Here is a 57,671-nt window from a genome sequence, read left to right on the forward strand (position 1 = left end):
AGACTGTATAACAGAAATTCCTGCGGAACGCTGGAAGAGGGAAGGTTTCTACTGTTCCGACATCAAAGAAGCGGTTGAAAAGGGCAAAAGCTATAGTAAATATGGAGGATTCGTGGAGGATTTTGCAGATTTTGATCCTCTCTTCTTTAATATATCTCCCCGGGAAGCAATGAGTATGGATCCTCAGGAACGAATATTCCTGGAAGAATGCTGGAAGGTTTTCGAGGATGCAGGATATAGCAGAGAACAGCTCGCCGAACAGTATAATGGCCGGATTGGCGTCTTTGCAGGAATTACCGGAACGGGGTTCAATCTATATGGACCAAAGCTGTGGGAACAAGGACAACCCGTCTTTCCGCGAACCTCCTTCAGCTCGGTAGCCAACAGAATATCCTATTTCTTGAACTTAAAGGGGCCTAGTATCCCGGTTGATACCATGTGCTCTTCCTCATTAACTGCAATCCACGAGGCCTGTGAGCATATCTTTAACGGTGAATGCGAAATGGCTGTTGCTGGAGGAGTCAACTTATATCTTCATCCTTCAAGCTATATCTTTCTCAGTACGATGAGAATGCTATCGCCTGAGGGACGGTGTAAAAGCTTTGGGGAAGGTGGGAATGGATTTGTCCCTGGCGAAGGTGCAGGGGTCGTACTGCTCAAACCTTTGTCACGAGCCATTGCAGACAAGGACCATATCTATGCCGTTATTCGGGGAACCCGTATCAACCATGGAGGAAAAACAAACGGGTATACCGTGCCTAACCCGGTAGCACAGGGTGAACTGATCAGAGAGGCTTTTGATAAAGCAGGCGTAAATGCCCGGGCAGTCAGTTATATTGAGGCCCACGGTACTGGAACGGAGCTCGGCGATCCTATTGAAATCACCGGGCTTACCCAGGCATTTAAGAAAGATACGCAGGACACGGGGTTTTGCGCTATTGGCTCGGTAAAATCAAACATAGGTCATTTAGAGGCGGCCGCAGGGATTGCAGGCATCGCTAAAATCATCTTGCAAATGAAAAACCGGAAAATTGCCCCTAGCCTGCATTCCCAAAAAGTGAACCCTAATATAAACTTTTCCAAAACGCCATTTGTAGTCCAACAGGGGCTTTCTGAATGGGAGCGTCCGATAGTGGAGGAGGACGGCGAGCAACGGGAATACCCGAGGATCGCCGGGATATCTTCCTTTGGAGCCGGTGGGGCTAATGCCCATATCGTCCTTGAGGAATATCTCCCTGCGGAACAGGATGACTTTCAAAATGCCTTTACTCCTCCAAGACCGGTCGTCGTAGTTCTGTCGGCAAAAAGTGATGGAGCATTGAAGGAGCAGGTAAGCCAATTGGTTGCTGCAATGGATCGGAATGAGTTTTCCGATCACGATCTGGTGAATGTGGCTTATACCTTGCAGACAGGACGCGAAGCGATGGAAGAGCGCCTCGCTGTGGTCGTTGAGTCAGTGGAGGAACTTAGAAACAAGTTACGGGGCTTTATTGGAGGAAGACAGAGTATTGCACAGCTTTACCGGGGACAGGCCAAGCGAGACAAGGAGAGCTTGAACATGGCCTCAGAGGAGAAAACGCTCGATGAAACGGTTGATTTACAGATTCTAGCGGAAAAGTACGGCAGAATCTCAGACTTGTGGGTCAAGGGTGTCCATATGGACTGGAGCAGACTTTACGGTAATGTCCAGCCCCGCCGTATCCCTTTACCCACCTATCCTTTTGGCAGAGAACGCTATTGGATACATTTAGATGAAGAAAAGCCTGTCGTCAATGCGGTTGCACATCTACATCCATTACTGCATCAAAACACCTCCGTACTTTCTGAGCAAAGATTTAGTTCAACCTTTAGCGGCCAGGAGTTTTATCTGAAAAACTCCGTAATTGACGGAAAGCTTGTCCTGTCAGAAGCGGCATGCCTTGAAATGGTGCGGGCAGCGGTTGAGCAGTCGTTAACAGTACAGGAGAAGGGGCAGGCAAACATCATTATTAAAGATATTGTATGGACACATGCTCCCGCTATAGGAGATCAGCCGTTAGAAATACATATAGGGCTCTTTCCGGGAGATCAAGGAGCGATTGGCTTTAAAATCTACAGCAGATTAACAGGAGCCGGAGACCCTGTCTTACACAGCCAGGGTAATGCCGCACTGGAGATGTTGAATGAAGCGGAAACGTGGGATATACAAGCTTTGCAGATGGAATGCTTTCAGCATGTTTCGCCTGGGATAGACGACGAAGCAGTGTGGGACATGGGAGCCGACGACAGTCTGGGACATCAGACCAATGAACAAGTGCATATAGGACAGGGGTTAGTGCTGGCCAAGCTATCGTTGCCTTCCGGTATTAGGAATACTGAGAGCTTATTTGTTTTGCATCCCTTTATAATAAACGCTGCTTTGCAAATGCCGCCGGCATACTTGTTTTCGAATGATGAAAATATCATGCGGCCTTCAGGCATTGATCCTCTACAGAAAATACGGCCGACTGCCATTGAGGGACTCGAAATATTTCGGGAATGTCCCTGTGAAATGTGGGCGTTGATCCGGTATAGCAGAGGAAGCGGGGCTGGTCATAATACGCAGAAGTATGACATTGATTTGTGTGATGAGGCAGGCCAGGTCTGCGTGCGCATAAAAGGATGCTCCTACAAGGTAGTGGGCGCATGTGAGAAAACACCTGGTGCAATGATGCTCCAACCCTTCTGGAAAGAACAGGCGGTTGTTGCGGAGGACACGATGGTTCCCATTTACGAACGACATGTGGTAATGCTTTGCGAAACAGATACCATTGCTGCAGGAGATATCGAGTCCTCCTTGGCAGGAGTGGAATGTATCACTCTGCAATCCGGTATGGAGGAGGTCGATCGCCGCTTCGAAATGTATGCTATCCAGGTTTTTGAAAAAATAAAAAGTATCCTGAATGACAAACCCAAAGGCAAGGTGCTGGTGCAGATTGTAACGATGCCTCAACATGAAAAGCTGCTCTTCGCTGGGCTGTGCGGCATACTCAAAACTGCGCAAAAGGAAAATCCAAAGATCCATGGTCAGTTAATTGAAGTTGAGGGTACAGAAAAAATGGAAGGGCTCATCGAAATACTAAAGACGAGCAGCCGACACCCTGCGGATAGCCGTATCCGGTTTGCAGAAGGCAAACGTTGGATTCCTGTCTGGAGTAAAGCAGAAATGCCGTCAGAGACACCAGATATTCCATGGAAAGACCGCGGGGTTTATTTGATTACTGGAGGAGCAAAGGGTTTAGGTCTTATTTTTGCTAAAGAGATTGCGCGTCAGGCCAAGGAAGCGATTTTGATTCTTAGTGGACGTTCCCTACTGGACCAGGACAAGCAGACCTCATTGGAGGAATTGAAGGCATTGGGCGCCCGGGTGGAATACAGACAGGTGGATGTCACGCGGAAGGAAGCTGTGGTTGGCTTAATTGAAGATATCAAACAGACATACGGCGGAATCAACGGCATCCTACACAGTGCTGGAATAATCCAGGATAACTACATTATTAAAAAGACTAGCCTGGAATTCAGGACAGTACTGGCGCCCAAGGTTGCGGGACTGGTAAATCTGGACCAAGCCAGTAAGGACATTGCTCTTGACTTCTTTATCCTGTTTTCGTCAGGTACGGGAGTGGGTGGTAATGCAGGTCAGTCTGACTATGCTGCCGCGAATGCTTTTATGGACGCATATGCCTGGTACCGCAATACCTTGGTATCCTCCATGGAGCGTACAGGCAAAACGCTGTCCATCAATTGGCCGTTATGGAAAGATGGCGGAATGCGGCCTGACCAGGAGACGGAGAAGGCCATGCAGAAGGTGGGTATGTATGCGATGAGGACAGAGACAGGCATGAGCGCCCTGTACCAAAGCATAGCCTGCATACCGGATCAGGTCATGGTGATCGAAGGAGACGTAGAGCTAATCAGCAACATGATGATCATGGAGGGACAGCTTGAAGAAAGCGGCAAAGCATCCCAGGATCAGGCGCTCGGATCAGAAGCTGAAGCATACATCGTTTCCTCCACAGCAAACAAGACAGAGTCCGGCCGTGAAGGAGACCTGTTGCGTGAAAAGACGGTCCATTACTTGAAGACCCTGCTTTCAACGTCCATCGGCCTGCCCGTATATCGAATCGAAGAGGATACACCTTTTGAAAATTATGGGGTTGATTCTATAAAGTCTATGGAGTTGACCGACCAGCTGGAGAAAACATTTGATCAGGTATCGAGGACTCTATTTTTTGAATATCCGGATATCCGGAGTTTAACGGAATATTTTGTGGAAGCCTATCGAGACCAATTAATTGCTTTGTTTGGTATAAATCAGGTAGCGGTGGCAGGCGCGAAAGCTGACACAACTTTTGCAGCAAACAAGGTAGTGTCCGGCAGAGCAGAGGACCTACTGCGTGAAAAGACGGTCCATTACTTGAAGACCCTGCTTTCATCGTCCATCGAACTGCCAATATATCGAATCGAAGAGGATACACCTTTTGAGAATTATGGGGTTGACTCTATAAAGTCTATGGAGTTGACCGACCAACTGGAGAAAACATTCGATCAGGTGTCGAGGACTCTATTTTTTGAATATCCAGATATTCGGAGTTTGACGGAATATTTTATGGAAGCCTATCGAGACCAATTGATCGCTTTGTTTGGCATAGATCAGGCAGCAGCTGCGGGTGCAAAAGCCGACACAACTTCTATAACAAATAAGGCAGTGTCCAGCCAGGAAAAAGAGCTACTGCGTGAAAAAATGGCAAGTTACCTAAAGCGCCTGCTCTCTTCGTCCACTGGACTGCCGGAACACCGCATTGAAGAGGACAAAAACCTGGAAAACTATGGTGTCGACTCCATAAAGTCAATGGAATTAACCGATGAGCTGGAAAAAAACTTCGGACCGCTATCGAGGACCTTACTTTTTGAATATCCGAATATCCAGAGTTTAATAGAATATTTCCTGGAATCGCATCGAGGCGAATTGATTGAATGGTTTGGTATGGAGCAGGTAAAAGCCCCTTCTCCGATATTCCTTCATCCCCAATTTTCTGCAACCGAGGTAGAGCCTCCAGAGGAGAAGAAACAAGAAACAGGAGCGATGGACATTGCTGTCATCGGGATGTCCGGGAAATATCCAGGTGCGGAAAATATTCAGGAGTTCTGGAGCAATCTCCAAGAAAGCAAGGACTGCATTACCGAAGTTCCAAAAGATCGTTGGGAGCATGATCTTTATTTTGACAAGGAGAGAAACAAGCCGGGAAAAACCTACTGCAAGTGGGGCGGTTTCATGGAACGAATAAGCCTGTCAGAGCCAGCATTCTTTCATCTCACCCCCTATGAGATCACTTTAATGGACCCGATGGAGCAACTCTTCCTGGGGATAATATGGAATTTGCTTGAAAGTGCAGGATATACGCGAGAGGCATTACAGAAGAAACACCAGAACAAGGTTGGCGTCTATGTGGGCGCTACGTATCACAAATACTGCTCCTGTGATACCGAACCGGACTCTGCTCAACGGGTAACATCATTTGGGTCTGTTGCAGTCGCAAACCCCATGTCGCATTATTTCAATTTCCAGGGACCGAGCATATCCATTGATACGATGAGCTCTTCCTCAGCTGTAGCTGTCCATATGGCATGTGAAAGCCTGATCAGGGGAGAGTGTCAAATAGCGGTAGCTGGCGGGGGGAATCTATTGACCAGTCCCAAAAAATATATTGAATCCAGTCAAAATCAGTTGATTGGAAGTCATGAAGATAGCAGAAGCTTTGCAGATGGGGATGGATACCTTCCAGCGGAAGGAGTTGGAGCGGTACTCTTAAAACCGCTTCATAAGGCTGTACAGGATGGAGATTGCATTTTAGCGGTTATTAAATCCACGGCAACCAATCATGGGGGACATAGCAATGGATATACAATCCCTAACCCCAATGCGCAGGCGCAACTAGTCGAAGAAAACTTTTTGAAAGCCGGTATAGACCCCCGGACGATCAGTTATGTAGAGGCAGCCGCAAATGGGTCTACATTGGGAGACCCTATTGAACTTGCTGCTTTGAATAAAGCATTCCAGAAATTCACGACCGAGCAGCAATTTTGTGGCATTGGCTCAGTCAAATCCAATATTGGGCATGCAGAAGCGGCTTCGGGGATATCACAGCTAACCAAGGTCATATTGCAATTGTGGCATCGAAAACTGGTTCCTACCATTAAGGCCGAGAAGCTTAACCCTAATATTAATTTCAGTAATACTCCATTTTATTTGCAGCGGGAAGTTCAGGAATGGGAGCGGCCTGTAATTGAGATGCAGGGAGAAAAACGGGAATTCCCGTTGCGGGCAACCGTAAGCTCCTTTGGTGCGGGAGGCTCTAATGTGCATTTCATTCTGGAAGAATATATCCCTTCAGAAAAAGACAACATTCATTTACGAGTGGCAGATCAGCCCGAAGTGGTGATTCTCTCGGACATAAACCGGGAGAGACTGATGGCGCTTGCCAATCAATTACTGGGATATCTGGAGCAGCAGAGCGATGATGCCTTACAAGATATTGCCTTTACACTTCAGACAGGTCGCGAAGCGATGACATGCCGGGCGGCAATCATAGCGAGTACGCGGCAGGATCTACTCACGGGTCTTAGGGAACTTCTCAAAATAGCTGATAGCGGCAACGGACCCGAAGGGGCATCTATTCCTTTATTTATAGGAGAAAGCGTAGAAGACTCAAACACGAGTGCGCTTCTCTCAGGGAAAATAGGAGAGACCGTTTCTCAATTGCTGCTAGAGGAGAAAAACATGGAAAATATAGCGATGTATTGGACCCAGGGGGGCAGGATTTCATGGGAGGCACTCCATGAGGATAAAGATGTCCGCAGGATTCCTCTACCGATAACCCAGTTTTAAACATAAACAGGGAACCGATCACTATCAGATAGAAATTACAAATTATTCTGGAGGTAAATCATGAGGGAATTTAAAGATAAGATAGCCGTAGTTACAGGAGCTGCCAGTGGGATTGGCCGCGCTATTGCGGACCGATGTGTAAATGAGGGCATGAAGGTCGTTCTTGCGGACATTGAGGAGGAGGCCCTTCTAAGGGCTGAAAAACAATTGAAAGACATGGGCGCAGAAACGTTATCCGTAGTGACGGATATTTCCAAAGAAGCTGATATACGTGCATTAGCGCAAAAAACGGTTCAGACATTTGGAGCTGTGCATCTTTTGTTCAACAATGCAGGGGTGGACGCCGGCACGGGCTGCTTATTGTGGGAAAATACGGTGGCAGATTGGCAGTGGGTAATAAACGTAAACATATGGGGGATTCTCTTTGCAACTGAAGTTTTTGTTCCTATTATGCTGAAACAGAAAACTGCATGTCATATTGTGAATACAGCATCCATCGCCGGACTGTTGTCCGGCCCCGGTAATGGAATATATAGCGCGTCAAAACATGCCGTTTTAAGCTTGTCTGAAACGCTACACCAAGAACTCAGATTGATAGGTTCCAATGTAGGAGTTTCGGTTGTCTGCCCTGGGTTCGTACGTACCCAAATTATGGATGCGGAACGGAACCGACCGACGGAGCTTAGTAAGCAGACCGGACTAGGAAATCTTCCCCCGGAAAGACAAGTCATTAATCAATTGGCCCGCAAGGCTGTCCAGAATGGAATACTTCCAGAGGATGTAGCAAATCAGATGTTTGAGGGAATCAAAAAGGGGCAGCTATATATCATAACAGAGCCGAAATTCAAACCTGCAATAAGACAACATATGGAGAATGTTCTTAACGAAAGCAATCCTACACCTTCCCAAATGCAATTAGTTCGCAATTTGCTGTGAAATATTTATTTTAAATGGTTTTATTAGGATTTTAACAATGAGTATGTTGTGGGAGGTTAGAATGGACAGATCTGTAATTTTTATGTTTTCAGGCCAAGGCTCACAATACTACGGCATGGGAAAAGAATTATATAGGTTAAATTCAGTTTTTCGGAAATGGATGACCAAGTTGGATGAGATTCATACGGATATTACAGGCAGGTCCGTATTAAAAATGCTGTACGACGACAACCGTGGGAGGGGGGACGTGTTTGATAGCCTGTTATATACTCACCCTGCAATTTTCATGGTGGAGTATGCCCTCACACAGGTATTACTGGAAAAGGGGATTTATCCTGATTATGTTTTGGGTTCCAGCCTCGGTGAGTTTGCATCTGTTGCTGTGGCTGGCTGTATGAGTTATGAAGATACTCTTCAAAGCCTTGTCAAGCAAGCACAAATGGTAGAAAACTACTGTCCAAAGGGTGGCATGCTGGCCGTAATTGGCGACCTCAGTCTGTATGACCAAATATCCGTATTGAATGCCAACTCAGAGTTAGCATCAATCAACTACGACTCGCATTTTGTCATTTCTGGCAGCTGTGAGGAACTGGAAAAAATTGAACGCTACTTGATAGCTAATGAGATTATATGTCAAAGACTGCCGGTCCAGTTTGCTTTCCACTCTTCCTTAATGGACCCTATAGCCTTGGAATATACAGCGTTTTTAAAGCTTAAAACTCTAAGGAATCCGACCATAAATATGGTCTCATCTATGTACGGAGGCAAGGCGGCATCCCTTGACAACCGTTTTCTTTGGGATGTTGCTAGGAAACCTATCCGTTTTCGGAACGCTTTAAAATGTCTGGGAGACGGGGACGGGATTATCTATATTGACCTTGGCCCCTCAGGCACTCTTGCTAATTTTGTGAAGTACAATTTTGGTAGCAAGAAAATGGCAAGTATTTGTTCTATTCTTTCACCTTTTCAAAACGATATGAAAAATTTGGATCGTCTATTTGAAATATTCGACTAATATGCATTCACTAGCAAAAAGGAGGACACAAATGATCGCATATCTGTTCCCTGGACAAGGGGCTCAAGCCAAAGGCATGGGAGTAGAACTATTTGACGAATTTCAGGAATTGGTTGCAAAAGCGGATGCTATTCTTGGTTATTCTATTAAAAAACTGTGTCTTGAAGATCCTGCCAATCAACTAGGACAAACGGATTTTACCCAACCGGCGCTATTTGTCGTAAACGCTTTGAGTTATCTTAATACATTAAAAGAGACTGGAAGAAAACCTGATTATGTTGCAGGACATAGCCTGGGTGAATACAATGCCTTATTTGCCGCAGAGGCATTTGACTTTGAAACGGGCTTGAAGCTGGTTAAAAAAAGAGGAGAGCTGATGGTCAAGGCTACCGGTGGTGGTATGGCTGCGGTCATAGGCTTGAAGGAGGAAGTATTTAGAGAAGTTATCGAGAAAAATAATTTAAGGGAGATTGATGTTGCTAATTTTAATTCGCCAAGCCAGATTGTCATCTCAGGACCGAAGGGCATGATTGAACGGGCGCAGCGAATTTTTGAGGATGCAGGAGCCACAAACTATGTAATTTTAAATGTAAGCGGAGCATTTCACTCTAGGTATTTGGAAGATGCCAGACAGAGATTTGAGGCCTATGCGTCACAGTTCGAATTCTCAAAATTAAAAATACCAGTCATTTCAAATATCTATGCCAGACCCTACAGGCAGCAAGATGTAAGAAGTACGCTGATCAACCAGATCGTAAGTCCGGTCAAATGGTCGGAAAGTATAAGATATCTAATGGGTAAAAATGTAACCCAATTCATCCAGGTTGGACCTGGAAAAGTCATAACAGGGTTAGTTAATGCAATACAACGAGAAGCAGAACCGCTGATTGTGAGGGAGGATGAAGAACATAGCGAGCAGGTACAGGAAGTAAAGTCGAGGAATAGTATATCCGGCCAACGATTTACAGCGGAGTCTCTTGGTCATAGCGAATTCAAACAATATTATGGACTTAAATACGCGTATCTTATGGGTTCGATGTATAAGGGAATATCTTCAAAAGAGATGGTCGTAAAGGCAGGTAAGGCAGGAATGATGGGATTCTTTGGGGCAGGGGGAGTCAAGATTGGGGCCCTTGAAGAAGCTATAAAGTATATTCAGAAAGAATTGAACCAAGGCGAAGCCTATGGAATGAATCTTATTCATGTTCCCGATCACCTGGAAATAGAAAATAACATCGTTGATTTATACATAAAATACGGTGTTAGAACTATTGAAGCCTCTGCGTTTATGAGTATAACGCCTTCTTTGGTAAGGTACAGATTGAAAGGTTTGAAACGAGATGAAAAGGGGATCGTAACAGCGCAGAACAGGATTATAGCGAAAGTATCAAGACCCGAGGTTGTGGAGGCATTCTTGAGTCCTGCGCCTCAGAATATCGTAAATAAACTGCTAGAGGAAAATAGGATAAGCCGGGATGAGGCCCGGATGGCCATGGAAATTCCTATGGTAGACGATCTGTGCGTCGAGGCTGATTCAGGCGGGCATACGGATCATGCGGTTGCATATGTACTGGTTCCGTTGATGCTTAAAATGAGGGATGAAGCGTTACTTAAGTATAAATACAATAAAAGTATAAGGGTAGGGGCAGCCGGGGGGATAGGGACTCCACAAGCAGCTGCGGCAGCGTTTATACTGGGTGCGGATTTTATCATGACAGGATCAATCAACCAATGTACGGTTGAAGCAGGGACAAGTGATGATGTAAAAGATTTGCTCCAGCAGTTAAATATACAGGATACAGACTACGCTCCCGCAGGGGATATGTTTGAAATAGGAGCGAAAATTCAGGTTATGAAAAAAGGAGTTTTTTTCCCGGCCAGGGCGAATAAATTATATGATCTTTACCGTAATTATAACTCCATAGATGAAATTGATAGCGGAACCAAAAAATATATTGAAGAAAAGTATTTTAAGAAGAGTATTGAACAAGTATATGAAGATATTAAAGCTTATTACCCGGCTGAGATCATTGAAAAAGCTGAAAGGATTCCTAAACGTAAGATGGCGTTGATATTTAGATGGTACTTTACTTATTCTACACGACTTGCAATGAATGGAGACAAACACAGTAAGGTTGATTATCAAGTACACTGCGGACCAGCCCTTGGCGCTTTTAACCAATGGGTCAAGGGAACAGTCTTTGAGAATTGGAAGAACAGGCATGTTGATGAAATAGGACAAAAAATAATGGTTGAAACTGCGGAATACCTGAATGAAAGGTATAAAGCTTTAACGATAATGTGAGTATAAGTATGGAGAAAAATAGAAATTACTAAGATAATAGGGGATAAAAGAAAGTGAGGTTTTTCATGCATAGTTATAGGACTCATAACTGTGGAGAACTGGATCAAAAACATGTCGGCGAAGTAGTGAGAATTGCAGGATGGATAAAAAATATGCGTGACCATGGCGGGGTTATTTTTATTGACCTTAGGGATCATTATGGAGTAACGCAGGTTGTTGTTTCTGATAATAACGAATTGAAAGATTTTGTATCAAAGATCACGAGGGAGTCAACCATTTCTGTTACAGGTACTGTATGTAACAGATCTGAAAATACGATTAGTCCCACTATGAAAACCGGGCATATTGAGTTAGCTGCCAATGAGATAAAAGTTTTAGGGAAGGTAGTGAATCCATTACCTTTTGAAGTAACTTTAGCAAATGAAGCTCGGGAGGATTTAAGATTAAAGTATCGTTTCTTGGATCTGCGGAATGAAAAACTACACACTAATATTATACTTCGTTCTAAAGTAATTCAAAGTATCAGAAGAAAGATGATCGATTTGAATTTTTTAGAGATTCAGACACCTATCCTGACAAGTTCATCTCCAGAAGGCGCCAGAGACTATTTAGTTCCTAGTAGAGTGCATCCAGGTCAATTTTATGCCTTGCCTCAAGCACCTCAACAATTTAAACAATTATTAATGGTTTCGGGCTTTGATAAATATTTTCAAATTGCTCCATGCTTTAGAGATGAGGATGCAAGGGCAGACAGATCACCAGGCGAGTTTTATCAGCTGGATTTGGAAATGGCTTTCGCAACACAGGAAGATGTCTTTAATGTAGTTGAAAATATGCTATATGAAGTTTTCTCCGAATTTACAAATTTTAAAATCTCAAAGCCTTTTAGCAGGATTCCATATCAAGAAGCCATGCTCAAATACGGGAGCGATAAACCTGATTTAAGAAATCCATTAATTATCCATGATGTTACAGAGCTGTTTACAGAGACTGATTTTAAAGTATTTGAAAATAAAACGATAAGAGTTATTGCTGTTCCTGGTTGTGGTGCACAGCCAAGAAGCTTTTATGACGATATAGTAAACTTTGCTGTTGAGGCTGGAGCGAAAGGCCTATCATGGATCAAGTTCAATGATGATATGTCTCTTAGTGGCTCTATTGCAAAATTCATCTCTGAAGAGGTGAAAAACCAATTAATACATGTTACGCAAGCTAGTTCAGGATATGCACTGTTTTTTGCTGCTGACCAACTTCAAAATGTAGAAAAAATAGCCGGTGCTGTCAGAAATCAATTAGGAAAAAGACTGGATTTGCTGGAAAAGGATATATATAAATTTTGCTGGATAATTGATTTTCCTATGTTTGAATTGGATCCTGATACTCATAAAATTGGATTTAGCCATAATCCTTTTTCGATGCCACAAGGTGGTATGGATGCATTGCTGAATATGAATCCTCTTGATATCCTTGCGTACCAATATGATATTGTATGTAATGGGATTGAACTGTCCTCGGGTGCTGTCCGTAACCATGATACGGAGATTATGGTAAAAGCTTTTGAGATTGCAGGTTATACATATGGAGACATCAAGAGTAAATTTCCTGCACTCTTTAATGCTTTTCAATTTGGGCCGCCGCCTCATGCAGGTATAGCACCTGGAATTGATAGGATTGTTATGATCATTGCAAATGAATCGAATATCCGAGAGGTTATTGCTTTTCCAATGAATAGCAAAGCGCAGGATCTATTAATGGGAGCACCTTCGGAGGTTACTGAGAAACAATTGAGAGATGTTCATATAAAATTGGTAAATACTCAGCCAGAAACAGAATAAACAGATTCAACAACATACTGAATGCAAAGGCTCAATCCGGCACGTATTTAAATCTCATTGAGTGTGTTAAAAACTCTCCCTGCTAGATGCAGAGGAGAGTTTTTTTTATTTAGCTCAGATTAGGGTTGTTCACGATGACAATCTTTATCGGTACACTGGAAGGTATGCAGGCTTATCGAGTGGAGCTATACCAAAAAGTAGAAATTATAGGAATACAGGAAAATCGAAATAGCTAGAAACGAAAGAATCAGCGTCGCGGTGTATACCTTTCTTAACAATGTAGTTTGGGTAACACTGCATCTTCTTACAGCAAGATAGGCGGCCGATACAAAGGCAAGCCCCAGTACCCAGAAAAAGATAATATTCAAATTGAAATTGGACATAGGCTGATAGGGGTCGCCTATCAATTGGATGCTTGAAGCAATGAGATTGACGATCACAAGCAGACCCAGCAAGGGTATTACGGTTACACTGTCAGGCAAGGGAAGCCGCGAAGCACTCTTCTGCTTTCTTGCGTCCTTGAGCTTCCGCAGCCATCCAATAATACCGAAAATAGACCCAAGCGCAAACCAAATACCGCATCCCCCGACCAGAATATAACTGAAGATGGATGTTTGCAGGAAGGATATCGGCAATTGGTCATCGATCACACCATATGACAACTGCGTCACTTTACCATCGGCATTGGTTAAGAAATAAAGACGGCTGATGTTTAGGCCCGCGTGATCATAAGGAGTGCTCCCTGGAGTCACGCGTTCAAAAAAATAGGGTTTGGTTTCTACATAATCAACATTAATATTCATGGATGGAATACTCAGAGTGATTCCGCCATTGCCGTTGGCTGTGACCACTTCTTCCGCATTGGATAATACGGGTATAAGCTTCAATATACCTGATGATACTGCGCGAGCAGAGCGGTATTTTCCCGCCACATCCGCGCTATGCTTCAACGTGCTGTCCGCTTGCGGAGTAGCGTCGGAACCCCCGACAAATAGGTCAATGAGTTCGCTTCTCGCCCCGGACATTTCATTTTCCACATTAGTCAGAATACTGATCCCAAAGTTTTGATCTGGCACGATAGAGACCAGAGAGGAGAATGAATCTGTATTTCCACCGTGCTCGATAACACGATAATCCCCCGCGAACCGTTCCCAAAAGCCATGGGCATTCCCCGGAAGCTCGGGATAGTGGGTATACGAAGCCTCATGCATTTCTCGCAAGGTTTCATTCTTGTTGAACAGCGAATATTTTAAGGAATGGTTCATGTTCAGATGAGCAAGCATAAAATGAGCCATGTCCTCCGAAGTAATGTTTAACGCACCAGCCGGCACATCATTAAAGAAAACATTCGGCTTTGCCACCCAGTTTCCATCCTTCTTGGAGTAGCCTGTTGCTTTATGTTCGATAACCTCTGGGATAAGATCATACCGTTGTGTAAAGTAAGAATGTTTCATGTCTAGAGGCTCAAATATATGTCTCTGAATATAGGTTTCAAAAGGCATTCCAGATACACGTTCTATAATATAACCGGCCAGGTTGGTCCCATAGTTGGAATAAGCAATCACTGTTCCAGGCTCATAAATCTGCTGAGGCTGATTTCCGGGTGCGATATGCTCCTTGAGAGGCCTAAGATCAGCAACGTCATGAACCAAAAGCTTTTCCAGGCGCTCCTCAAAACCTGCCGTGTGGCTCATCAGTGATTTCAGGGTAATAGGCTTATCAAAAGAAGGCTTGAGAAAGCCGTTAGGCAAGTATGTGCGGATGTCCGTATTCAAATCCAGCTTTCCTTGCTCAACCAATTGCATTACTGCCGTCCAGGTGAACAATTTCGATACGGAACCGGCCTCCATATAGGTTGTTTCCGTACTCATGGGTGTTTGTTTCTCGATGTTTGCGTATCCGTAACCTTTTGAAAAAACAATTTTTCCGTCCTTTACTATGGAAACCGCAGCACCAGGAATCGCTGTTCCTATATATTTTTTCATAATTTGATCTGTTTTGTTTTCGATTTCGGAAATCGGAATTCCAGAGGGAGTGGTTGGGACGGACCCAGAAGCATATGCCTGGACCGGGATAAATGCCATCAATGCCAACAGGAACAAAGAGGCAAATCGTTTTTTCAATTTCATATTAAGTCTCCTTTTTGCTGCGCTTGAATCTTTAAGAGCAGTCTGTTTTTTGGAACATTTTTAGTGTAGCAGTCAAGTCTTTCTTATTTCTCTCCTGTTCCTTACTTTTTTCTTTCTCAAATGAAGCTTCAACTCTCAAATGATTTACCGAAAAAAAGCTATATTTACGTTGGTAAAGCTTTATATGTATGTTGACAACCTATAAAATAAAGACAAGAAGAATCCTCATAGCTGAAAAAATAGGAGATGACAATAAATGAAGGCCTGTGAACCTCTGACTATTTCATCTGAAAGCGGATACAATCTTCAAGCTGATAGAAGTGTGCCCATTGCCCACGCTTGGAATATGATTGCGCGAGATCATAAGCAAGTGTTTGGCTGCGAGCCATTGCTAACAGAAGTAGAGCCCTCGATCATTATCCGTTATGCGCAGGAAGGAGATAGCTGCCCGCATTGGCCAGAGGGCTATTGTCTGCGTTTTGTTGCTGGTAGCAAGGGAACGGTACTCCATATTATTGGCCGTGATGAATTAGGGATTATTTATGGACTGCTTCATTACAGCCGTTTCGCTCTGGGTGTGGAGCCGTTCTGGTTCTGGGCGGAGATTCTACCGCCTAAGCGGGATACCATAGTTTTGCCGAGTCAGAATGTTGACAGTATACCGTCCAAGGTCCGATATCGGGGATGGTTTGTCAATGATGAGGTATGCTTGATTGGCTGGAAGGATGATTATCCACCGACGGAGCAGGTGTGGCAGCCCGTTTTTGAAGCGTTACTGCGCTGTGGTGGAAATATGGTGATTCCCGGAACCGATTTACCACGCACAGGTATCCATCATAAGCTTGCAGCAGACATGGGCTTATGGATCACACATCATCATGCTGAACCGTTGGGGGCGGAGATGTTTTTGCGCGCCTTTCCGGGTAAACAAGCTAGCTACAGAGAGCATCCCGAGTTGTTTGAACAGCTGTGGCAGGAAGCGATTGAACGGCAAAAGGAAGAGAAGATTGTATGGGTATTATCTTTTCGCGGGCAGGGTGACAAGCCTTTTTGGGAAGATGATCCTTCCTTTAATACGCCGGACAAACGTGGACAATTAATCTCGTATGTGGTTCGCAAGCAGTACAATATGATCTGTGAATTTGTGGAGCATCCTGTGTGCTGTATGGCGATGTATGGTGAGATTGCCGAGTTATACAAGCAGGGGCATATTGAAGTACCCGAAGGGGTGATCAAAATATGGGCGGATAATGGTTACGGTAAAATGGTATCTCGGCGCCATGGGAATCTTAATTATCGTATACCAGCATTGCCTGAGGCGCAGGATGGGGGCAAGAATGGAGTATATTACCATGTGACCTTCCACGACTTGCAAGCGTCAAACCATCTTACCCAATTTCCCTCCTCAGCCAGCTTGATTGTAGAGGAATTAACAGCAGCGTTTACTTCAGGGGCGGACGAGTACCTGCTAGTCAATTCAGGTAATATTTTGCCACATGTATATACGCTGGATTTAGTAGCAAATTTATGGACGAAGGGTGAAGTGGATGCTGAAGATCAGCTTACTGATTTTATCGGGCGGCTGTACAGTAGTAAGCTTCAAGAGATTTCCCAATTATACCGGGATTATTCCCGTTGTACGATCGTTTATGGCCCGCACAAGGATGATCGAGCAGGGGAGGAATTCTATCACCATCCAGCTCGGCAAATTATGGGGTATTGGCTACAAGGCAAGGAAGGCCGTGATGAACGGCTGTACTGGGCTACTGGAAAAAGGCCTTTTCCTGAACAGATACGCTGGTTCAAGGAAAAAGCCGAGTCGGCAATCCCGGACTGGGTTGAATTGCGAGAGCGGTGTCTACGAATCATGAAGCAGTTGTCAAAAGATGAATGTCGCAGGCTGTATAATCAACTGCTTGTGCAGATTGAACTGCATCTAAGTGGCTCACGTGGACTGGCAAGCTTATGTAGCGCTTATGGGCTGTTCCTTGAAAAAGATTATCCACGAGCATTTATACAAGCTTCTCATGCCGTTTGGAGCTACCGAATGGGTAAAGAAGCTTTATCGCTCGCAGGAACTGGAAGATGGGAGCATTTCTACCGGGCAGATTGGTTAACCAATCTAGATAACACTATTTCTCATGCGGACACTGTGCGGAGATTTCTTCGTCTTCAGGGAGACAGTCCGGATATGTTCCTGTGGTCCAAACAATATTTAATGCCAGAAACAGAGAAATATATCTACCTAGAGAATACGCATCGCAAGCCCCTTCCCGATGATGAGTTGGCACGCAGTCTGGAGAAGGTATTATATTAAAAAGGAAGGCATGTAGCATAAGAAGCAACAGCGTCTGCCTGCAACTTTTCCAGCTTATACTACGTCAATGAAGTTGTTAATGGCCAAGCGGCCTAATTCAACTACAAGGTGGAACTTAACATGAGTATGAGAAAAAGTGCATTCGCAGCCATTACAACCGTAGCCATTTTGTCCTTCTCCTTTGGAAGTCAATTGTCTGCGGCAGACAGTCAATTCAAGGATTTGAACAACGTAAGCGGCAAAGAAAAAATCATATCCCTTAAAGATCAGGGTCTACTCAAAGGTGTCTCTGACACGCAGTTTCTCCCGTCATCTAAAGTGACCGCTGCCCAAGGCATTCAGTTGATCTCCGGCGGACTCCAGCTCAGTTTGGCCGCGATTGCTTTTAATACGGCACCACAGGCCAGCGGACTGTTTACCCATGTTAAGGATACTGCATGGTATGCCGAAGCCTTTATCACGCGCATTATAATGGCGTAGAGATTCCAAAGGATATTGATCCTGCCAAAGCTCTGACTAAGGAAGAGTTCACCTACATGCTGATTCAGGGCATGGAAAAAGCAGGCGCTCTTCCGATGATTAAAATGGCACCTGCGAATATTGCGGATGACAGCGAACTGGAGCCTTCTTACCAAGGTAGCATTCAACGCTCGCTAGTCTACAAGGTCAATACCTTGGATGCAAATGAAAAGTTTCATCCAAAAAAAGAGATTACACGTGCCGAAGCTGCTGTTATGTTATATAATGCATTGGAATACCTGAATGCTCATACAAAATCGTAATAAATACAGCAATAAAGAGCTTTTCTTCTGAGGGAATTAAGCTTTCAGTTACTTGACATCATTATCGTTAATGTTATAATAAGGAAATCGAATTTAGACCTGCGGTAGCTGATTACCGTAAGGATATTTTCCTGGTCCTTCGGCATATAACACAGGTAACGAATAAATAAGCTGGCTCCGGATGAGGAGTTCAGCTTATTTTTTTGGATCAAAAAGCTTACCGTTTTCACAGATCTACATATTGAGAGGAGACAGGGGTATGTTTGGGAATGACTGGGATGATGTACTACGAGAAGAGGTCGAAAAGCCATACTTTAATGAATTAAGGTATACGTTAGCCCGAGAGTACAAGTTACATAAGGTATATCCTCCAAAAGAAGACTTGTTTTCCGCACTTAAATTAACGCCATTTCATCTGACCAAAGCGGTTATATTGGGACAGGATCCATATCATGGAGAGGGACAAGCTCACGGTTTGAGCTTTTCTGTTAGACCTGGTGTGCGAACACCGCCATCTCTACTAAATATATATAAGGAGCTTCGCGATGATATCGGTACTCCCATTCCGAATCAGGGATACCTCGTTCCTTGGGCTGAGCAAGGTGTGCTGCTGCTAAACAACGTGTTAACCGTGCGTGAAGGACAACCGCAATCTCACCAGGGAATAGGTTGGGAACGTTTCACGGATGCTGTCATTGAAGCGATTAATGAGCGCGAGCAGCCAGCAGTGTTTATTTTGTGGGGGAGCCATGCTCAGAAAAAAGCAAGCTTCGTGAACACCAGCAAGCATCTGGTGCTGAAATCCGTTCATCCGAGTCCATTGGCGGCTCACAGAGGCTTTTTTGGCAGCAAGCCTTTTTCGCGTACCAATGCATTTTTGCAGGAGCATGGAATGGAGCCGATTCGGTGGGAGATTCCTAACCGCTAGCACTGGAGGTGAGGACATGCGTCAATGGAAGGGACGTCAGGTCATTTTATATCACGGCAACAACGATCATACCCAGAAGGTGCGCGGCACGCTTGAAAAATGGGATGATATACGAAAGTGCGTTATTTTAGGCCCGAAAATGCTGGCTATTCCTTTTGAAAATATTACGTATATTACCATGCTTCCTCCGGGGCGTGAGCGTAGAAGCCGCCATCCGGCGAAGCTCAACGCTATCGGTTATGTAATGAGTGTTCCGTTACAGTTTGATAATGCCATTCATTTTCAGTCGGCGGTGATGATTTGGAGAGAAGATCAGCTGATTGCTTATAATGTAAAGCTGGTTAGTCACTCGGCACACAATGTAATCCTTGAAGATGGACAAACCTTATCTAAAGAAGAGCATTTGTTTGTGGTAAGGTCACTGCGTGGAGAACTTTAACTGTAATTATTCACCTTTTTTTGATGAAGGGTTCAATTTAGTAAGCTGCTAACCGATAAAAGTAATGGGATTGTTAATTATATCCTATTTTATAGAGATGAAACTAAGGGAGAGAAACGAATGGAGCGTATGAAACGTATGAGCAAACGGAGTACCTTCTTACTTGCATTGCTGATGTTTGTATTTGCAGCATGGCCAGCGGGTTTGATCCGGGCTGAGGAGAGCACGACCTCCACGGTACAGTGGGACAGTCAAAATCCGACTACATTGAATCTGGGTGGAAGCCCCGCTCAATTAAAAGTGTGGTCATTGACTGAAAAGGGCAAAGAAGATGTTACCCAAAAGGCAGAATGGATCTCTGGGGATTCAAGCATTTTAAAGGTTGATAAGGGGCTCATTACTCCTGTGTCAAAAGGGCAGATTAAGATTGTTGCCACATATGAGAAGAAAACGGTAAGTACAACGATTACAGTAAAATCGCCTTACAGCAAGCTGCAATTAAATCCGTCTAGTCCCATTAATTTGACGATTGGCGGAGAATCAAAGCAATTGACTGCTCAAGGTGTACTTACTGGAGGTGGGACGGAAAATGTATCCGGTGTCGAATGGACTTCTTCGAATGCGGCTGTTGCTACCGTTGAAGATGGTCTTGTTCGTCCACTTGCCAAAGGCGTGACTTACATTAAGGCAAGCAAAGATGAACTTAAAGCACAAACGATGGTGTATGTGCGTTCTTCTTCTCAGGCGTTAGTATTGAGTGCAACTGGGGCCAAATCGGTCTTTCTGGGTAGCTCCCCAATTCAGGTTAGTGCAACCGATGTCAACCTGACTGGCGGCAAAACAGATGTAACCAACACGGCAGAATGGACTTCCTCCAATCCGCTGGTTGCCACAGTCGAGCAAGGTAAAATCACACCAATGGATGCAGGCAATTCGACGATTACAGCGTCCTATCACGGTTTGAGCAAGACTCTGAAGATTAATGTACTTCCAACGGTTGAAAAACTGGTTTCGAGCAAAGCCAGTCTGACTCTCGAAACAGGAGGCAAAACTTCTCTTCCGAGTATATCTGCTTATTTGGTCAATGGAGCAAAAAAAGCAGTTCAATCCGATGTAAAATGGAGCTTAAGCAGTGAAAGTGCAGTTAAAATAGCAAATGGTAAGCTAGTTGCAGTGAACCCAGGCAGTGCAACATTGACAGCAACGGTAGGTGCGCTCAAACTGGATATTCCAGTGACTGTGCAATACAAAGTGCTCAAGCTGACCGCTTCTGAGAAAAAATATGTATTGGTTGCAGGCCAAGAAGCAAGTATTCCGACAGTAAAAGCACACATGGCTGGTGGCGGAATCCTTGATGTTACCAATCAGGTAAGCTGGGTAGGTACAACAGCCGCAGTTACAGTAGCAAATGGTAAAGTAAAAGCGGTGAATGGCGGTAACTCTGGAATCAAGGCTATGTATATGAACAAATATGTGAAAGTACCTGTCATTGTGGAAGGAGCCATTTCTACATTGACACCAAGCTTTTCGAGTGCTGATATGAATTTGAAAGGAAGTAAGTCCATCAAAGTCATCGGCATATATACGGAAGGTAAAAAAGCTACGCTGAGCAGTAAAGTAAAATGGACAACATCAAATGCTTCCGTAGCGATCGTAAAAGGCTCTTCCATTAAAGCCGTTGGAATTGGAAACGCAACGATTACGGGCACATATCAGGATAAGTCGTTTAACGTTGAGATCAAGGTCACACCTAAGCTGCTCAAACTGGTATTGAGCAACAAAAACCTGAAGCTGCCTAAAGGTTCCTCTCAAGTGCTTAGTGTGAATGCAGTTTATGATTCAGGCTCAACTACCAATGTGACAAGCTCAGCGGTATGGACATCTTCCAAACCGTCGATCGTACAGGTTACTGGCGGTCAGGTGAAGGCGATTGATACCGGAAGTTCCAGTATCAAAGTAGTCTATGGTGGTAAGACTGTAGCGACATCGGCTAGAGTGTTAAAATAGTCTACGCATATTGCCACATCCACTTATACAAAATAACCCCCGGTCCAAAGACCGGGGGTTATTTTCAGCTTATTCTACGCCGTCCTGATAATGATTTTTCCAGTGCTTATCGCCTTTGTGTGCGAAGTCTTCAACTGTCTTTTCCAAAGTAGCAACCAGTTGGGCTTTAATCTCAGAAATTGTGTCTCGGAACAGTCTTTCTTCTGTACCATTGATTTTTTCACCATATAGAGCCTGAGCGGCTACAAATTGACGATGTTGCTCCACAAAACTGTCAATCGAATGCAATGCATGCTCCACGTATTGGGAAATGCTATGATGCTCGTTAGGCAGTTGCAATTTTAATTCATGAACTCTGTTTAATAATGCCATGATGATCACCTCGTGCGTTTTATTATGTCAATAATTATACATCATTTTCGGAAAACTTTCATTAAATTTTGATTAAAATGTGACTTTTATTATGTCATGATTGCATTTTCACTGGTGATTAGGCATAATTTTCGGAATAATTTCGTTATTTCCTTTGTGTCGTGATTTTAAAATTTAATATATATGATACGAAGATGATATAAGAGCAAGCTGCGATAGCTGTCTTTCTGACATGTTATAATGGGGAAAAAGCCCAGTCGGAAAGGTTGTCAGTAAGGTATGAAGCTTTTTAAAGGTTTATTTTGGGGGATTCTGATCAGTCTTCTCCTGTGGTGTGCTTTGTTCGGGCTTGTCCACTGGATGTCTCATTAAGTCGCTCCCTGTATCTTATACAATAACTCTTGCGACCGTATCCACGTCATTAACGGAAATCGTATATACGTGTTCGTCATCGTAGAGCTTGAATTGCTGAGTTTCTTGGTCAGATAGGAACTTAGGCCAGCCAATTAAGGTACTTCCATTCAGTAACCGGATTATAACGGCTTGCATTTGGCTCACGGCCAGTTTGATCTCATCGTTCATTCGTACAACCTCCTCTCTATACTATTTGTCGTCGAATATTCAACCTTTTTTTATAGTCAGTAAGGGGTTACGAAAAATAAAATCCGGGGATTACCTTAGTTGAAGGTATCTACTGGAATAGCTTGAAGGGGAGAGGGAAATTGAAGAAAAATTTGCTAAGTTTTATAGCTTTAGTGCTGCTAGCTTTGGGCGCTTACTGGTTTGAAGGAGGCAATCTTCTTACGAAAATGACAGGAGAGAACCCGCCTTCATCGGCTCAGGTTACGCTGCAATTCCCGTCAGGTCGTTACCCTGAAACGGCGCAGCATATTAAGGAAGCCATTCAGGCGGGAAAATCACCGGTATGCACAATTGACCGTGAAGGAGCCGAGCAAAATCGCAAGCATTCGCTTGCAGGTGTTCCCACTCGTAAAGGATACGATCGTGACGAATGGCCGATGGCTATGTGCTCAGAAGGTGGTAAAGGTGCAAATATCAAATACATAGTCCCTAAGGATAATCGTGGGGCAGGATCATGGGTCAGTCACCAATTGGATGAGTATGAGGATGGAACTCGTGTGAAATTTGTTGTGAAATAGTGCTATTACTTTTTATTACCTTGGGTTGTTTCCTGTCTGGCCTTAATCAACGCCAGAAAATCAAAAAAATCACCTAGTGTATTGAAGCCGGCACCTAAAATGGCCAAGTCTTCAGCGGATAGTTGGTCAAACCATTCCATTTGCTTAGCATCAAACATATTATCACCGCCAACCATTGATAATGTATAGTATGTACTGACGGCAACGAAGGTCAGGGCTCTGGCATACCATTTAAGTATGCCTGTTTTTTGTGCAGAGGATGTGTAGAACTCATGTTTAAATTTAATTTTTATACTAAAATCGTCTCCATCGTTATCGTATTGCTTATACCTGTGCTGATCCTGTATGTCTATTCTAATCAGACAACGACAGGTGTATTACGTGAGGAGCTGAATCAATCTAATTATAATCAGCTGACTTTTTTTCAAAACCAAGTGAATACGAATATTGAAATGATTTCCTCCTGGCCGCATCTGCTGATTCATGATCCCGATGTAGCCAGTTTTCAAGCGATTTTTTTGAAGGATAAGGTTCTCAATCTGGATGGAATTAACCTGGTCAAACGGATTCAAACCAAGCTTGGACTTCAGGAAAGCTCTTCTAATTGGAGAACCGGGCTGAGTATCTATTCTCCTTCGCTTGGACGAGTTGTATCGGAGAATGGAGCAGGTTTATATGACCAGAAAAAACTAAATCAGCTGATAAAAGACGGCTGGCAGGTATCCAAAAAAAGATCATACGGGAAAGACCAATTTATATTTTCATTGTATACATTATCCCCGTTTTCTTCGCTTGGTAATCCAGAAACCGCTAACACGATTATTAAAGTTGAATTTGACAGCAGTAATATTCAGGATATGCTTGACCGCTTCAAAGGTGATGGCCGAAAGGAGCCTTTTTATTATAAAAAAGGCGTAGGAGCGATCTATAATCGTACTGCCAATGAAGAGTTGTCTGGACAGCTGATTTCAAAATTAGAAAAAATGGGGCTCCATGAAGTTGACAATCTGACTGTGAAAATTGGAGAAGAAAGCTACCTGGTTCATGCCGTTCTTTCGCAAACGACGGGGTGGTATTTGATTGATTATATGCCTTTGTCCGATATGATGTCTCCGATTTACTCATCGAATCGACTGTTTTATATAACTGTTGTTGGCTCGCTGCTGGTAGGCTTGATTGGCGCTTACTTGCTTCATTCACAGGTACAAGTGCCGATTCTTCAGCTTGTGCGGGCATTTCGGAGACTAAAGGATGGAGACTATGCTGTTCGATTAAGTCTAAGGGGGAGTTACGAGTTTGCTTTCCTGTCTAGTCAATTTAATCTGATGGTCGAACAGATTCAGGAGCTGTTTGAGAAGGTGTATGTTGAGCAGCTACATGTCAAGGAAGCGCGACTAAAGCAGCTCCAGTCACAAATCAATCCGCATTTTTTTTATAATTGTTTTTCGTTTATTACAAGTATGGCGAAACTGCGCAATCATGAGGCGGTCGTGGCCATGGCTCATAATTTATCCAGGTATTATCGATACACAACCAGACAGGAGCGGGATTTGGTTCCATTGTCAGAGGAAGTCGAATTTGTTCAATATTATTTGAACATACAGCAGATGCGTATGCCAAGGCTAACGTTCTTAATTCATGTTTCTTCACAGGCTAGCAGTCTGCTGATTCCGCCGCTTGTAGTGCAGCCACTGGTGGAAAATGCGGTGCTGCATGGGATAGAGCCTCAAGCGGAGGATGGTGTAATTCATATTTTAACCGAGCGTGTTGGCTCGTATATGTACCTGATTGTGGATGATAACGGACTCGGTTTGAGTAGAGAGGCTATAACTGCCCTGACATCAACGCTTGACAAGCCTGTGGGAGAGGATCATGGATACGGTTTGTGGAATGTGCATCAACGTATGCGATTACATTTTGGAGAAGATGCAGGACTGGAATTCTCTTTGTCTCCAATGGGAGGATTGCGTGCAGTTTTAAAATGGTCGCTCTCAATAGAAGGAGAGCATGCGAATGGTTTAATTGAGCCTTCGCCAAATTCGAATATAGTTAAAACGGAGGGAACAGATGGTTCAGATATTACTAGTAGATGATGAGAGTTATGTAACAGAAAGTCTGGCAGCTACCATTCCGTGGGAGACGCTAGGCATCGAGAGGGTTCATCAAGCGGCTTCCGCATTAGCAGCAGTGGATGTGCTGGAAGCGTACGATATTGATATTCTGGTTACGGATATTCGTATGCCTGGTATGACGGGACTGGAGTTGATTGTTGAAGTAAACGAGCGATGGCCGCATATCCGGAGTTTGTTACTGACAGGCTATGCCGATTTTGAATATGCTAAAAAAGCGCTCCAGCTTAAGGCTTTTGATTACATTTTAAAGCCGGTAGATGATGATGAGTTTATCAAATGTGTGTCAGCCGCTATGGATTCGCTAAAGGAAGAATGGGAAGCATTTGACAAGGTTCATCAATTACAATATAGCCGCAGAAACGATTTTGGTGTACTGCGGACCCATTTGATGCATGATTTGCTACTCGGGCGTGATTTACCAGTACCCAAAATAGAGAGCAAAATGTCTGAGTACGAAATCAAGCTACGCACGGGACATCCTGCCAGTATGCTGCTTATTCAGCTAGGAAAGCATTTTTCTGATATGGACTATCATTCAGTCTCCTTAATTGAGTATGCGATTGGAAATATTGCCGAAGAAGTGTTCGCACCTGATTTTCACGTTTGGCATTGCAAAGCGCCGCATGACTGCTTAATTGTATTAATAGAAGGGAACTGGAATTCATTTCCTGAACGGAGTGTGGATGAGCAGAATCGTTTTTTGAGTGCGGCGATTGAGACCTTTCGAAAAAATGTGAGCAATTACTTGAAAGGGGAAATTTACGTTGCATTAACCGGATGGTTTAAGTTTCCAGAGGAACTGCCTAAGCTATATCAGACAGCGATTAGATCCTTATACTGGAACCATCAGGAGGAGACGGATACACTGCTATTCATAGAAGAACAGACAGAACAGCCACACAGCTCAGTTAAGTCACTGGAGGGGCTATATATGCCCCCTACGCTTACTCATCTGCTTGAATCCAGACAATGGGACGAGGCCGAAGCGAAAGTGAGCCGTGTATTTGGAAAAATGGAAGAGGTGGGATATACACGCGAGCATTTATATGAGCTGTTTATCTCGGTGACGAGTGCCTTTATGTATACAGCGCACAAACAAGGACGTTTCATTACGCAGATGGATCAAGTAGGCTTCGATCCGTTACATGCGCAGAAAATGGTTCATTCGTTCTCCCACCTCAAAGAGTGGATATTTTCCATGATGAACAAACTTAAATCTGAATGGTCCGCAAGCGAGCAAAGCGCTAAAAGCTATGTGGTCAAGCAGGTTCAGGAGCTCATCTCCCAGGATAAAGGCCAGGAGCTGTCTGTTAAGACGATTGCTGATCAGGTTTATCTTCATCCGGTCTATCTGTCTAAAATTTATAAAGCTGAAACCGGAGAAGGTCTGGGTGACTATATTATCCGAATGAGAATGGAGCGGGCTCTTTATTTGCTCAAATATTCCAACAAAAAAATATACGAAATTACGACGGAACTAGGCTACCAGAATCCCCAATATTTCAGTAAGATGTTCAAAAAGCATTACGGAATAACTCCGCATGAATTTCGGGACCAGTAAGGACGAAACCAGCAAAGATCAGTTGGGAAAGGTGCAGAAATATTTATTTTGTGACATAGGCTGTGAAGAAAAGCCCTCTTATAATAAAAGAGTAGATAATGATTTTTAGAGGGGGAACAATATGCGAGTTCATTCGAAGAAAAAGCTGTTGTCGTTGCTCGCCGCAACTATGGTATTAGGAGTGGGCCTTGTGGGCTGCTCAGGTACGGGGAATGATGGAAATGCGGACAGCACAGCTAAAACTGAAAACGTATACAAAGAAAAATACAATCCAGAAGTCACAATTTCCACGGTATGGGGTGTAGATCCCGCCTTGAAATTTAAAAATGGTGAATCTATCGAAAATAACATTGCGACAAAATGGGCTAAAGAGAAATTCGGTATTAATATCAAATCACTCTGGTCCGTCACGGATACGAATGGCGCATTTGCTACGAAACTGCGTTTGGCGATGTCCTCCGGTCAGGAGATGCCAGACGTCGTTGTACTGGGGACGGAGAATGAGCAACTGGCACAAGACATGATCGATTCTGGTATGTTTGCAGAGGTGGGCCCGTTGTTTGATAAGTACGCTTCGGATTATTGGAAGCAGGCGATGAATCAGGATACAAACGTATGGAATCAGTATAGCCGAGATGGTAAGAAAATGGGTATTCCTGTGCTTGATTTTGCCTACAACCATGATTATGTATTGTGGGTACGACAAGATTGGTTGGATAAGCTGGGTATGAAGGCTCCTGAGACGATGGATGATCTGGAAAAAGTGATGGATGCCTTTAAAAATAAAAATCCGGACGGACTGGCTCCGAACAAAGTGATTCCGCTCAGCATCGGTTTCAAAACATCCATGAACACTTGGATGGGTGACCCATCTTGGATTTTCGGGGCATATGGCACTCTACCTCAGCAGTGGAACAAAGGTACAAATGGCAGTTTGGAATATGGCTCCGTGCAGCCTGGCATGAAGCCGGGTTTGCAAAAGCTGAGCGAGTGGCTCAAAAAGGGATATATTCCTCAGGAAGCAGCATTGTGGGATGAAAATAAAACGGCAGAACCTACAGTCGCAGGAACAGCCGGTATGATTCCTGGACCATATTGGATGAGCGGCTGGCCGCTTCAGGATACAGTCAAAAATGCGCCGGGTGCCGTGTGGAAGCCGATCAAGATTCCAGCGGGTCCTGACAACAAAGCCATGCGTCACGGAACGCAATACACCAATGGTGTTGTATTAATCAACAAACAAATGCAGCATCCTGAAGCCTTTTTCACTTATCAAAATTATTTGTTTGACCATTATGCTAATGCCAAACCGGACGGCGATTTGTCGAATGGGCTGTTTAAGGGCTACGATTATGATTTGGATGCGGGCGGAAAGCTAATGTCTATCGATAAAATACCAGGCGGTTATGTAAACTCTATTCGTTATTTGCTGGTTCGTGATGGTGCGCGTATACCTGATGCCCAAATGAAGGCTTTGCTAAGTTTGGCTAACGGCGCAGAACCGAAGACCCGTCTGGAGAAAGATGTAATGGTGAACTACGGGAAAGATACTCCCGCAGCTGCCAAAGTGCTTATGGAACAGAAAGATATCTCCATGAAAGATCAGTTCACGGGCCCTACTACGCCAACCATGAAGGCTAAAAAGGACTATCTGGATAAGATTGAAAGTCAGACCTTCAATGAAATTATTTATGGCAAGCAGCCGATCTCTGCTTTTGATACCTTTGTGCAGACGTGGAAAACAGCTGGTGGCGAACAAATTACAAATGAAGTAAACGAATGGTATAAAAGCGTCGAAAGTAAAAACCAATGATGTTGTAACAGAGTAGGAGGGCTGTCCCGAGGTGGGCAGCCTTTTTACTACAGCTTTACCCGTATCGAGTAGAAATGAATGCGCTATCATGGTGTATTTGAAAAAAAGTTTTATTCGTTTGGCGAGCTTAAAAAATGGTTGCTTTTGTGCCATGTATGTTGGTTTTTTGAACTGTTGGGACCGCGAAAACGCTTTTATAATTGAAGTATACCATGAGAGTTACAGGAGGAACTGCAATGAGAAGTCTGCAACGTACGTGGCCATTTCATATCATGCTGCTGCCAGCCATCATTTTCTTAATTGTATTCAGCTACATTCCGATGGGCGGCATCGTGATGGCCTTTCAAAATTACAAACCTTGGCTAGGCATAACGGGTTCCGAGTGGGTTGGACTGGATAACTTCCGCTTTTTGTTTCAACGGGAGGACAGTCTTCAAGTCGTCTGGAATACGCTAATTATTGCTGTGTTAAAGATGTTTTTCAATCTGGTAGTTCCGTTTGTTTTTGCTATACTGCTGAATGAAATTCGCAAGGTTGGACTTCAGCGATCCATTCAAACACTGGTTTATCTACCACACTTTCTGTCGTGGGTCATCTTGGGCGGAATTCTGATTGACCTGTTGGCTACAGATGGATTTATAAACCGTATTCTCGGTAGTTTCGGGATTCAGCCTATCTTTTTTCTAGGAGATAATAACTGGTTTCGGTTTACTGTCATAGTATCGGATATATGGAAGGAGTTCGGATACAACACCATCGTATTTCTTGCTGCACTGGCGGGTATTAATCCTTCGTTGTATGAGGCTTCTGAAATGGATGGAGCAAGCCGCTGGAGACAGACGCTACACATCACTGTACCTTCGTTAATTCCGATGGTAGTCGTTGTTGGAACGCTTGCACTTGGCAATGTACTGAACGCCGGCTTTGACCAGATTTTCAACCTTTATAATCCGCTAGTTTACCAAAAAGGCGATATTATTGATACATTCGTCTACCGGACAGCGTTAATCAATGGGGAAATGGGCTTTGCCACTGCTATCGGGTTGTTCAAATCCGTTATCAGTATGATTCTCATTCTGATATCTTATCGACTTGCTTACAAATGGGCAGGATACCGCATATTTTGATTCCACGAGGCTGAAAGAGGGAGAGTCATGTATCATAAAACAACGCCATACCGCATCTTTAATGTGTTTAATATTTGCTTGCTTGTGATTTTGTCCATCATGTGTATCGTTCCGCTGATTCATGTGTTAGCTGTATCATTTAGTGCTAAATCAGCTGCAGATGCTAATCTGGTTGGACTGTGGCCGGTACAATTTTCATTAGAAGCCTATAAGAAGACGATGAATAACCCGATTTTTCTGCACTCCATCTGGATTTCTGTCTGTAGGACTGTATTGGGAACCGGCTTAACACTGCTTATTACCTTTTTAGCTGCTTATCCACTTTCAAAGGAAACATCTGTGTTCCGTAGCCGAAACGTATATTCATGGTTGTTCGTATTCAGCATGATTTTTAACGGTGGTCTGGTTCCATTCTATATGGTTATTCAAAAGATCCACCTCATGGACAGCTTCTGGGTACTTGTTTTGCCAGGAGCGGTCAACACATTTCTGGTCATCCTTATGTTGAACTTTTTTAGAGGAATTCCCAAAGAGATGGAAGAGGCCGCATTGATCGACGGAGCAGGACATTTTCGGACATTGTTTAGTATTTTTTTACCGATATCCATGCCTTCCATTGCGACGATTGCGCTGTTTAGTATGGTATTTCATTGGAACTCCTGGTTTGACGGTCTGCTCTATTTGAGCAATGCAAAGGATTATCCGCTGGCGACGTTCCTGCAAACTGTAATTATTCAGAAGGACATGAGTTCCATGAGCATGAGTCCCAAAGAGATGGAATTACTTTCTCAAACGACGGTTAATGCAGCGCAAATTTTCATTGGTGCAGCGCCTATTCTCATTGTATATCCATTTTTACAAAAGTATTTTGTTAAAGGTATGACGCTAGGTTCTGTCAAAGAGTAATAGAATTTATAGAAGGAGATGATTTGTAGTGACGAATCAAAACATAATCAAGTACCCTCCCATTAGTGAGCGAGTTCCACGTATGCTGCATGGAGCGGACTATAACCCGGAGCAATGGCAGCATTACCCTGAGGTGTTAGCGGAGGATATCCGTCTAATGAAACTAGCCAAATGTAACGTGATGTCTGTCGGCATTTTCTCATGGGTTTCATTGGAGCCTGAGGAAGGCGTATTTACGTTTGAATGGCTGGATCGTATTCTGGATTCGTTTGCTGAGAACGGAATCTATGCGTTTTTGGCCACTCCGAGTGGAGCAAGACCAGCCTGGATGTCACAAAAATATCCTGAGGTGCTGCGTGTGGAGGCTAACCGTGTCCGTAATCTGCATGGGTTTCGCCATAATCACTGTGCTACGTCGCCTGTTTACCGGGAAAAAGTACGTATCATGAATACGAAGCTAGCCGAGCGTTATGCTAACCATCCTGCTGTTATTGGCTGGCATATTTCAAATGAATTTGGTGGAGATTGCCACTGTGATTATTGTCAGGAGGCATTTCGCGCTTGGGTCCAGGATAAATACGGTACGCTGGACAAGCTTAATCACGCATGGTGGACGACCTTTTGGAGTCATACGATTACGGACTGGAGCCAAGTTGAGTCCCCGGCACCTCACGGTGAAACACAGGTCCATGCCATGAATTTGGACTGGAGACGGTTTGTGACCGATCAGACCGCAGATTTTATCAAGCATGAGATTATGCCGCTCAAGGCTGCCAATCCAGCCATTCCAGTCACAACCAATTTAATGGAGTTTTTTGAAGGATTGAATTACTGGAAGTTTGCTGATCTGCTCGATGTTATATCCTGGGATAGTTACCCGACGTGGCATGACTGTGAGGGGGATGATAGCCGTCAGGCTGCTAAAGTGGCCATGATGCATGATATTATTCGCTCAATTAAGGGAGGAAAGCCTTGGATGCTCATGGAGAGCACGCCAAGTTTGACGAACTGGCAAGACGTTAGCAAGCTGAAGCGGCCGGGAATGCATCTGCTATCGTCTTTACAGGCTGTGGCACACGGGTCAGACACCGTTCAATACTTTCAGTGGCGGAAAAGCCGCGGTTCGAGTGAAAAGCTGCATGGTGCGGTTGTCGATCATGTCGGACATGAGCACACTCGGGTATTCGGGGATGTGACCCATGTCGGTAATGCGCTGGAAAAACTGGAGGAGGTTATCGGGACATCTGTACCGGCGGAGGCCGCAGTCATTTTTGACTGGGAGAACCGTTGGGGAATCAACGATTCACAGGGACCGCGGAACAAAGGTGTGAAATATGAGGAGACAGCTGAAGCGCATTATTTGGCACTTTGGGAGCAGGGTGTGCCTGTAGATGTCATTCATATGGATGCAGATTTCTCCAAATATAAACTTTTGGTAGCTCCGATGTTGTATATGGTCCGCAGTGGTGTGGGGGAGCGTATACAGAAATTTGTTGAAAATGGCGGCGTTTTCGTAGCAACCTATTGGTCTGGTATCGTAGATGAACATGATTTGTGCTTCCTTGGAGGCTTTCCGGGCCCGCTTCGTAAGACGCTGGGGATCTGGTCGGAAGAGATTGACGGATTGCATGATCATGATCGTAATCACATTTTGCCGGTTGAAGGCAATGAGCTGGATCTGCAAGGGGAGTATGAAGCTGTAGAATTGTGTGATCTCATTCATACGGAGGGTGCAGAGGTACTGGCTGTGTACGGCTCAGACTTTTATGCAGGACGTCCGGCTTTGACAGTGAACCGTTTGGGACAGGGAAAGGCTTATTACATCGCATCACGCAACATCGGACTATTCCACAGTCATTTTTACAGAAGTTTAATTGATGATGCAGGAATCAGTAAAGCGCTCAATGTGAAGTTGCCTCATGGAGTGAATACGGCGATTCGTACCGATGGGGTTCATGATTATATTTTTATACTGAATTTCACGCATGAGCCGCAAAAGATTACGTTGGATGGACGAACTTATGCGGATATGCTTGAAAATCATGCGATAGAAGACGGTAGCGTTCAATTGGATGCCTACGCTGTTAAGGTTTTAAAGACAGAGCGCAATAAATAGAACATGATATTAAAGTGTGATCTCTATCGTTTTCCCGAGTGAGGGAGCTGGTAGATTGGTCAGAGGCAATGAGGAGTATACAATTTGAATGGAGGATGTACTTATGAAAACAGGTAACCGCATTATGGTATTTGCGATGTTGATCTTGTTATCCAGCTTATTGTATCCGTTGGGCTCTGTGGGGTTAGGTGCGGCTTCGGCCGCCCCTGCTTTCGCCAAAGGAGCAGATATAAGCTGGGTAGCAGGAATGGAAGCGCAAGGTATGACTTGGAAGGATAAAAAGGGTGTTCGTCGAGATATACTGCAAATTTTGCGAGATGACTATCAGATCAACTCGGTACGTATCCGTGTGTGGGTAAACCCTGACATGAAAGATTATGCAAGCGGATACATGAATGCCGAAAAGGCAGCAGAACTGGCACAGCGAGCTAAAAAATTGGGCATGAGTGTTATGCTGACTCTACATTATAGTGATTCCTGGGCAGATCCAGGGCAACAGAACAAACCTTATGCGTGGCGCAATTTCACATTTACACAACTTATGGATGCAGTCTGGTCTCATACGGTCTATGTTATGAACACGATGAAAAGCAAGGGGGTAACACCGGACTGGGTGCAGATCGGTAATGAGACGAACAATGGAATGCTCTGGGAAGACGGCAAAGCTTCGGTGAACATGAAAAACTATGCCTGGCTCGTCAATACAGGTAATAATGCTGTAAAATCGGTTAGCAGCAGTACTAAAACGATCGTACATTTAGCCAACGGGGATAACGGTTCCGTGTTGAACTGGAATATCGGCGGACTAATTGATAATGGAGCTCAGTTTGATCTCATCGGGCTGTCTCTGTATCCGTCTCCTTCTGACTGGCAGGGTAAGGTGGACCAGACGATTACCAATGCCAATAACCTCATTGCCAAATACGGCAAAGGCATTGTCATCAGTGAAATCGGAATGGAATATAACGAACCTGCTGCTTCCAAGGCATTTATTTCTGCAATCAAAACAAAGGTTCGGAACATTGGAGGCGGCAAGGGTACAGGGGTATTTTATTGGGAGCCGGCTGCAACTCCAGGTTACAATCAAGGTTATAACAAAGGTGCTTGGCAGGCTGACGGTAAACCAACCTCAGCTTTGGAAGGATTTATAAATTAAGAAGTATGTAAGAGTATATCAAAGAACCTCTAGTTCGCTTCTATGCAGACTAGAGGTTCTTTATTGTTATCTTGAGTTACTTGGAAGTTATAAAATTAGGCTTCCCGGTTCACCTTGAAGAACGAAATGAGCTCTTCCAGCTCACCGGACATCAATGTAAGCTTGTCAGAAGCTTGGACAATAGAAGCCATAGACTCAGCCTGTTCTCCAATGGTATGCTCGATTTGTTTGCTACTATCGACTGTTTTGCTAACTGTCGAAGACAGCTCGTCAGAGGTAGCTGACATTTCCTGCGTGCTGGCTGAAATCTGCTCCGTTGCGCTGGATACCTCTTGAATTTGTGACGACACTTTATTAGACGCATCTAAAATTTCAGAGAACATTTTGCCTGTTTGCTTCGTAACTTCTAGCCCAATGTGAACTTCTTTTGTACCAAGGCTGATGCCTTTTACAGTCTGCTCAATTTCTTTTTGGATTTCTCCAATAAGCTCTGCAATCTGTTTGGCAGACTCTTGAGACTGTTCAGCCAAATTACGCACTTCTCCCGCTACTACTGCAAAACCTTTGCCCTCTTCACCGACTCTGGCAGCTTCAATAGAAGCGTTCAGTGCAAGCAGATTCGTTTGACTGGCAATGCCTGTAATGATGCTGACGATATTGCTGATTTCGTTAGAACGGTTCTGCAGCGCATTAACGGAATCAGCTGTACTTTCCATTGTAGTGGAGATGGAGTCCATTTGAGCGGAAAGCTTTTGGGCTACCTGGTTGCCTTCAACGGAGCGTTTTTCCATAGAATAAGCTTGATCCGCTACGGAAGAGGAGCTTTCGGCAATCGTTTGGATAACTGTCGACATTTCATTCATAGCTCTGGAGCTTTCAAGTGCTGCGTGATCCTGAGCTTCAAGCCCCTGGGTTATTTCCTGAATATTGCTGTTAATGACGTTCGTATTCGTACTGTTTTTCTCGCTAATGCTTAACAATTCCTGGGCAGATCCCGTAACTTCTTGCGTCGTATCCTGTACTTTCACCATGGTATCGTTAAGGCGTTTGATCATAGAATTAAATTTTTGATTGATAATGCCAAGGTCGTCCTCGCCTGTCTTGATTTGTACATTCAGATTCCCCTCGCTGACTTCTTCAATGCCCTTCATCAGGCTACGAATCGGGGAGAGGGTACGTTTTACCAGTAAATATTGGACCGTTAAGAAGATCGCAAGGAACAGAATGAGCAATGAAACACCATATACAAGCAATTTATGAAGTCCGTTAGGTACAGAGCTTGCGTCTACGTCAAAGTATATCGCACTTGTGATTTTACCGCTTTCATCTGTAATTGGGTAAACAATGGTCGTCCATGTACCAAAATCGTCAGTATAAAAGCTGCTAAACGCTGAGTCTTTAGATTGAAGCATTTTATTTACACCTTGTACATTTTCGTCTGGAAGAGTGTACATATCCCCAATATTCATCTTCGAGTCTTGGAAAGCTTGGACTAAATTTGTAGGAACGCCAATAATGGAGGTTTGATTTCCTTCTGTTAGTTCTGTGCCAAATATGTAAGCTTGGGCAACATTAGGATAAAATGTGTGGATAGAATCTAGGAATTTGCGTAAATCCTGTTGAGCAGAACCGTTATAATCTTTTTCGCTTAATGCTTGTTGTACTTTTGTTTTGTCAACATCTTCTGCCCATTTTTTAGTCAATACTTTAACTTGGTCTTGCAGCTGCGTGGTGAGAATGTTCTTTTGAAGTATATAGCTGGATGTGATGAGAATAGCACCTATTAATACGATGTTAAGAAAAGAGATTAATAGATTTTTACCAAAAAAGGACATAGTTCTCCACTTCAAGTTTTTCACGTTTTCTTCTCCTTTGAATTAGCAATTTAGTTTCATATACAACCTACCCCATATATATTTCGACAATTTGCTTTCTAAATGTTAGGTATTTATTAAAAGGGAGAGTAGAAGGTTATTCAAAAAGAACGGCGGCCCCTAGTGAATGAAACGATGGGACCGCCGCTTGTCGGCAAAACTGGATTTTATGTTGTTTTTCCAACTCAATTCTTACTAAATCACTTTATTGTTCAAACAATATTTAAAAAATAAGATAAATGAGAGCAAACGGGTATGCTTTATACCTATAAATACCTGGATTGCATTGAGGGTTCTTAAGTTTCTGTCCCTATAAAAGAAGTGAAATAAGTAAGGGTAGTGAAATGAGCGATAAGACTGAGCTAATAACAAATGCAGATGCAGCTTCCGTTTCTAGTGTTTCATAACGGGTAGCAATCATAGCGGCCACAGCCGAGCCGGGAAAAGCGACAAGCAGTACGGCTTTGGTTACATCTTCATGGGATAGTCCTATTAGAACAGCAATACCGAGCATAACAATAGGCATCACGATGGCTTTCAGCACAGCGATGCTAAGTGCTTTTGGACTGAACGTAATCTTTTTGATACCAATGGTTACCCCGATGGCAAATAGGGCTGTACCAGCAGTAATATTGCCGATTTGATCAAACATGGATTGCAAAAGTTTCGGAGCGTGGAATCCACATAGAGTCAATACGACACCAAACAAGGGTACGCAGGCAAGCGGCTCGCTGAGTCCATGAAGGACTGATTTCATAGTGACTTTAAATAAGTTGCCTTTAGTGCCGTCGGATTCTGTTGTTTTGCGCTGACCGACCGTTCCCAAAATACTTGCAAGCGGATCAAGAATGGCATTAACGACGATCCCAGTAATCGCAATCGGGATGGCGACTGCCGCACTTCCGAACAAGCTGCCCAGAACCGGAATTCCCATGAATGCAAAAGAAGGCTGTGTCGAATTCAACGCGAACATGGAGGATTCAGTCAGGCCTTTTTTGGCAATTAAGCGATAAACAATGAGCAATACAATATAAAAGCCGATTACACCAAGTAGCAAAGCCACAAGAAAGGGCCACTTTTGAATCAACGTCTCTCTGGGTGTCGTCGTGATACCAATAAACAAGTGTGCAGGTAGAGCAAACTTCGTCACGAGTGTATTTAATCCCTTAGAAGAAGCAGGGTTAAAAGCCTTAAACAATCCTGCGAAATAACCAATTAAAATGACAAAGAAAATAGGAATTAAGATAATAAAAATATGACCTGTAGCCATGATGTCGCCTCCAATGAAGATGTCCGCCAAAAATGGCGGACATCAGTTAAATAATCACTTTGCATATGCAAGTACAAATTTGATGTTGTTCGCTATTTTTTAAACCAGGACCGCTTCCTGACCATATTGTTTGATGGGTTTATATTTGCAGTCCCACATCGCATCTCGAACCGCTTGTGCGATATCGTCCGGTTGATGACGCGCTACTCCATCCTGAACTGCTGCCTTAGCTACAGCCACGGCTACCGCTTCAGATACTTCTCGTAGCTCGTTGATTTTTGGCAGCAGGGAAGCACCAGGCTGCGACAAATCAACCATTTGAGCTACTGCATGGGCAGCTGCTGCAAACATGCTATCTGTTATAATTTTGGATTTTACCACGATTGCGCCGAGACCCAGACCCGGGAATACGAAAGCATTGTTGGATTGCCCAATTTCAAACTTAATATTGTTATAGATCACTGGCTCGAAAGGACTTCCTGTTGCAATGAGGGCTTTTCCTTCGGTCCAGTGGATCAAATCTTGCGGAGTTGCTTCTGCCAGTGGAGTCGGGTTGGACATAGGCATAATAATAGGACGTTCTGTATGCTTGGCCATTTCTTTAACGATTTCCTCACTGAATGCCCCAGTAACACCGGAAGTACCGATCATAATCGTCGGTTTCACGCGGCGAATGACTTCAAGCAAAGGGATTTTGCCATCCTCAGCATGTTCCCAGTCACGGCATTCTGCAACATCACGCACATAAGGGACCTGGAATGGAAAAAGTCCTTCTGTTTCGTTGGTGAGCAGGCCGCGGTAATCATAAGCCCAGAAGTTACGTCTTGCTTCTGCTTCTGACAGTCCTTCCAGCATCATGGCAGCGCTAATTTGGTCTGCATTGCCGATTCCGGCAGCTCCTGGACCAAAGACTAGCACCCGATGCTTGCTCAGTGGGATTCCGGACAATTGAACACCAGACATCACACCTGCGAGCGTAACCGCTCCAGTACCTTGAATATCGTCATTAAAAGTCAGAATACTATTTCCGTATTTATTGATAATGTTCCGTGCGTTGACATTGCCCAGATCTTCCCAGTGCAGCAGGGCATTCGGGAAAAAGGAAAGTGCAGCTTGAACATAAGTGTCAATAAATTGGTCATATTGTTCTCCACGTACACGTTTATGGCGATTCCCCATGTATAAAGGATCTTCCAATAGCTTCTCGTTGTTTGTACCTGCATCAAGAACAACTGCCAGCACCCGGCTAGGATCTATACCAGCAGCAGCTGTATACACAGCAAGCTTACCAATAGAGATATTAATACCTCCGACTCCCCAGTCCCCGATTCCCAAAATACTCTCGGAATCTGTGGCTACGATCAGGTCGATATCATCAGGGTCTAGGTTCAAATTCTTAAAAGCCTCTCCAATACCCGCAAGATTATCGATAGATAAATACATACCACCAGGCTTGTGATATTCATGACTGTATTCCTGTATAGCCTGGCCTACTGTTGGTGTATAAACAATCGGGAGCATTTCGCTTAGGTGCTCAGAGAGCAAACGATAATAAAGGACGGTATTCCGATTAAAAAGATCATTTAACGCAACATTTTTACGCAAATTATCCGGTTGGCTCTGAAATTGCTCGTAAACCCGCTGAACCTGCTCCTCAATAGTTAATATCGTAGGAGGAAGGAGACCATCAAGTCCAAGCTGTTTCCGTTCTTCCAGAGTAAAAGCCACTCCTTTATTCAGCAGGGGGTTGGCAAGTAGATCTTTTCCGGTTAATTTGGTTTCGATAGATCCGTCTTCCGTAAAATGAAAAGCACGCATTTCAATTCCTTCTTTCTAAAAAATTACATTTAGTTAATCCTTGAACAATTCGTGAACAAGTATACGCCTTATTTTAAACCAAGTGAAGAAGTATGTTGTGTGAAAAATGGTTATATAAGTGTTTACATAAGAAAAATTATGAAAATGAAAGCGATTTTCAATGTTTTTCGAATGAAAATTTCATTTAATTTTCATAATATTTTCGGAAAATATTGATTCAATGTGATAATTATCATAGTTTTTATAGGTGTGATTCGACTGAGTGGGCATGAAAAATAGCTTAACTTCATTTTATATAAACGAAGTTAAGCTATTTTTTTGACTATAGGGATGGTTGAGGGACAATTCAATGCTTCGCAGCTCTATGTTTAATGAACATCAGGCATTTAATTCTCCGATGCGCTTGACGGCTTCATCAGTAACTGTAGCAGAGCGTCGCATCCAGCTGTTACGCCATTTCAATTGCATGATGATGACGAGGGTAAAGGCACAGAACGTGATCAGGCTCAGACAGATGAAGCCTGGCATATAGGAACCTGTTGATTTGTATAGATGACCCAGTATAAGGGGAAGAAAGTACCCGCCTATGCCACCAGCAGCGCCGACGATACCGGTCATGAGCCCGATTTCGTTGCCGAACCGCTGCGGAACGAGCTGGAATACGGAGCCGTTGCCAGCGCCAAGGCACATCATGCCTACGAACAGCAGCACGACTACCACGGCAAGTGGCGGTAAAAACGCAATGCCGGCGAGCATAATCCCGGCTCCTGCATACAAGTACATTAACATGCGTGAACCACCAATCCGGTCGGACAAAAAGCCACCTACAGGACGAAAGAAGCTTCCGGCAATCACACAAATGGTCGCAAAATCGGCGGCATGTACCGCGGAGAGGCCATATTGGGTATTAAAGAAAATAGTCAAATAATTAGAAAGGCCAACGAATCCGCCAAACGTCACGCAGTAAAAGGCACAGAATACCCAGGCATCCCTCTGTTTGAGCACCGAAGCATATTGCGACAGACTTTTTGGTGCTGGGCGGTGAGGGCTATTGCGGGCAAAAATACTGAACAGAACGAAGACGGTTAAGATGGGGAGGATGGCCAATCCGAAAACGGCTTCCCAACTGCCAAAATGTTGAGCAATGCGGTTGGCGAACAATGTCGCAAGGACGGTACCGCTATTCCCGGCACCGGCAATTCCCATAGCCAAGCCTTGATGCTCTTTGGGGTACCATTGACTGGCCAACGGCAGCGCAGCTGCAAATGATGCTCCGGCTACGCCCAGGAGCAGGGCAACAACGTACATGTGCTCTAGCGAATCAACCCACAGCCAGCCGAGCAAGAGAGGGATTATCGTGACAAGCATACCAATCTGTCCCGTGAGCTTCGGACCGATATAATCAGACATGAATCCGAGCACGAGCCGCAGCAGGGAACCACCAAGTATGGGTAGGGCGACAAGATTGGCTTTTTGTACAGGGTCCATTGGATAATCATTAGCAATTACAACGGCCAATGGTCCGATCATTCCCCATATCATAAAACTGATATCAAAATACAGAAAGGAGCCAAATAGGGTGGGCTTGTGTCCGCTTTTCCAGAAACTTTTTTTGTTCATTCTCCATCTCTCCTGTTCTAATTGTTGTTCTTTGTCTGAAAAATGTAATTTGAACATGAAAAAGCCGCAAATCGCCCCTACATGGTATCTAGGAAACGGTTTGCGGCCTCATTGCCGTGGTTGACACACCTCATTGTGAGTCGACTTGGTATGATCACGTTGGAGTGATTTTAATCAAATTATAAAAAAGGATCTGTTTTATGTCAATATACATAACACAAAATCGTAAAAAAATTAAATATCAGGTAAAAATATAACTTTCATGTATTGAATATTGACATGACATTCACAATTCAGTAATCTTAGGTACATATCGGCACAACGATGTGCCGACATTAATGGCAACGGCGCCCTTTTCCATTGAATGGAGAAGGGCTTTTTCTGTCATTTTATTCGGAGAATGGGGCTGGTTTAATATGATGAAAAAACTGGTCGTCGTCGGTAACGGTATGGCAGGCATCAAATGTGTGGAGGAAATACTTGATCTGGAGCCAGAGCGGTTCCAAATCACGATATTTGGTGCAGAGCCCCGTCCCGGGTACAACCGAGTGCTCCTGTCCAAAATGCTTCAGGAGGAGAGCTCATTTAAGCACATCGTTACCCATGACTGGGACTGGTATGAAGAGAACGGGGTAAAGTTGTACGCGGGTGAACGCGTCTGTCGTATTGATGTTGCAGCCGGGATGGTGGAAACGGAATCCGGCATCAAAGAACCTTATGACATGCTCATATTGGCAACGGGCTCATTGCCTTTCATGCCGCCCATTCCCGGAGCTCGAAAACAGGGGGTAATCGCTTTTCGTGATGTGAATGATTGTGAAACCATGGAAAGATATGCCAAAGCATACCGTAAGGCCATAGTTATCGGAGGGGGGCTGTTAGGACTTGAAGCCGCTCAAGGCCTGTTGAATCTAGGGATGGAAACTGAGGTTGTTCATAATGCGCAGTATCTTATGAACCGTCAGCTTGATCGGACGGCGGCTATGCTTCTGCAGCGAAAGCTGGAACAACAGGGCATGAGGTTTCATTTGGCGAAGGAAACGGTCAACATCATAGGCCGAAACAGGGCGCAAGGATTGATGTTTTCGGACGGGAACAGGTTGGAAACGGATTTGGTTGTGCTGGCGGTTGGTATCCGACCGAATATCGAATTAGCTCAGGACAGCGGTCTGACCGTAAACCGTGCCATTGTCGTGGATGATTATATGCGCACGAGTATTCCCGGTATTTATGCCGTCGGCGAATGTGCTGAGCATCGCGGGATTTCATACGGGCTAGTGGCGCCACTATATGAGCAGGGCAAAGTGCTGGCAAAAGTTATTTGTGGGCGTGAAGCGGCTCCCTATGAAGGGACGGTTCCGTATGCGCAGCTCAAGGTAGCGGGAATTCATCTATTTTCCGTAGGAGACATTCGCGAAGAGGGAAACGAGACAGCAGTCATGGAATATAACGGGATGCTGGAGGTTTACAAAAAAGTAATGATGCACGGCGGTGCTGTCACTGGCGCCATTTTGTTCGGAGATACATCTGAAAGTACCTCGCTACTCGGAATGGTACGGCGCAGCGCGCCCGCTACAGAGCTTACATCCCGGGATAACAGCGTGAGCAGAGCAGAGGATGCGGCAGCCGCACTCCCGGAAGAGGAAACGGTATGTGCGTGCAATAGCGTGAGTAAGGGGGCTATTTTGCGAGCGATTGCCACGGATAAGCTGAAGACGGTGGAAGAAGTGAAAAGCCGGACCAAAGCATCCGGTTCCTGTGGGGGCTGTCGGCCGCTGGTGGCTGCACTGGTCAAAAATAGTTTGTCCCGATCGACAGCTTCCGGACCTGTAGTTACTCCCACCGCCCAAGAAGTTTTCCCTGTATGTGGATGTACGCATTACGATCATGATTCGCTTAAAACAGCTATGGTGGACACAGCATGTCAGACTCCAGATGAAGTAGTGTCCCGTCTCGGTTGGACCAGACAGCAGGGGTGTGAATTATGTCGTCCGGCTGTACTTTATTACTTGGAATCTCTCGGGTTGCGCGACAGATCTGCGACAAATTCATTAAGTTCTGGTGTTACGGTTCAGGTCACACCGCAGTGTGGAGGAGAAGCTCCCTCTGCGGGCCTGCGCTTTACGAACCTAAATGCCGAGAATCAGGCTTTTGTTAAGTCGGACCTGATGGATCAGACTTTTGTAGAAGTAGCCTGGCTAAGAGAGCGGTTGGCAACTTTATGGGGAAGTCTTGCATTGCCCTCGTTGGTTACAGTTTCTGTTTGTCCTGGATCGGAGTATCCCGGAGGTGTACTTGTCCACGATATTGGAATATCCCGATCTCCAGCAGGCTGGGAGGTTTATGCCGGTGGTCATGCAGAGCATCCGGTTCGCCAGGGGCAGCTGCTTGGATTGGAGGAGGACCCGACAGAAGCGGTCTTGCTGGCTGCAGTTTGCTTGCGAATATACCGACATAGTGCCCGGTACGGGGAGAAAATGTGGGAGTGGATTGAAAGGACTGGCGTTATGGCGCTACGGGAAAGTGTGCTTGATGCTGCTCTTCGAAGTGAACTGGCGGGCAGCCTACGGACCACAATGCTGACAGGATGACGGGTTGAGTTGGAGTTGTGGGATATATCTAGCGTGTGCAGACAATAAAATTACGAAAAATGGCGAAGGGGAGGTGACTTTGATGTGTCAGTCAGGAGAAAGCAAACCGGAAGCTGGGCTACATGTATCGTCAGTAATGGATACGCAGTGCCCGTTTTGCAGCGTGCAATGTAAGATGACCGTTAGCACGGGTACAGAGACACTCGCGGGTATCATCCGTACAGTGTATAACGCGGAAGGCAAGCCTAATGCAGCCTCGCAGGGTAGGCTGTGCATCAAGGGAATGAATGCGCATCAGCATGCGACTCATGCGGAAAGGCTGGTACAGCCTCTCATACGCAAAGAGGGCAAACTTGTTCCCGTCAAGTGGGAGGAGGCATTGGATACTATAGCTAGCAGTTTCTCTACGCTACTGTCCACACAGGGTGCCGATGCAATCGGAATTTACGGTGGAGGTTCACTCTCCAATGAAACGGCCTATTTACTCGGTAAATTTGCAAGAGTGGCTGTAGGTACGCGATATATCGATTATAACGGGCGCTTCTGCATGTCGGCAGCGGCATCCGCTGGTAGTAAAGTGTTTGGCGTTGATCGCGGACTGACCTGCAGACTGGCTGATATTCCATTAGCTCGTTGTATTGTACTCGCAGGTACAAATATCGCTGAATGCCAGCCGACGTTAATGCCTTATTTTCACGAGGCGAAGGAAAACGGCGCGTTTGTCATCGTGATTGACCCGCGCGCGACACCAACGGCGGCGGCCGCCGATTTGCACCTGCAAATCAAGCCGGGTACGGATGCAGTGTTGGTCAATGCCATGCTAAAGGTCATCGTGGATGAAGGATTTGCGAATGAAGAGTTTATCCGCAAGCGGACCAACGGCTATGACCAGCTGTTGATTCATTTGAAGGGTGTGGATCTGAACGAATCGGCTGCGTTGTGCGGAATTGAGGTAGAAATGATCCGGCAGGCAGCACGTGCCTTTGGCAGTGTGGAGACTGGCATCGTTTTTACGGCCAGAGGTGTCGAACAGCAGACAGATGGACATATGGCGGTGCGTGCATTTCTTAATCTGGTGCTGGCCACTGGCAAGATTGGAAGGGAAGGATGCGGTTATGGAGCTATCACAGGTCAGGGAAACGGGCAAGGGGGGCGAGAGCACGGCCAAAAGGCTGACCAGCTTCCTGGTTACAGATCAATTGAGAATGAAGAGGATCGAGCCTATGTGGCGTCCGTGTGGGGAGTAAAACCAAGCAGTTTGCCGGGAAAAGGGGTGTCCGCATATGAAATGATGGAGCTTATTCATCAGCGAGAAATCCAAGCTCTGTTCGTGATGGGCTCTAATCCTGTTGTATCTAATCCGAATGTCCGGCTGGTGGAGGAAGCCCTCAAAAAGCTGAATCTGCTGGTTGTGGCGGATATGTTTCTCACTGAAACCGCGCGGATGGCCGACGTTGTTTTGCCTGTGACGTCTTATTTGGAGAATACAGGGACGATGACCAATCTGGAGGGCCGCGTTCTGCTACGGGAAGCGGCGAGGCCCGCACCGGGCGAGGCTAGAGATGACTGGAACATTTTGTGTCAGTTAGCTGCAAAGCTAAACAAGGGAAGCTATTTCTCGTACGAGGATGCTGAGCATATCTTTGAAGAACTGCGGCTTGCCAGTCGGGGCGGTCCTGCCGATTATTATGGGATCACATATGACAGGCTGCGTCGTGAAGAAGGAGTATATTGGCCATGCCCGTCTACGGACAGAGCCGGTATGGATACGATGTTTCGGGAAACCTTTGCCCATTCCGATCAAAAGGCTGTTTTTACGGTGGTTGAAAGCTGTGGAGCAGGAGAGGGGATATCAGAGGAGTATCCGCTTATTTTGACGAACGGCCGTGTACTGGCTCATTATTTGACCGGTGCACAAACGCGCAGAAGTCCGTCGCTGGCCGCGCGAGAGATTGAAAATTATGTGGAAATTCATCCGCGGACAGCGCGACGCTGGCATATCAGGGACGGGGAGTGGGTAGAAATAGCATCACAGCGCGGCAGCTTCACTGTCCGCAGCCGGATCAAACCACATATCCGCGAAGACACGCTCTTCGTGCCCATGCATTGGGGTGGGATACAAAATGTAAATCGGGCGACCCGACCCGATCTTGATCCGTTCTGCCGGATGCCTGGCTTCAAAACGGCAGCTGTACGTATTCGTCCCCTTCATCTGGCTGCAGTTGCAACAAGTGCAGATAATGGGGGATGGTCTGAGTTCTAGAGCAGGACTGAGTAAGTGACTTCTTCTTTGCATAAAAGACCAGCCCTCATTGTATGAATGAGGGCTGGCCTTTTTGGGTTGGACAGTTATTGGCCTGCAATCACAGACTGCGTGAGGCCGATATTATAATTGCAATCGGGTTTCGGATATGTTTGCTCCCGTTTTTATTTCTGTTCTGAGCATAGCTTCCCGCCATTGTTTATACAAATTCCAGGCGTCCCCGTTTTCTAGCAGCGGTTTGCAGGTATACAAACCTTCCTCTATGGAGTCGACTCGTCCTGCAACGAACAGTCGGACCGCACTGTTGAGTAACACTTGATTCGAAAAGGCTATAGAAGCTGTACCTTGTAGCACTTCCTCCGTAATGCGCAGTTGTTCAGCGGGGGTCCAGTTATGCTCTGGTACCACCGAATCCAGCCCGTACATTTCTGGATCAATAACCTGTAGTGACACCTCGCCGTTAGCAAGCAGGTAAGTCCGGGTCGGTCGATCGATGAACAGGTCCTCCGATCCTTCGCTCCCCTGGACGATCAGAGCCCTGCGGTAATTGAGATTTTGCATGAGTTTCGCCGTCTTCTCGAACACAGTATTGTGGAAAACGCCGAATACAATATAGGGGGAAGAACCGTAATCAACCAGTTTCTCGGCAGTATTCAGCACCGTGCGAAGCCCCAGCTCTTCGCGAATGGACCGCAGATCTCGCAGGGGCGCGCACCATTGTTCGGAGGCTATGAATAGTACACCAGTCAGCTTCGCGGCATGAATGGCGGTTTCGCGTGTCATGTTCCTGGACGTAACCCCCATTTCCTGCAGTAAAAGCGGTAGCGTAACCCCCCATTTGGGAGGGAGAGGTGCGCTGCCATGCATCGTTACAGGTATTCCGCATGAGGCGAGTACGAAGGCTGTTGCGAAGGTGGTGATAAACGATGACTTCCTGCCATCGTACGGACCGGCAAAATCAATACCTTCCTGCATCGGGAAGCGATGGGTATATTTACGGCAGACGTTTACGAATGCTTCCAGCTCGGCAACGCTCTCCATTTTAATGCGCTCCGCGGCAAAGAAAGCTCCGATTTGAGCAGGGGTTGCCGACTGGGTCATAATAAGTTCGGCAGCAGCTTCGGCTTCGGCATAATTCAGATCTCGGGCGCCTCTTTTGCCACGACCCACTTCTTTTAATATTTCAACGATATTCATGTTCAGGCCCCTTTCAGATTTATGCTTTTAGCATTTGCTGTGCTTTGACGATGGAGATGGCCACATCAACGATACGTTTGCGTTCGTTCATTGCTTTTTTGCGTAGCACATCGTATGCTTCCGCTTCCGGGATGCCGTTTACTTCCCCCAGTATTCCTTTGGCCATATCAATCCATTTGCGTTCTTCCAGTCGAGCGGTCAGTTGCTTGCGTTCACTTTGCCAATGCTGGCGTTCAAAAAAGCGTTTGGCACTAAAATGAAGAGCCCAATTCAGTTCATGGGCTGCCATTGAAGGGGTTAGAATGCCATCGACAGTGACATCAGCTTCACAAGCCTCTGTCGATGATAGCGCTGATTCTGCGCTGCACCACCAGAGCAATGGGACCGCTTTGGCTTGCTCCAGCCTATCACTCCATATGCTGATAGTGCCGACAGGTATGTTTAGTACCGCCGCATCTGCATTAAGGATTAGCTGTTTGATTTCGGATTCATTGCGGCAGGGCAGAGTTAGGTATCCGTTGGACTCTAAAAGGTACTCAGGTCCTGCCTGCCATGAGGAAACGGCGTGTGTCTGCTCAGATACATGGTCAGAATGTAAGTGAATTACCAACAAGGAACGCAAGCGGGCTCCTCCTCTCTGTAACATGAAGGGTGGTTAGGGATGGGATGGTATTCATTGATAACAAATATGACATGGAATTTTATCTGTCAGCTTATTTTTTTAACCATCATCAAATTAAAACGGACTTTTAAACCATTTTGGCGTGTTTTGTTCTGAAAATCAATCCTAATTTTGTAGGAGAGTGATATTTTATACGTCATAGATATGTTACATGGTGATAAAATATAATTTTTTATAAGATATTGCGTAAGGAATGTTGACATATCATTTGAACCATTATATATTAGCTACAGTACTTTTTAATTCCATACTCTGATGGATACAACGGCGTATTCGATGAAACGGCAATGGAGCCTGTTTTCTCATGTGAGGGATATTTTGAATCCCCATATGTGAAGCAGGCTTTTTATGTTTTAAGGATACAAATGGAAGGGGAGTGACCTGATGAACGATATCCAAAAGTTAGTGTTGATCGGCAACGGAATGGCGGGAATACGCACTCTCGAACATTTGCTGAAGCTTGCACCAGGTAGCTATGAAATTACGGTATTCGGGGCCGAGCCCCATCCAAACTATAACCGGATCATGCTGTCCTCCGTTCTGGCGGGAGGGGCTGGTTTGCAGGATATTGTCATCAACGACTGGAGTTGGTATGAAGACAACAATATTCGATTGTATACCGATGATCCTGTCACCGCTATCGATACGGAAAAGCAGCAGGTGACGTCGCGCTCCGGCGTATGCATCTCTTATGATTTGTTGTTGTTGGCAACGGGTTCTAAAGCCTTTATTCTGCCGCTTCCAGGAGCCGACAAGGAAGGTGTTATCGGTTTTCGGGATATTCGTGACTGTGAAACGATGATGGAGACGGCAAAGACGCACAAAAAAGCAGCCGTCATCGGCGGCGGATTGCTTGGGCTAGAGGCAGCTAGGGGGCTGCTTAACTTGGGGATGGACGTCACCGTTATTCATATTAACGGATATATTATGGATCGGCAGCTGGATGAGGCTGCTTCCCTTATGCTACGGCGCGAGCTGGAGGAGCAGGGAATGACTTTTCTGGTCAATAAGCGGACGGCGGCTATTACGGGGCGTCGCCGCGTGGAAGGGTTGAAATTTGCCGATGGCAGCGAGCTGGAAGCAGATCTGATCGTTATGGCGGTAGGCATCAAACCAGACATTGAACTGGCGGTGTCGGCGGGAATCCCTGTAAACCGCGGCATCATCGTAAATGATTACATGGAAACGAATATCCCTGGAATCTACGCCGTTGGCGAATGCGCAGAACACCGGGGAATCACTTACGGGCTGGTTGCTCCATTATATGAGCAAGGTGGTGTACTGGCTCAGCGGCTCGCGGGAATGGAGATTCCCGGCTACAGTGGTTCTGTTACCTCGACAAGGTTGAAGGTATCGGGTGTCGACGTGTTTTCAGCAGGGGATTACAAGGATGAACCGGGAACACGTTCCCTGCGGTATCAGGATGATATTGGCGGCGTCTACAAAAAAATCGTGATCAAGGAAGAAAAACTGATCGGAGCTGTTCTGTTTGGGGATACGTCTGACGGAGCCATGCTGTTTTCTTTGATCAAAAGTGGCGAGTCGGTGGTTGGCCGAGAGAAAGAGTTATTACTTGGCTTCAATCCCGGTCAACCTGAAGCTAGTGGCGCCATGATGCTAGAGCAGATGCCTGATGACGAAATTGTATGCGGATGTAATGGTGTATCCAAGGGTGACATTGGAGAGGCGGTTGCGGCTGGCTGCCGGAGTGTCGGGGAGATTAAGGCATGCACAAAGGCATCGGCATCATGTGGCGGCTGCAAGCCATTAGTGGAGGGACTCTTACAGCTATACGCAGGCGCAGAAGCCGGAGAAACGCTGAAAGAGGGAATTTGTAGTTGTACGACGCTTGACCGGGAAGCGATCATTGATGGCATTCGGGAGATGGGATTGAAGAGCGTCAAAGAAGTGATGAATGTGCTGGGCTGGAACGAACCGGAAGGTTGCACTAAATGTCGACCGGCCCTCAATTATTATCTAGGTATGCTATGGCCGCTGGATTATGAGGATGAGAAGGAATCCAGATTCACGAATGAACGGTACCATGCCAATATACAGAAAGATGGCACCTATTCTGTCGTGCCCCGCATTTATGGAGGAGTTACTTCACCTGCCGACTTGAAGAAAATTGCTGCTGTCGCAGAGAAATACAATGTGCCTCTGGTGAAATTTACGGGGGGCCAACGCCTTGACCTGCTTGGTGTGAAGAAGGAGGATTTGCCGGGGATCTGGGCTGAGTTGGATATGCCGTCTGGATATGCCTATGGAAAGACGCTGCGAACGGTTAAGACGTGCGTAGGTAACACCTTTTGTCGCTTTGGCACTCAGGATGCTATGGGTATGGGCATCCGGTTGGAAAAGGCATTTGAACGTCTGAATGCGCCATCCAAAGTCAAACTGGCTGTATCTGGTTGCCCGCGTAACTGCGCTGAAGCGACGATCAAGGATTTGGGCGTCGTTGCTATTGACGGTGGATGGGGGATCTACGTTGGAGGTAACGGCGGTATTAAGGTTCGGGCAGCTGAACTGCTTTGTACCGTTAAAACTGAGGATGAAGTGATGGAATGGACCGGTGCCTATCTGCAGTATTATCGCGAGCAGGCCAATTGGAACGAACGCACAGCCCATTGGGTGGAACGGGTCGGAGTTGAATCCATCAAACAGGCACTCGCGAATGCAGAGACGAGGAAGCAACTGGTGACCAGAATTGAGGAGACGTTAAGCACGACGACTGATCCGTGGCACGAAATTATTCACAACGAAGAGCTGCGCAAAAATTTTGTGCAACTGCCGGAACTTAAGCCAGTAATGGAATAGGGGGCTGACAAAATGGAGACTAATACGACAACCAACAGAATCAGAATAGCTGATCTGAACGAAATTGACCGACGTGGAGCAAGGACAGTTCGCATTCATAATACAGAGATAGCTGTATTCCGTCTGAGCGATGGCAGCGTGCATGCGCTTGAGAATCGTTGTCCGCACAAAGGGGGACGGTTATCTGAAGGAATGATATGTGGCTCAGCGATCCATTGTCCGCTCCATGACTGGAAAGTTGACCTTTCCACTGGCCAGGTGCAAGAGCCGGATACTGGATGTGTGACTGCTTACCCCACGGAGATTGACAGTGAGAGCGGGGAGGTTTATATCGTAATCTAAGAGTTCTATGCGTATTGTGCTGGAGGTTCTGCTTTTTTTCTTCTATATAATAGAAGGATCAAGGTGAAAGGCTTTGTTGAAGAAGTAGGCATCATTTTGATTGAAAAATAGGTTATTGACTAAATTTTGGTCAATAACCTATTTTCTTTTCACAGGATAACTGGATTTATCTCGAGACAAACAAAAAAGCCTTGAGTATCAAGGCTTTTGACGAATAGGACGGATGGGGATCGAACCCATGACCCTTACCCTGTCAAGATAATGCTCTCCCGCTGAGCTACCGTCCTGCGGTTACTAGATAATATCATGTATTAACCATATATGTAAAGTGGAAAAATAGAAGTCAGCCTGTACTTCATGAGCATTTATATATATAATTCGAATTTAGTGAGTTTGCAATCTGGAATTAATGATAGGGGGAACAGATGATGGCCGCAGAAATTATAAGTGTAACAACAGAGGAGCAGCTACAGGAGGCAATATCGATCCGTACCAAAGTGTTTGTCGAAGAGCAAAAAGTGCCTCTCGATTTAGAAGTTGATCATTATGACAAGCTGGGAGATACGGCCCATCATTTGCTAATTTGTGAACATGGTGAAATGGTGGCCACTGGTCGGTTGACATACTATGAGGAAGATACAGCTAAAATGCAACGTATTGCCGTCCTCAAGGAGCATCGTGCCGCAGGCTATGGGCGTGTATTACTGCTAGCACTGGAGGAACGTGCACGTGAATTGGGGCTAAGATACTCGCTACTAGATGCCCAATGTCAAGCCGAGAAGTTTTACGAAAAGCTCGGTTATGAGACGATCTCCGATGAACCTTTTGACGATGCGGGAATACCGCATGTACGTATGCGTAAAAAGTTGTAGTCGACAGCGTAAGTGCATACAAATCTGTACAATGTGCATGCTAGTAAAAGTTCCTCCACTATACTATGGATAAGGAGCGATACAGCATGGCTAATACAGAACGGGAGCAAATTATAGCAGTACGTAAAAACGGGGATGGCGACCTTACATCTTTTCAGACATCTACCGGTCGGATTTTAGATTATAGCCAAGCATTGAATGAGATTGAGGCAGGCTCAATTGCAGGCGTTAACGTGTTCAAGGCCAAGGATGGAAGCAAACGAATTCGGGGAGATGCCGATGGAGATCCTTCTAATAACCTGGATCAACTGCCATTGTTCTGACCTTAACTCGCAACATTAGAATGCAAGTTCATCATTATATTCAAGAACAGCAAGCCGCCTGGCTATCCTTTGTAGGAAAGTCAGGCGGCTTTTGTTAATTATTCAAGCTGTATTTAGCATGCTACTCTGCACGTTCCAACTCTGTAAGTTGATATACTCGTTGCTGCTCCAGAAAGGACATGACTCCTGCCTTCTCCCTGAACTGTTCCATATCATCACTATAGTGCATTAGATGAATCCGTTCTTGAAGAGATGGCGCCAAGCTTAGCAGCTCGTCCAATGTCGTATGGACTTCTCCAGCGCCTTGTAATTGAACCTCATGGAGAATACTCCGACATCCTCGTTCATGCACCAGATGATGAAGCAAATCAGGGTCAAAAACCATATCTGCACTATAAAAAAGGCGGTCATTAATGAATATGGAATAACTGTTTTTACCAGGAATATGCCTTGTAGGGATTAGCTCCACCTGAATACCGGATACTAATGTAGTGGGTACACCAGGCGTTATTACGTTTACCTCGAATACATCTTCAAGCTTGTCAATCATACCCTGCTGTGACATTCCACCCTTGAGTGTATGCTCCCATAAAGGGTAAATTAGTGGTTCGGCAATATAAAGTAGAGGCTTGCGACGATGGAGAATGTTCATTTGAAAACCGAATTCCTCCAAACCTCCGACATGATCTGCGTGAATATGTGTGATTAAAATTGCGTCAATATCAGGCAAAGGGACGCCCATTTGGTGTAATGCTAAAGAAGCGGTTGTACCGCAATCGATCAGCAGTTTGCCTTCTCCGCTGTCCAGCAGCGCGTTGTTGTTGTAATAATGCTTGGCAAACGCACTGCCTGTGCCAAGCATTTGTATCGTTAGGCTCATTATGGATTTATCCTCCAGACTTTGTGTACTAGGACATTCTACAGTCGATTTTATCACCTATGCTACCGGAACTAAAGATTTGGCTCCTTATGTAAAAACTTTGGACAATTTGTGAAACACAGCGCAACTTGTGCGGCTGAGCTAGGTATAAATGTACGACAGAAGGTTTTAAACAGATGACGATGGAGGGATTAGTAGTTATGAAATGGAGAAGAGTGATGGCCCTGATGATGGCCTTTTCAATAATGGGAGGGACCGCCATTTCGGCGGAATCCGCCAAGGACCAAGTGCAGTTGATTATTAATGGAGAAGTGTCAAAAGATGGTGCAGTTGTCATTGATGGGAAAACCTATGTGCCCATCCGTGATTTTAACGGACTTGTCAATTTTGATCCATCCGGTGGAAAAGTTGTTTTCGACCAGCCTAATGTGCATATGTTCCTGTTCAAAGGAGATACTGTGTTTGGTAACGTGAATAAAGGCAATAAAGTGAAATTTAATGTATTTAGTCAAATTGATACCTTGAAAACAGATATCTCCGGAGTGAAGGTAGCGATCACCGACCCTTCGGGCAACGTGAAGGATATTCAGTCTCAAGATATCAAAGGAGCGCAAAAGGATAACTTCTGGTTCCGTACGAACGACTTTACGTATGATTTCAAAACAGCAGGGAATTACCGGGTTGGTTTCTATATTAAAGAGAGCAAAGACGGCAGCTATACCTTGGTGTCCGAAAAAGTCATTACAGCGATAAATTAGGCATACCACAAATTGACCTGCACCCTTGATCATGTTACGATACGGGGGAAAATAAAACAATTTGAAGGTAGGTATTTCCATGAGTGATCACAAACATGAACACGGTGAAGCCTGCAACCACGATCATGACCACGAACATGAAGAAATGGTTCTTACGCTAACTGATGAAAATGGTAAAGATGTAGAAATGGTGCTGGTAGAGACCTTTGACGTAGAAGATCACATTTATGCTCTTCTGCTTGAGCGAGGCAATCCTGAAGCGGATGGCATTATTCTTCGTATGGAAGAAGAAAACGAAGAAATGGTGCTTTACAATATTGAGGACGAAGATGAGTGGAAACGTGTAGAAGCTGCATATAGCGAGCTTGTTGCCCAATACGAATAGAATTGGATGTAGCAGCTGTATAGCTCTTTAAGAAAAAAAAGCCCCCGAACGGGGGCTTTTTTTCTTGACTATCAACATGTTTTTTAAGCATGTGTAGACAGTTCAATATTATGAAATAGCGTCAGTTTCGACGATAACCTTCACCTGATGTACTGTTCGGTCCTCAGGTCCTTTAACAGGCAGGCCTACTTCTACATGATCAACAATATAATCAATATTGTCCTGCGAAATAACTTCTCCTGGCAGTAAGATCGGAATACCAGGTGGATACACATAGATGAATTCTGCAATAATGCGACCTGCAGATTCCTTGAAAGGCACGATTTCCGTATCTCCATAAAAAGCGTCTCTTGGAATGAGGGAGAGCTGAGGGATATCCGGTATCTTTACAACTAGCTCATGCTCCTGACCTGTGGAATAGTGCAGAGAAGCCAGCTCACGCAGAGCTTTCAACAAAATTTCAATTTCCTCTTTGGTATCACCGGGGGTCACCAAACAGAGAATATTGTACATATCGCTAAGCTCAACCTCGATATTGTAGTGATCTCTCAGCCAATTTTCCACATCGTATCCGGTAAGGCCCAAATGGCGGATATGAACCGTAATTTTGGTTGGATCATAATCATAGGTGGCTTCCGTGCCAAGAATTTCGCTGCCAAAGCAATATAGCCCTTCAATCTTGTTGACCTCTGAACGACAATATTCAGCCAATTCCAGAGCACGTTGTGCAATTTCATGACCGTTAAGGGCCAAATTACGTCGGGATGTGTCCAAAGAAGCCAGCAGAATATACGAAGTCGACGTTGTTGTCAGCATACTAAAAATCGTTTGTACACGCTGTGGGTTAACGTATCCGTTTTTCGTATTTACATTCAGAATTGAGCTTTGAGTCAAGGAACCACCCAGCTTGTGAACGCTTGTAGCTGACATGTCTGCTCCCGCCTCCATGGCGGACATCGGTAGATCAGAGTGAAAATGAATCAGTACTCCATGAGCCTCATCGACCAGGACCGGCACATTATAGCTGTGAGCGAGATCTACGATTTCCTTCAAATCGGCGCACACACCGTAATATGTCGGGTTGATAACAAGGACGCCCTTGGCGTCAGGGTGACGTTCCAATGCCCGGCGTACGGACTTGGTTGTAACCCCGTGGTGAATACCGAGATTCTCATCACTGACTGGAGAAATAAATACCGGCTTTGCACCAGCAAAGATAATGGCAGACATTATAGATTTGTGTATGTTTCGGGGTACAATAATTTTATCACCAGGTATGCAAATCGACATAATCATGGTGATGATGGCTCCGCTTGTCCCCTGTACACTGTAGTACGTATAATCAGCTCCGAAGGCCTCTGCTGCAAGCTTTTGAGCTTCTTCGATGACGCCTGATGGCTGATGCAGATCGTCCAATGGAGCGATGTTGATCATATCTATGGAAAAGGCATTATCCCCCATAAATTCGCGAAATTCCGAATCAGCTCCCACTCCCTTTTTATGGCCTGGGATGTGAAATTGAACCGGGTTGCTCTGAGCATGCTTTTTCAAAGCAGTAAAAAGCGGGGTGTTGCTTTGATTCATTAGTGTTGTCACAACCTTTCGTGCAGGATTTCGACAATCCTGTGCAAGTGATAATAGAACAAAATTGAGTATAGCAGTTTGAAGTAGGAATGCAAGCGATTGAGGGCGCATTTATTTGCGAAAGAGTGGAGTAGGCTGAGAACCCGGTCTATACAGCCAAAAAACGAAGGTGGAGGAAGTGGATTAGATGAGGCAAATAGGAAGAAAAAAAGCTTCGCAACGGTGGTGGACTCCTTTTTTTACCAAATTGTGGATTTTGGTATTTCTGGTCGAATTTATGAAAGGATCTCTTCTGGTATCCATCCTGCCGGTATATATGGGAGAAACGCTTGGTTTGTCGGCCGGGATTATTGGTTTGGCCTTTTCACTTCAGTATTTTGGAGACAATGCGTTCCGGGCACCGGCGGGCTGGATGGCTGAGCGGCTCGGCTACCGTGGAACGATGTCGACCGCACTGTTGTTTACGCTTGTAGCGATTATTATGCTGAGCGTATTGACAGATCCCGTGTGGCTCGTCGTTGCGTGTCTGCTGCTCGGTCTGGGTACTTCTCCGCTCTGGCCTTGTGTTATGACCGGAACGACCGAAATGTCCGGACCTAATAACAGCAATGGCGCGGCGATGGGCACACTGGAAATTGCGTCTATGGGTGGAACGGGATTGGGTCCGCTCATTATGAACTTTGCCATATCCCACTATGGGCACTCTTACGGCATGGTGTTCATGATTTTGATAGGATGCAGTATTGTATTGTTGTTGGTTGCTCTTATGCTGCCAGGACCGAAAAGGTCTCCTGATAAAGGTGACCTCGAACAGAGCGCTCTAGTGTCGTCTGATGGGTACACAAAGCAGAAACAGCAAATTCTGAAAGGAATCCAGGAGACGATCGCTGTGCTCAAAACAAAGCTTAACGTCAATCCGTTAATTTACCCGGCGCTATTTTTGCAGTCTTTTGTTATCGGTTTGATCAGCCCCGTACTGACGCTGTACGCTCGGACGGACCTCGGGATTTCACCAAACCTGTACAGCGTGCTTCTGATTGCAGGCGGTGGGGTGACTGTGCTGGCACTGATCCCTTGTGGCAAGTTGGTCGACAGACTTGGAACGGAGTATTTTCTACATGTTGGCTTTTTGCTAGCCGGAATTACGCTGTTTTTCTTCTCAATCGTTCGATCTATTCCGCTGGTGTTTGTATCCGTGGCGCTTATCGGTTTGGGATATGCGCTCATTTTGCCTGCATGGAACACCTTTCTTGCCCGATTGATTCCGGAAAGCGAGCGAGCAACGGTGTGGGGCTTTTTTTTAACACTTCAAGGCTCCGGCATGGTTATAGGCCCGCTCGTTTCAGGAGTGCTATGGGACCGTGTCGGACACACCGCTCCATTTATCATCAGTGGGGTCGTGATGCTGCTCATGTTTGGCTGCCACCTGGCTCTGGCGCGCAATCCACGCAGGAAGACTGTGGAGGCCTGAACAGCGCCTTGAAAAGCGGCGAGGGCTACTCTTTCGGGAAAGACATTCGGTACAGCGGCAGCAAATGCTCAAAGGTAGAACGCACTGCCTGTAATAATGCAGCCCCGTCGCTGGCAAGTGGATCTTCTCGGTCAATACGGATTCCACACATGACCTCCGCTTTTTTTACCTGTTGCAGCTTATGGATGATCGTTTGAAAATCTTCATTATCCATATGTTGTTGTTCTGTGCCTTCCGGAGCCATATGATCCATGGACCAGTAAAAATGATCAGGCAGGTTAGAGCGCACATCGCTCAGATTGGCTTCGAGTGCCTGGGCAAATGTAGCTTTGTTAGGACTTTCATAAATAATTGCAAAAATAACGAATAGGTGGGAAGCGAACATACCTACCTCAAAATGCGGCAGCGCCTTGTACCCGCGCTTATTTGCCGCCCAGGCTACCCAAGTATCTTTGGGGGGATTGACTTTGCGTCGTGCATGCTTGGCGACGTGAACGTGCATAGGCTCTCCACATAAGTCCGTCAGAAATGGGGCTAATTCCTCGCCAATTACCTCCAGCTTGGGCCGAACCTGCTGAATCAGCACTTCCATACGAGGCTCCAATCCCGGTATTTCAAAAACATCGAAGTCCTTTGCAGTAAATCCACTAAATGTCATTCCTTTTCCTCCTGTAACTGGGTTAAGCCATAACGTGTGGCGTAATATGTCCAATTATAGCATAATGCCGCTGGGCTTGGCCGACTTTAGACTAGGTTTGAAACAAGCATATAAGGCAAAAGTAGGATTGTTCGCTGTTACTCATAAAAATAGGTCAAATAACCAAGTACCCTTACATAAAATGAAGTATAAAATAGAGCAAGGGAAGATCAAGCGGGAAAGCCGCAGGCTTGCTGTAGCCGGACTTCTTGAATCGGACTTGAAAAAGGAGGGAATGCCGTGAACAAGGGCTGTGAGGTAGAATATTGCAATCTAGAGCTCCG

The 57,671-nt window shown here is 45.2% G+C and carries 40 protein-coding genes, 1 tRNA gene and 1 pseudogene (2 of these 42 cut by a window edge); 28 read left to right on the top strand and 14 right to left on the bottom strand.

The window, feature by feature from the left end; all coding sequences use genetic code 11:
* From WA407_RS21750 to aspS, 5 genes are all read left to right on the top strand, one after another.
* Nucleotides 1–6,907, top strand: partial view of a type I polyketide synthase gene (locus WA407_RS21750; RefSeq protein WP_336078350.1) — the 3' portion only. It extends 1,973 nt beyond the left edge of the window; the window shows 6,907 of its 8,880 coding nt (coding positions 1,974–8,880); its start codon lies off the left edge, out of view; its stop codon occupies nt 6,905–6,907.
* Between the two features lie 60 nt (nt 6,908–6,967).
* Nucleotides 6,968–7,843, top strand: a complete 876-nt coding sequence (locus WA407_RS21755) for an SDR family NAD(P)-dependent oxidoreductase (protein WP_061828465.1) — start codon at nt 6,968–6,970, stop codon at nt 7,841–7,843.
* Nucleotides 7,844–7,904: 61 nt separating this feature from the next.
* Nucleotides 7,905–8,858, top strand: coding sequence for an acyltransferase domain-containing protein (locus WA407_RS21760; RefSeq protein ID WP_336078351.1), 954 nt, complete (start codon nt 7,905–7,907; stop codon nt 8,856–8,858).
* Nucleotides 8,859–8,889: 31 nt separating this feature from the next.
* Nucleotides 8,890–11,163 carry an ACP S-malonyltransferase gene (gene fabD / locus WA407_RS21765; RefSeq protein ID WP_336078352.1) on the top strand — a complete coding sequence of 758 codons (2,274 nt, stop codon included), beginning with the start codon at nt 8,890–8,892 and terminating at the stop codon, nt 11,161–11,163.
* A gap of 65 nt (nt 11,164–11,228) precedes the next feature.
* On the top strand, nt 11,229–12,998 hold the full coding sequence (aspS, locus tag WA407_RS21770; RefSeq protein WP_336078353.1) for an aspartate--tRNA ligase: 1,770 nt from the start codon (nt 11,229–11,231) through the stop codon (nt 12,996–12,998).
* A 185-nt stretch (nt 12,999–13,183) separates the two neighbouring features.
* Here aspS and WA407_RS21775 read toward each other — a convergent pair whose 3' ends face one another.
* Nucleotides 13,184–15,127, bottom strand: coding sequence for a serine hydrolase domain-containing protein (locus tag WA407_RS21775; RefSeq protein WP_336078354.1), 1,944 nt, complete (start codon nt 15,125–15,127; stop codon nt 13,184–13,186).
* Nucleotides 15,128–15,383: 256 nt separating this feature from the next.
* Here WA407_RS21775 and WA407_RS21780 point away from each other — a divergent pair, with 256 nt between their 5' ends.
* The 5 genes and pseudogenes from WA407_RS21780 to WA407_RS21800 all read left to right on the top strand — a co-directional run bounded on the left by WA407_RS21780 (nt 15,384) and on the right by WA407_RS21800 (nt 21,600).
* Complete coding sequence (locus WA407_RS21780; protein WP_336078355.1) at nt 15,384–17,444, top strand: glycosyl hydrolase 115 family protein; 2,061 nt, start codon at nt 15,384–15,386, stop codon at nt 17,442–17,444.
* A gap of 120 nt (nt 17,445–17,564) precedes the next feature.
* Nucleotides 17,565–18,226 (top strand): annotated as a pseudogene (locus WA407_RS21785) (S-layer homology domain-containing protein).
* 259 nt (nt 18,227–18,485) lie between these two features.
* Nucleotides 18,486–19,154 carry a uracil-DNA glycosylase gene (locus WA407_RS21790; RefSeq protein WP_013310967.1) on the top strand — a complete coding sequence of 223 codons (669 nt, stop codon included), beginning with the start codon at nt 18,486–18,488 and terminating at the stop codon, nt 19,152–19,154.
* 16 nt (nt 19,155–19,170) lie between these two features.
* Nucleotides 19,171–19,593, top strand: a complete 423-nt coding sequence (locus WA407_RS21795; RefSeq protein ID WP_235309471.1) for a hypothetical protein — start codon at nt 19,171–19,173, stop codon at nt 19,591–19,593.
* A 120-nt stretch (nt 19,594–19,713) separates the two neighbouring features.
* On the top strand, nt 19,714–21,600 hold the full coding sequence (locus WA407_RS21800; RefSeq protein WP_235309473.1) for an Ig-like domain-containing protein: 1,887 nt from the start codon (nt 19,714–19,716) through the stop codon (nt 21,598–21,600).
* 69 nt (nt 21,601–21,669) lie between these two features.
* On the opposite strand, the gene WA407_RS21805 is transcribed toward WA407_RS21800, so the two are convergent.
* Nucleotides 21,670–21,972, bottom strand: a complete 303-nt coding sequence (locus WA407_RS21805; protein WP_061828458.1) for a hypothetical protein — start codon at nt 21,970–21,972, stop codon at nt 21,670–21,672.
* A 387-nt stretch (nt 21,973–22,359) separates the two neighbouring features.
* Nucleotides 22,360–22,554 (bottom strand): hypothetical protein, encoded by a 195-nt coding sequence (locus tag WA407_RS21810; protein WP_235309475.1) that lies wholly within the window; start codon nt 22,552–22,554, stop codon nt 22,360–22,362.
* 140 nt (nt 22,555–22,694) lie between these two features.
* Here WA407_RS21810 and WA407_RS21815 point away from each other — a divergent pair, with 140 nt between their 5' ends.
* Entirely contained in the window at nt 22,695–23,132 is a 438-nt protein-coding gene (locus tag WA407_RS21815; protein WP_336078356.1) for a NucA/NucB deoxyribonuclease domain-containing protein, read from the top strand.
* A gap of 5 nt (nt 23,133–23,137) precedes the next feature.
* On the opposite strand, the gene WA407_RS21820 is transcribed toward WA407_RS21815, so the two are convergent.
* A complete protein-coding gene (locus tag WA407_RS21820) occupies nt 23,138–23,290 on the bottom strand; it encodes a hypothetical protein (RefSeq protein WP_235309477.1) in 153 nt (50 codons plus the stop codon).
* A 114-nt stretch (nt 23,291–23,404) separates the two neighbouring features.
* Here WA407_RS21820 and WA407_RS21825 point away from each other — a divergent pair, with 114 nt between their 5' ends.
* The 7 genes from WA407_RS21825 to WA407_RS21855 all read left to right on the top strand — a co-directional run bounded on the left by WA407_RS21825 (nt 23,405) and on the right by WA407_RS21855 (nt 33,943).
* Nucleotides 23,405–25,225, top strand: a complete 1,821-nt coding sequence (locus WA407_RS21825; RefSeq protein WP_336078357.1) for a sensor histidine kinase — start codon at nt 23,405–23,407, stop codon at nt 25,223–25,225.
* Entirely contained in the window at nt 25,200–26,825 is a 1,626-nt protein-coding gene (locus WA407_RS21830) for a response regulator transcription factor (protein ID WP_235309478.1), read from the top strand. Before WA407_RS21825 ends, WA407_RS21830 begins: the two co-directional genes overlap by 26 nt.
* Nucleotides 26,826–26,946: 121 nt before the next feature.
* Nucleotides 26,947–28,638: an extracellular solute-binding protein gene (locus tag WA407_RS21835; RefSeq protein ID WP_235309479.1), complete on the top strand. Its 1,692-nt coding sequence runs from the start codon at nt 26,947–26,949 to the stop codon at nt 28,636–28,638.
* Between the two features lie 236 nt (nt 28,639–28,874).
* Nucleotides 28,875–29,765, top strand: coding sequence for an ABC transporter permease (locus WA407_RS21840; protein WP_235309480.1), 891 nt, complete (start codon nt 28,875–28,877; stop codon nt 29,763–29,765).
* 27 nt (nt 29,766–29,792) lie between these two features.
* A complete protein-coding gene (locus WA407_RS21845; protein ID WP_069010559.1) occupies nt 29,793–30,671 on the top strand; it encodes a carbohydrate ABC transporter permease in 879 nt (292 codons plus the stop codon).
* Nucleotides 30,672–30,699: 28 nt separating this feature from the next.
* Nucleotides 30,700–32,787 carry a beta-galactosidase gene (locus tag WA407_RS21850; protein WP_336078358.1) on the top strand — a complete coding sequence of 696 codons (2,088 nt, stop codon included), beginning with the start codon at nt 30,700–30,702 and terminating at the stop codon, nt 32,785–32,787.
* 103 nt (nt 32,788–32,890) lie between these two features.
* Nucleotides 32,891–33,943, top strand: a complete 1,053-nt coding sequence (locus WA407_RS21855; protein ID WP_250261011.1) for a glycoside hydrolase family 53 protein — start codon at nt 32,891–32,893, stop codon at nt 33,941–33,943.
* A gap of 95 nt (nt 33,944–34,038) precedes the next feature.
* Here the strand turns inward: WA407_RS21855 and WA407_RS21860 are convergent, their stop codons facing one another.
* The 4 genes from WA407_RS21860 to WA407_RS21875 all read right to left on the bottom strand — a co-directional run bounded on the left by WA407_RS21860 (nt 34,039) and on the right by WA407_RS21875 (nt 40,525).
* Nucleotides 34,039–35,802 carry a methyl-accepting chemotaxis protein gene (locus WA407_RS21860; protein WP_336078359.1) on the bottom strand — a complete coding sequence of 588 codons (1,764 nt, stop codon included), beginning with the start codon at nt 35,800–35,802 and terminating at the stop codon, nt 34,039–34,041.
* Nucleotides 35,803–36,127: 325 nt separating this feature from the next.
* A complete protein-coding gene (locus WA407_RS21865) occupies nt 36,128–37,087 on the bottom strand; it encodes an AEC family transporter (RefSeq protein WP_025718424.1) in 960 nt (319 codons plus the stop codon).
* A gap of 99 nt (nt 37,088–37,186) precedes the next feature.
* On the bottom strand, nt 37,187–38,905 hold the full coding sequence (locus tag WA407_RS21870) for an NAD-dependent malic enzyme (protein WP_023989354.1): 1,719 nt from the start codon (nt 38,903–38,905) through the stop codon (nt 37,187–37,189).
* Nucleotides 38,906–39,283: 378 nt separating this feature from the next.
* On the bottom strand, nt 39,284–40,525 hold the full coding sequence (locus WA407_RS21875) for a nitrate/nitrite transporter (RefSeq protein WP_235309484.1): 1,242 nt from the start codon (nt 40,523–40,525) through the stop codon (nt 39,284–39,286).
* 416 nt (nt 40,526–40,941) lie between these two features.
* Here WA407_RS21875 and nirB (WA407_RS21880) point away from each other — a divergent pair, with 416 nt between their 5' ends.
* Complete coding sequence (nirB, locus tag WA407_RS21880; RefSeq protein ID WP_336078373.1) at nt 40,942–43,116, top strand: nitrite reductase large subunit NirB; 2,175 nt, start codon at nt 40,942–40,944, stop codon at nt 43,114–43,116.
* Between the two features lie 82 nt (nt 43,117–43,198).
* Complete coding sequence (nasC, locus tag WA407_RS21885; RefSeq protein ID WP_336078360.1) at nt 43,199–45,379, top strand: assimilatory nitrate reductase catalytic subunit NasC; 2,181 nt, start codon at nt 43,199–43,201, stop codon at nt 45,377–45,379.
* Between the two features lie 123 nt (nt 45,380–45,502).
* Here nasC and WA407_RS21890 read toward each other — a convergent pair whose 3' ends face one another.
* Together WA407_RS21890 and WA407_RS21895 are read right to left on the bottom strand one after the other, a co-directional pair.
* Nucleotides 45,503–46,576, bottom strand: coding sequence for an anthranilate phosphoribosyltransferase (locus tag WA407_RS21890; RefSeq protein WP_254329789.1), 1,074 nt, complete (start codon nt 46,574–46,576; stop codon nt 45,503–45,505).
* Nucleotides 46,577–46,595: 19 nt separating this feature from the next.
* A complete protein-coding gene (locus tag WA407_RS21895) occupies nt 46,596–47,198 on the bottom strand; it encodes an ANTAR domain-containing response regulator (protein ID WP_061828979.1) in 603 nt (200 codons plus the stop codon).
* A gap of 444 nt (nt 47,199–47,642) precedes the next feature.
* On the opposite strand from WA407_RS21895, the gene nirB (WA407_RS21900) reads away from it, so the two are divergent.
* Both nirB (WA407_RS21900) and nirD read left to right on the top strand, forming a co-directional pair.
* Nucleotides 47,643–50,075 carry a nitrite reductase large subunit NirB gene (nirB, locus tag WA407_RS21900; RefSeq protein ID WP_254329788.1) on the top strand — a complete coding sequence of 811 codons (2,433 nt, stop codon included), beginning with the start codon at nt 47,643–47,645 and terminating at the stop codon, nt 50,073–50,075.
* 12 nt (nt 50,076–50,087) lie between these two features.
* Complete coding sequence (gene nirD, locus WA407_RS21905; protein WP_061828981.1) at nt 50,088–50,417, top strand: nitrite reductase small subunit NirD; 330 nt, start codon at nt 50,088–50,090, stop codon at nt 50,415–50,417.
* A 215-nt stretch (nt 50,418–50,632) separates the two neighbouring features.
* On the opposite strand, the gene WA407_RS21910 is transcribed toward nirD, so the two are convergent.
* Nucleotides 50,633–50,704 (bottom strand) — tRNA-Val (locus WA407_RS21910).
* Nucleotides 50,705–50,845: 141 nt separating this feature from the next.
* Between WA407_RS21910 and WA407_RS21915 the strand changes: the two genes are divergently transcribed.
* Together WA407_RS21915 and WA407_RS21920 are read left to right on the top strand one after the other, a co-directional pair.
* Nucleotides 50,846–51,289, top strand: a complete 444-nt coding sequence (locus WA407_RS21915) for a GNAT family N-acetyltransferase (protein WP_069289898.1) — start codon at nt 50,846–50,848, stop codon at nt 51,287–51,289.
* 86 nt (nt 51,290–51,375) lie between these two features.
* On the top strand, nt 51,376–51,612 hold the full coding sequence (locus WA407_RS21920; protein ID WP_336078361.1) for a DUF3892 domain-containing protein: 237 nt from the start codon (nt 51,376–51,378) through the stop codon (nt 51,610–51,612).
* A gap of 121 nt (nt 51,613–51,733) precedes the next feature.
* Here the strand turns inward: WA407_RS21920 and WA407_RS21925 are convergent, their stop codons facing one another.
* Nucleotides 51,734–52,492, bottom strand: a complete 759-nt coding sequence (locus tag WA407_RS21925) for an MBL fold metallo-hydrolase (RefSeq protein WP_336078362.1) — start codon at nt 52,490–52,492, stop codon at nt 51,734–51,736.
* A 200-nt stretch (nt 52,493–52,692) separates the two neighbouring features.
* On the opposite strand from WA407_RS21925, the gene WA407_RS21930 reads away from it, so the two are divergent.
* Both WA407_RS21930 and WA407_RS21935 read left to right on the top strand, forming a co-directional pair.
* Nucleotides 52,693–53,250: a hypothetical protein gene (locus WA407_RS21930; protein ID WP_013310940.1), complete on the top strand. Its 558-nt coding sequence runs from the start codon at nt 52,693–52,695 to the stop codon at nt 53,248–53,250.
* Nucleotides 53,251–53,329: 79 nt separating this feature from the next.
* Entirely contained in the window at nt 53,330–53,635 is a 306-nt protein-coding gene (locus WA407_RS21935; RefSeq protein WP_061828984.1) for a DUF1292 domain-containing protein, read from the top strand.
* Between the two features lie 108 nt (nt 53,636–53,743).
* Here WA407_RS21935 and WA407_RS21940 read toward each other — a convergent pair whose 3' ends face one another.
* Nucleotides 53,744–55,219: an aminotransferase class I/II-fold pyridoxal phosphate-dependent enzyme gene (locus WA407_RS21940; RefSeq protein WP_061828985.1), complete on the bottom strand. Its 1,476-nt coding sequence runs from the start codon at nt 55,217–55,219 to the stop codon at nt 53,744–53,746.
* A gap of 187 nt (nt 55,220–55,406) precedes the next feature.
* On the opposite strand from WA407_RS21940, the gene WA407_RS21945 reads away from it, so the two are divergent.
* Nucleotides 55,407–56,690, top strand: a complete 1,284-nt coding sequence (locus WA407_RS21945; RefSeq protein WP_336078363.1) for an MFS transporter — start codon at nt 55,407–55,409, stop codon at nt 56,688–56,690.
* Between the two features lie 25 nt (nt 56,691–56,715).
* On the opposite strand, the gene WA407_RS21950 is transcribed toward WA407_RS21945, so the two are convergent.
* On the bottom strand, nt 56,716–57,348 hold the full coding sequence (locus WA407_RS21950) for a YktB family protein (protein ID WP_336078364.1): 633 nt from the start codon (nt 57,346–57,348) through the stop codon (nt 56,716–56,718).
* Between the two features lie 279 nt (nt 57,349–57,627).
* Between WA407_RS21950 and WA407_RS21955 the strand changes: the two genes are divergently transcribed.
* Nucleotides 57,628–57,671 carry the start of a hypothetical protein gene (locus WA407_RS21955; protein WP_165177417.1) on the top strand. Its footprint extends 556 nt past the window's final position, so 44 of the gene's 600 nt are visible here — the first part of the coding sequence; the start codon lies at nt 57,628–57,630; the stop codon falls past the right edge of the window.

The sequence above is a fragment of the Paenibacillus sp. 203 genome (assembly GCF_037027525.1).
Taxonomy (GTDB): Bacteria; Bacillota; Bacilli; order Paenibacillales; family Paenibacillaceae; genus Paenibacillus; species Paenibacillus polymyxa_B.

Bases quoted from the DNA above. Each gene is read 5' to 3' on its own strand.
- WA407_RS21755 (WP_061828465.1), top strand. From the start codon at position 6,968: ATGAGGGAATTTAAAGATAAGATAGCCGTAGTTACAGGAGCTGCCAGT.
- WA407_RS21760 (WP_336078351.1), top strand. From the start codon at position 7,905: ATGGACAGATCTGTAATTTTTATGTTTTCAGGCCAAGGCTCACAATAC.
- fabD (WP_336078352.1), top strand. From the start codon at position 8,890: ATGATCGCATATCTGTTCCCTGGACAAGGGGCTCAAGCCAAAGGCATG.
- aspS (WP_336078353.1), top strand. From the start codon at position 11,229: ATGCATAGTTATAGGACTCATAACTGTGGAGAACTGGATCAAAAACAT.
- WA407_RS21775 (WP_336078354.1), bottom strand. From the start codon at position 15,127: ATGAAATTGAAAAAACGATTTGCCTCTTTGTTCCTGTTGGCATTGATG.
- WA407_RS21780 (WP_336078355.1), top strand. From the start codon at position 15,384: ATGAAGGCCTGTGAACCTCTGACTATTTCATCTGAAAGCGGATACAAT.
- WA407_RS21790 (WP_013310967.1), top strand. From the start codon at position 18,486: ATGTTTGGGAATGACTGGGATGATGTACTACGAGAAGAGGTCGAAAAG.
- WA407_RS21795 (WP_235309471.1), top strand. From the start codon at position 19,171: ATGCGTCAATGGAAGGGACGTCAGGTCATTTTATATCACGGCAACAAC.
- WA407_RS21800 (WP_235309473.1), top strand. From the start codon at position 19,714: ATGGAGCGTATGAAACGTATGAGCAAACGGAGTACCTTCTTACTTGCA.
- WA407_RS21805 (WP_061828458.1), bottom strand. From the start codon at position 21,972: ATGGCATTATTAAACAGAGTTCATGAATTAAAATTGCAACTGCCTAAC.
- WA407_RS21810 (WP_235309475.1), bottom strand. From the start codon at position 22,554: ATGAACGATGAGATCAAACTGGCCGTGAGCCAAATGCAAGCCGTTATA.
- WA407_RS21820 (WP_235309477.1), bottom strand. From the start codon at position 23,290: ATGTTTGATGCTAAGCAAATGGAATGGTTTGACCAACTATCCGCTGAA.
- WA407_RS21825 (WP_336078357.1), top strand. From the start codon at position 23,405: ATGTTTAAATTTAATTTTTATACTAAAATCGTCTCCATCGTTATCGTA.
- WA407_RS21830 (WP_235309478.1), top strand. From the start codon at position 25,200: ATGGTTCAGATATTACTAGTAGATGATGAGAGTTATGTAACAGAAAGT.
- WA407_RS21835 (WP_235309479.1), top strand. From the start codon at position 26,947: ATGCGAGTTCATTCGAAGAAAAAGCTGTTGTCGTTGCTCGCCGCAACT.
- WA407_RS21840 (WP_235309480.1), top strand. From the start codon at position 28,875: ATGAGAAGTCTGCAACGTACGTGGCCATTTCATATCATGCTGCTGCCA.
- WA407_RS21845 (WP_069010559.1), top strand. From the start codon at position 29,793: ATGTATCATAAAACAACGCCATACCGCATCTTTAATGTGTTTAATATT.
- WA407_RS21855 (WP_250261011.1), top strand. From the start codon at position 32,891: ATGAAAACAGGTAACCGCATTATGGTATTTGCGATGTTGATCTTGTTA.
- WA407_RS21865 (WP_025718424.1), bottom strand. From the start codon at position 37,087: ATGGCTACAGGTCATATTTTTATTATCTTAATTCCTATTTTCTTTGTC.
- WA407_RS21870 (WP_023989354.1), bottom strand. From the start codon at position 38,905: ATGCGTGCTTTTCATTTTACGGAAGACGGATCTATCGAAACCAAATTA.
- WA407_RS21875 (WP_235309484.1), bottom strand. From the start codon at position 40,525: ATGAACAAAAAAAGTTTCTGGAAAAGCGGACACAAGCCCACCCTATTT.
- nirB (WP_336078373.1), top strand. From the start codon at position 40,942: ATGATGAAAAAACTGGTCGTCGTCGGTAACGGTATGGCAGGCATCAAA.
- nasC (WP_336078360.1), top strand. From the start codon at position 43,199: ATGTGTCAGTCAGGAGAAAGCAAACCGGAAGCTGGGCTACATGTATCG.
- WA407_RS21890 (WP_254329789.1), bottom strand. From the start codon at position 46,576: ATGAATATCGTTGAAATATTAAAAGAAGTGGGTCGTGGCAAAAGAGGC.
- nirB (WP_254329788.1), top strand. From the start codon at position 47,643: ATGAACGATATCCAAAAGTTAGTGTTGATCGGCAACGGAATGGCGGGA.
- nirD (WP_061828981.1), top strand. From the start codon at position 50,088: ATGGAGACTAATACGACAACCAACAGAATCAGAATAGCTGATCTGAAC.
- WA407_RS21915 (WP_069289898.1), top strand. From the start codon at position 50,846: ATGGCCGCAGAAATTATAAGTGTAACAACAGAGGAGCAGCTACAGGAG.
- WA407_RS21920 (WP_336078361.1), top strand. From the start codon at position 51,376: ATGGCTAATACAGAACGGGAGCAAATTATAGCAGTACGTAAAAACGGG.
- WA407_RS21925 (WP_336078362.1), bottom strand. From the start codon at position 52,492: ATGAGCCTAACGATACAAATGCTTGGCACAGGCAGTGCGTTTGCCAAG.
- WA407_RS21930 (WP_013310940.1), top strand. From the start codon at position 52,693: ATGAAATGGAGAAGAGTGATGGCCCTGATGATGGCCTTTTCAATAATG.
- WA407_RS21935 (WP_061828984.1), top strand. From the start codon at position 53,330: ATGAGTGATCACAAACATGAACACGGTGAAGCCTGCAACCACGATCAT.
- WA407_RS21940 (WP_061828985.1), bottom strand. From the start codon at position 55,219: ATGAATCAAAGCAACACCCCGCTTTTTACTGCTTTGAAAAAGCATGCT.
- WA407_RS21945 (WP_336078363.1), top strand. From the start codon at position 55,407: ATGAGGCAAATAGGAAGAAAAAAAGCTTCGCAACGGTGGTGGACTCCT.
- WA407_RS21950 (WP_336078364.1), bottom strand. From the start codon at position 57,348: ATGACATTTAGTGGATTTACTGCAAAGGACTTCGATGTTTTTGAAATA.